General features: G+C 71.2%; 62 protein-coding genes (1 of these 62 only partly in view). 40 read left to right on the top strand and 22 right to left on the bottom strand.

Annotated elements, in window-relative coordinates; translation table 11 throughout:
- Positions 1-47: 47 nt before the first annotated feature.
- Positions 48-848: an ATP-binding cassette domain-containing protein gene (locus ABGA98_RS24975; protein ID WP_347620818.1), complete on the bottom strand. Its 801-nt coding sequence runs from the start codon at positions 846-848 to the stop codon at positions 48-50.
- A 104-nt stretch (positions 849-952) separates the two neighbouring features.
- Between ABGA98_RS24975 and ABGA98_RS24970 the strand changes: the two genes are divergently transcribed.
- Positions 953-1,708, top strand: coding sequence for an adenosylcobinamide-GDP ribazoletransferase (locus ABGA98_RS24970; RefSeq protein ID WP_347620817.1), 756 nt, complete (start codon positions 953-955; stop codon positions 1,706-1,708).
- Here the strand turns inward: ABGA98_RS24970 and ABGA98_RS24965 are convergent.
- Genes ABGA98_RS24965 through ABGA98_RS24955 form a run of 3 tightly spaced genes read right to left on the bottom strand, consistent with a single transcriptional unit; the run spans position 1,697 to position 3,953 of the window.
- Positions 1,697-2,647, bottom strand: a complete 951-nt coding sequence (locus ABGA98_RS24965) for a CPBP family intramembrane glutamic endopeptidase (RefSeq protein ID WP_347620816.1) — start codon at positions 2,645-2,647, stop codon at positions 1,697-1,699. The genes ABGA98_RS24970 and ABGA98_RS24965 overlap by 12 nt on opposite strands.
- Positions 2,644-3,609, bottom strand: coding sequence for a DUF1648 domain-containing protein (locus ABGA98_RS24960; protein WP_347620815.1), 966 nt, complete (start codon positions 3,607-3,609; stop codon positions 2,644-2,646). Before ABGA98_RS24960 ends, ABGA98_RS24965 begins: the two co-directional genes overlap by 4 nt.
- Positions 3,606-3,953 carry a GntR family transcriptional regulator gene (locus ABGA98_RS24955; protein ID WP_347620814.1) on the bottom strand — a complete coding sequence of 116 codons (348 nt, stop codon included), beginning with the start codon at positions 3,951-3,953 and terminating at the stop codon, positions 3,606-3,608. Before ABGA98_RS24955 ends, ABGA98_RS24960 begins: the two co-directional genes overlap by 4 nt.
- Before the next feature lie 105 nt (positions 3,954-4,058).
- On the opposite strand from ABGA98_RS24955, the gene ABGA98_RS24950 reads away from it, so the two are divergent.
- From ABGA98_RS24950 to ABGA98_RS24890, 13 genes are all read left to right on the top strand, one after another.
- Positions 4,059-5,528, top strand: coding sequence for a leucyl aminopeptidase (locus ABGA98_RS24950; RefSeq protein WP_347620813.1), 1,470 nt, complete (start codon positions 4,059-4,061; stop codon positions 5,526-5,528).
- Positions 5,529-5,578: 50 nt separating this feature from the next.
- A complete protein-coding gene (lpdA, locus tag ABGA98_RS24945; protein ID WP_347620812.1) occupies positions 5,579-6,943 on the top strand; it encodes a dihydrolipoyl dehydrogenase in 1,365 nt (454 codons plus the stop codon).
- Between the two features lie 38 nt (positions 6,944-6,981).
- Positions 6,982-8,445: a 2-oxoglutarate dehydrogenase, E2 component, dihydrolipoamide succinyltransferase gene (gene sucB, locus ABGA98_RS24940; RefSeq protein ID WP_347620811.1), complete on the top strand. Its 1,464-nt coding sequence runs from the start codon at positions 6,982-6,984 to the stop codon at positions 8,443-8,445.
- 267 nt (positions 8,446-8,712) lie between these two features.
- Positions 8,713-9,606 carry a TIGR01777 family oxidoreductase gene (locus ABGA98_RS24935; protein WP_347620810.1) on the top strand — a complete coding sequence of 298 codons (894 nt, stop codon included), beginning with the start codon at positions 8,713-8,715 and terminating at the stop codon, positions 9,604-9,606.
- A gap of 42 nt (positions 9,607-9,648) precedes the next feature.
- Positions 9,649-10,386 carry a peptidase E gene (locus ABGA98_RS24930; protein ID WP_347620809.1) on the top strand — a complete coding sequence of 246 codons (738 nt, stop codon included), beginning with the start codon at positions 9,649-9,651 and terminating at the stop codon, positions 10,384-10,386.
- A 37-nt stretch (positions 10,387-10,423) separates the two neighbouring features.
- Positions 10,424-11,113 carry a lipoyl(octanoyl) transferase LipB gene (gene lipB, locus ABGA98_RS24925; RefSeq protein WP_347620808.1) on the top strand — a complete coding sequence of 230 codons (690 nt, stop codon included), beginning with the start codon at positions 10,424-10,426 and terminating at the stop codon, positions 11,111-11,113.
- A 59-nt stretch (positions 11,114-11,172) separates the two neighbouring features.
- Positions 11,173-12,159: a hypothetical protein gene (locus tag ABGA98_RS24920; protein ID WP_347620807.1), complete on the top strand. Its 987-nt coding sequence runs from the start codon at positions 11,173-11,175 to the stop codon at positions 12,157-12,159.
- A gap of 52 nt (positions 12,160-12,211) precedes the next feature.
- A complete protein-coding gene (lipA, locus tag ABGA98_RS24915; RefSeq protein WP_347620806.1) occupies positions 12,212-13,141 on the top strand; it encodes a lipoyl synthase in 930 nt (309 codons plus the stop codon).
- Between the two features lie 150 nt (positions 13,142-13,291).
- Positions 13,292-14,251, top strand: coding sequence for a helix-turn-helix domain-containing protein (locus ABGA98_RS24910; protein WP_347620805.1), 960 nt, complete (start codon positions 13,292-13,294; stop codon positions 14,249-14,251).
- Positions 14,252-14,410: 159 nt separating this feature from the next.
- Complete coding sequence (locus ABGA98_RS24905) at positions 14,411-14,797, top strand: VOC family protein (protein WP_347620804.1); 387 nt, start codon at positions 14,411-14,413, stop codon at positions 14,795-14,797.
- A complete protein-coding gene (locus ABGA98_RS24900; RefSeq protein WP_347620803.1) occupies positions 14,773-15,585 on the top strand; it encodes an alpha/beta hydrolase in 813 nt (270 codons plus the stop codon). Before ABGA98_RS24905 ends, ABGA98_RS24900 begins: the two co-directional genes overlap by 25 nt.
- A 152-nt stretch (positions 15,586-15,737) precedes the next feature.
- Positions 15,738-16,418 carry a DUF4191 domain-containing protein gene (locus ABGA98_RS24895; RefSeq protein WP_347620802.1) on the top strand — a complete coding sequence of 227 codons (681 nt, stop codon included), beginning with the start codon at positions 15,738-15,740 and terminating at the stop codon, positions 16,416-16,418.
- Complete coding sequence (locus tag ABGA98_RS24890; protein WP_347620801.1) at positions 16,418-17,182, top strand: methyltransferase domain-containing protein; 765 nt, start codon at positions 16,418-16,420, stop codon at positions 17,180-17,182. Before ABGA98_RS24895 ends, ABGA98_RS24890 begins: the two co-directional genes overlap by 1 nt.
- Here the strand turns inward: ABGA98_RS24890 and ABGA98_RS24885 are convergent.
- The 3 genes from ABGA98_RS24885 to ABGA98_RS24875 are packed head-to-tail and all read right to left on the bottom strand — an operon-like array spanning position 17,163 to position 19,237.
- On the bottom strand, positions 17,163-18,101 hold the full coding sequence (locus ABGA98_RS24885; RefSeq protein WP_347620800.1) for a hypothetical protein: 939 nt from the start codon (positions 18,099-18,101) through the stop codon (positions 17,163-17,165). The two genes, ABGA98_RS24890 and ABGA98_RS24885, sit on opposite strands and share 20 nt — an antisense overlap.
- A complete protein-coding gene (locus ABGA98_RS24880) occupies positions 18,079-18,717 on the bottom strand; it encodes a helix-turn-helix domain-containing protein (protein ID WP_347620799.1) in 639 nt (212 codons plus the stop codon). Before ABGA98_RS24880 ends, ABGA98_RS24885 begins: the two co-directional genes overlap by 23 nt.
- Before the next feature lie 58 nt (positions 18,718-18,775).
- On the bottom strand, positions 18,776-19,237 hold the full coding sequence (locus ABGA98_RS24875; RefSeq protein WP_347620798.1) for an RDD family protein: 462 nt from the start codon (positions 19,235-19,237) through the stop codon (positions 18,776-18,778).
- Positions 19,238-19,305: 68 nt separating this feature from the next.
- Here ABGA98_RS24875 and ABGA98_RS24870 point away from each other — a divergent pair, with 68 nt between their 5' ends.
- The 10 genes from ABGA98_RS24870 (at position 19,306) to ABGA98_RS24825 (ending at position 26,023) form a co-directional block, all read left to right on the top strand.
- Positions 19,306-19,458 carry a hypothetical protein gene (locus ABGA98_RS24870; protein WP_347620797.1) on the top strand — a complete coding sequence of 51 codons (153 nt, stop codon included), beginning with the start codon at positions 19,306-19,308 and terminating at the stop codon, positions 19,456-19,458.
- Positions 19,459-19,552: 94 nt separating this feature from the next.
- The gene (gene glnA / locus ABGA98_RS24865; protein WP_347620887.1) at positions 19,553-20,977 is read left to right on the top strand and encodes a type I glutamate--ammonia ligase; all 1,425 of its coding nucleotides are present in this window, start codon (positions 19,553-19,555) and stop codon (positions 20,975-20,977) included.
- 455 nt (positions 20,978-21,432) lie between these two features.
- The gene (locus ABGA98_RS24860) at positions 21,433-21,633 is read left to right on the top strand and encodes a hypothetical protein (RefSeq protein WP_347620796.1); all 201 of its coding nucleotides are present in this window, start codon (positions 21,433-21,435) and stop codon (positions 21,631-21,633) included.
- Entirely contained in the window at positions 21,630-22,175 is a 546-nt protein-coding gene (locus ABGA98_RS24855; protein ID WP_347620795.1) for a DUF6879 family protein, read from the top strand. Before ABGA98_RS24860 ends, ABGA98_RS24855 begins: the two co-directional genes overlap by 4 nt.
- Complete coding sequence (locus tag ABGA98_RS24850; protein WP_347620794.1) at positions 22,150-22,989, top strand: DUF5753 domain-containing protein; 840 nt, start codon at positions 22,150-22,152, stop codon at positions 22,987-22,989. The genes ABGA98_RS24855 and ABGA98_RS24850 overlap by 26 nt, the downstream gene beginning before the upstream one ends.
- A 104-nt stretch (positions 22,990-23,093) precedes the next feature.
- The gene (locus ABGA98_RS24845) at positions 23,094-23,354 is read left to right on the top strand and encodes a hypothetical protein (RefSeq protein ID WP_347620793.1); all 261 of its coding nucleotides are present in this window, start codon (positions 23,094-23,096) and stop codon (positions 23,352-23,354) included.
- 216 nt (positions 23,355-23,570) lie between these two features.
- Positions 23,571-24,176, top strand: a complete 606-nt coding sequence (locus ABGA98_RS24840) for a hypothetical protein (protein ID WP_347620792.1) — start codon at positions 23,571-23,573, stop codon at positions 24,174-24,176.
- Positions 24,173-24,475 carry a hypothetical protein gene (locus tag ABGA98_RS24835; RefSeq protein ID WP_347620791.1) on the top strand — a complete coding sequence of 101 codons (303 nt, stop codon included), beginning with the start codon at positions 24,173-24,175 and terminating at the stop codon, positions 24,473-24,475. The genes ABGA98_RS24840 and ABGA98_RS24835 overlap by 4 nt, the downstream gene beginning before the upstream one ends.
- Before the next feature lie 4 nt (positions 24,476-24,479).
- Entirely contained in the window at positions 24,480-25,517 is a 1,038-nt protein-coding gene (gene hemC / locus ABGA98_RS24830) for a hydroxymethylbilane synthase (protein WP_347620790.1), read from the top strand.
- Entirely contained in the window at positions 25,514-26,023 is a 510-nt protein-coding gene (locus ABGA98_RS24825) for an NUDIX hydrolase (RefSeq protein WP_347620789.1), read from the top strand. Before hemC ends, ABGA98_RS24825 begins: the two co-directional genes overlap by 4 nt.
- 355 nt (positions 26,024-26,378) lie before the next feature.
- Here the strand turns inward: ABGA98_RS24825 and ABGA98_RS24820 are convergent, their stop codons facing one another.
- The 3 genes from ABGA98_RS24820 to ABGA98_RS24810 all read right to left on the bottom strand — a co-directional run bounded on the left by ABGA98_RS24820 (position 26,379) and on the right by ABGA98_RS24810 (position 28,592).
- The gene (locus ABGA98_RS24820) at positions 26,379-26,828 is read right to left on the bottom strand and encodes a hypothetical protein (RefSeq protein WP_347620788.1); all 450 of its coding nucleotides are present in this window, start codon (positions 26,826-26,828) and stop codon (positions 26,379-26,381) included.
- Positions 26,829-27,128: 300 nt separating this feature from the next.
- Positions 27,129-27,821, bottom strand: a complete 693-nt coding sequence (locus ABGA98_RS24815; protein WP_347620787.1) for a phenylalanine--tRNA ligase beta subunit-related protein — start codon at positions 27,819-27,821, stop codon at positions 27,129-27,131.
- 231 nt (positions 27,822-28,052) lie between these two features.
- Positions 28,053-28,592: a GNAT family N-acetyltransferase gene (locus ABGA98_RS24810; RefSeq protein WP_347620786.1), complete on the bottom strand. Its 540-nt coding sequence runs from the start codon at positions 28,590-28,592 to the stop codon at positions 28,053-28,055.
- Positions 28,593-28,664: 72 nt separating this feature from the next.
- Between ABGA98_RS24810 and ABGA98_RS24805 the strand changes: the two genes are divergently transcribed.
- Positions 28,665-28,811 (top strand): hypothetical protein, encoded by a 147-nt coding sequence (locus ABGA98_RS24805; RefSeq protein ID WP_347620785.1) that lies wholly within the window; start codon positions 28,665-28,667, stop codon positions 28,809-28,811.
- On the opposite strand, the gene ABGA98_RS24800 is transcribed toward ABGA98_RS24805, so the two are convergent.
- The 3 genes from ABGA98_RS24800 to ABGA98_RS24790 all read right to left on the bottom strand — a co-directional run bounded on the left by ABGA98_RS24800 (position 28,795) and on the right by ABGA98_RS24790 (position 33,562).
- Positions 28,795-29,829, bottom strand: a complete 1,035-nt coding sequence (locus tag ABGA98_RS24800) for a hypothetical protein (RefSeq protein ID WP_347620784.1) — start codon at positions 29,827-29,829, stop codon at positions 28,795-28,797. The two genes, ABGA98_RS24805 and ABGA98_RS24800, sit on opposite strands and share 17 nt — an antisense overlap.
- 50 nt (positions 29,830-29,879) lie before the next feature.
- Positions 29,880-32,807, bottom strand: a complete 2,928-nt coding sequence (locus tag ABGA98_RS24795; RefSeq protein ID WP_347620783.1) for a bifunctional [glutamine synthetase] adenylyltransferase/[glutamine synthetase]-adenylyl-L-tyrosine phosphorylase — start codon at positions 32,805-32,807, stop codon at positions 29,880-29,882.
- A 74-nt stretch (positions 32,808-32,881) separates the two neighbouring features.
- Complete coding sequence (locus tag ABGA98_RS24790; RefSeq protein WP_347620782.1) at positions 32,882-33,562, bottom strand: type 1 glutamine amidotransferase; 681 nt, start codon at positions 33,560-33,562, stop codon at positions 32,882-32,884.
- A 79-nt stretch (positions 33,563-33,641) separates the two neighbouring features.
- Between ABGA98_RS24790 and ABGA98_RS24785 the strand changes: the two genes are divergently transcribed.
- Positions 33,642-34,823, top strand: coding sequence for a mandelate racemase/muconate lactonizing enzyme family protein (locus ABGA98_RS24785; RefSeq protein ID WP_347620781.1), 1,182 nt, complete (start codon positions 33,642-33,644; stop codon positions 34,821-34,823).
- Between the two features lie 40 nt (positions 34,824-34,863).
- On the opposite strand, the gene ABGA98_RS24780 is transcribed toward ABGA98_RS24785, so the two are convergent.
- Positions 34,864-35,577: a hotdog fold domain-containing protein gene (locus ABGA98_RS24780; RefSeq protein WP_347620780.1), complete on the bottom strand. Its 714-nt coding sequence runs from the start codon at positions 35,575-35,577 to the stop codon at positions 34,864-34,866.
- Between the two features lie 514 nt (positions 35,578-36,091).
- Between ABGA98_RS24780 and ABGA98_RS24775 the strand changes: the two genes are divergently transcribed.
- The 3 genes from ABGA98_RS24775 to ABGA98_RS24765 all read left to right on the top strand — a co-directional run bounded on the left by ABGA98_RS24775 (position 36,092) and on the right by ABGA98_RS24765 (position 37,928).
- The gene (locus tag ABGA98_RS24775; protein ID WP_347620779.1) at positions 36,092-36,745 is read left to right on the top strand and encodes an ion channel; all 654 of its coding nucleotides are present in this window, start codon (positions 36,092-36,094) and stop codon (positions 36,743-36,745) included.
- A 124-nt stretch (positions 36,746-36,869) separates the two neighbouring features.
- On the top strand, positions 36,870-37,487 hold the full coding sequence (locus ABGA98_RS24770; RefSeq protein ID WP_347620778.1) for an AAA family ATPase: 618 nt from the start codon (positions 36,870-36,872) through the stop codon (positions 37,485-37,487).
- A 96-nt stretch (positions 37,488-37,583) separates the two neighbouring features.
- The gene (locus ABGA98_RS24765; protein WP_347620777.1) at positions 37,584-37,928 is read left to right on the top strand and encodes a YciI family protein; all 345 of its coding nucleotides are present in this window, start codon (positions 37,584-37,586) and stop codon (positions 37,926-37,928) included.
- Between the two features lie 27 nt (positions 37,929-37,955).
- Here the strand turns inward: ABGA98_RS24765 and ABGA98_RS24760 are convergent, their stop codons facing one another.
- A complete protein-coding gene (locus ABGA98_RS24760; protein ID WP_347620776.1) occupies positions 37,956-39,317 on the bottom strand; it encodes a glutamine synthetase family protein in 1,362 nt (453 codons plus the stop codon).
- Positions 39,318-39,504: 187 nt separating this feature from the next.
- On the opposite strand from ABGA98_RS24760, the gene ABGA98_RS24755 reads away from it, so the two are divergent.
- Together ABGA98_RS24755 and ABGA98_RS24750 are read left to right on the top strand one after the other, a co-directional pair.
- Positions 39,505-40,050, top strand: a complete 546-nt coding sequence (locus ABGA98_RS24755) for a hypothetical protein (RefSeq protein ID WP_347620775.1) — start codon at positions 39,505-39,507, stop codon at positions 40,048-40,050.
- An 8-nt stretch (positions 40,051-40,058) separates the two neighbouring features.
- Positions 40,059-41,069: a terpene synthase family protein gene (locus ABGA98_RS24750; RefSeq protein ID WP_347620774.1), complete on the top strand. Its 1,011-nt coding sequence runs from the start codon at positions 40,059-40,061 to the stop codon at positions 41,067-41,069.
- 53 nt (positions 41,070-41,122) lie between these two features.
- Here the strand turns inward: ABGA98_RS24750 and ABGA98_RS24745 are convergent, their stop codons facing one another.
- Positions 41,123-42,088 carry a DUF5937 family protein gene (locus tag ABGA98_RS24745; RefSeq protein ID WP_347620773.1) on the bottom strand — a complete coding sequence of 322 codons (966 nt, stop codon included), beginning with the start codon at positions 42,086-42,088 and terminating at the stop codon, positions 41,123-41,125.
- Positions 42,089-42,147: 59 nt separating this feature from the next.
- Here ABGA98_RS24745 and ABGA98_RS24740 point away from each other — a divergent pair, with 59 nt between their 5' ends.
- Complete coding sequence (locus ABGA98_RS24740; RefSeq protein ID WP_347620772.1) at positions 42,148-43,362, top strand: MFS transporter; 1,215 nt, start codon at positions 42,148-42,150, stop codon at positions 43,360-43,362.
- A 61-nt stretch (positions 43,363-43,423) separates the two neighbouring features.
- Positions 43,424-45,196, top strand: coding sequence for an NAD+ synthase (locus ABGA98_RS24735; RefSeq protein WP_347620771.1), 1,773 nt, complete (start codon positions 43,424-43,426; stop codon positions 45,194-45,196).
- Between the two features lie 14 nt (positions 45,197-45,210).
- Here ABGA98_RS24735 and ABGA98_RS24730 read toward each other — a convergent pair whose 3' ends face one another.
- Positions 45,211-45,561, bottom strand: coding sequence for a hypothetical protein (locus tag ABGA98_RS24730; RefSeq protein ID WP_347620770.1), 351 nt, complete (start codon positions 45,559-45,561; stop codon positions 45,211-45,213).
- A gap of 128 nt (positions 45,562-45,689) precedes the next feature.
- On the opposite strand from ABGA98_RS24730, the gene ABGA98_RS24725 reads away from it, so the two are divergent.
- The 4 genes from ABGA98_RS24725 to ABGA98_RS24710 all read left to right on the top strand — a co-directional run bounded on the left by ABGA98_RS24725 (position 45,690) and on the right by ABGA98_RS24710 (position 48,171).
- Positions 45,690-46,070, top strand: a complete 381-nt coding sequence (locus tag ABGA98_RS24725) for a metalloregulator ArsR/SmtB family transcription factor (RefSeq protein ID WP_347620769.1) — start codon at positions 45,690-45,692, stop codon at positions 46,068-46,070.
- Positions 46,067-46,579, top strand: coding sequence for an SRPBCC family protein (locus ABGA98_RS24720; protein ID WP_347620768.1), 513 nt, complete (start codon positions 46,067-46,069; stop codon positions 46,577-46,579). The genes ABGA98_RS24725 and ABGA98_RS24720 overlap by 4 nt, the downstream gene beginning before the upstream one ends.
- Before the next feature lie 173 nt (positions 46,580-46,752).
- On the top strand, positions 46,753-47,871 hold the full coding sequence (locus tag ABGA98_RS24715) for a hypothetical protein (protein ID WP_347620767.1): 1,119 nt from the start codon (positions 46,753-46,755) through the stop codon (positions 47,869-47,871).
- A 66-nt stretch (positions 47,872-47,937) separates the two neighbouring features.
- Positions 47,938-48,171, top strand: a complete 234-nt coding sequence (locus ABGA98_RS24710; protein ID WP_347620766.1) for a hypothetical protein — start codon at positions 47,938-47,940, stop codon at positions 48,169-48,171.
- 232 nt (positions 48,172-48,403) lie between these two features.
- On the opposite strand, the gene ABGA98_RS24705 is transcribed toward ABGA98_RS24710, so the two are convergent.
- The 3 genes from ABGA98_RS24705 to ABGA98_RS24695 are packed head-to-tail and all read right to left on the bottom strand — an operon-like array spanning position 48,404 to position 50,059.
- Positions 48,404-49,243 carry a DoxX family protein gene (locus tag ABGA98_RS24705; RefSeq protein ID WP_347620765.1) on the bottom strand — a complete coding sequence of 280 codons (840 nt, stop codon included), beginning with the start codon at positions 49,241-49,243 and terminating at the stop codon, positions 48,404-48,406.
- On the bottom strand, positions 49,236-49,667 hold the full coding sequence (locus tag ABGA98_RS24700; RefSeq protein WP_347620764.1) for a DoxX family protein: 432 nt from the start codon (positions 49,665-49,667) through the stop codon (positions 49,236-49,238). The genes ABGA98_RS24705 and ABGA98_RS24700 overlap by 8 nt, the downstream gene beginning before the upstream one ends.
- A 47-nt stretch (positions 49,668-49,714) precedes the next feature.
- On the bottom strand, positions 49,715-50,059 hold the full coding sequence (locus ABGA98_RS24695; RefSeq protein ID WP_347620763.1) for a VOC family protein: 345 nt from the start codon (positions 50,057-50,059) through the stop codon (positions 49,715-49,717).
- Between the two features lie 84 nt (positions 50,060-50,143).
- Here ABGA98_RS24695 and ABGA98_RS24690 point away from each other — a divergent pair, with 84 nt between their 5' ends.
- The gene (locus tag ABGA98_RS24690; protein WP_347620762.1) at positions 50,144-51,013 is read left to right on the top strand and encodes a sigma-70 family RNA polymerase sigma factor; all 870 of its coding nucleotides are present in this window, start codon (positions 50,144-50,146) and stop codon (positions 51,011-51,013) included.
- Positions 51,014-51,515: 502 nt separating this feature from the next.
- Here ABGA98_RS24690 and ABGA98_RS24685 read toward each other — a convergent pair.
- A complete protein-coding gene (locus ABGA98_RS24685) occupies positions 51,516-52,163 on the bottom strand; it encodes an SDR family NAD(P)-dependent oxidoreductase (RefSeq protein WP_347620761.1) in 648 nt (215 codons plus the stop codon).
- A 63-nt stretch (positions 52,164-52,226) separates the two neighbouring features.
- On the opposite strand from ABGA98_RS24685, the gene ABGA98_RS24680 reads away from it, so the two are divergent.
- Positions 52,227-52,589 carry a MerR family transcriptional regulator gene (locus ABGA98_RS24680; protein ID WP_347620760.1) on the top strand — a complete coding sequence of 121 codons (363 nt, stop codon included), beginning with the start codon at positions 52,227-52,229 and terminating at the stop codon, positions 52,587-52,589.
- Between the two features lie 197 nt (positions 52,590-52,786).
- On the opposite strand, the gene ABGA98_RS24675 is transcribed toward ABGA98_RS24680, so the two are convergent.
- Complete coding sequence (locus ABGA98_RS24675) at positions 52,787-53,458, bottom strand: TetR/AcrR family transcriptional regulator (protein WP_347620759.1); 672 nt, start codon at positions 53,456-53,458, stop codon at positions 52,787-52,789.
- Positions 53,459-53,536: 78 nt separating this feature from the next.
- Here ABGA98_RS24675 and ABGA98_RS24670 point away from each other — a divergent pair, with 78 nt between their 5' ends.
- Positions 53,537-54,575: the 5' portion of a hypothetical protein gene (locus ABGA98_RS24670; protein ID WP_347620758.1), read on the top strand. It continues 98 nt past the right edge of the window; 1,039 of the gene's 1,137 nt are visible here — the first part of the coding sequence; the start codon lies at positions 53,537-53,539; its stop codon lies beyond the right edge, outside the window.

The raw sequence follows: 54,575 nt of genomic DNA, 5'->3' as shown, positions 1-54,575 counted from the left end.
GGACGGGATGGGCCGTGTCAGAGCCGGTGCCAGGAGGGAAGGCGGTGTCAGGGGTGTGCGGCCCTGGCGTACCAGCGGCCGTCCACGCGGTCCACGTGCAGGGAGCGGCCGAAGCAGTCGGAGAGGTTGGCGGGGGTGAGCACGTCGTCCACCGGGCCGGCGGCGAGCACTCTGGCGTCGCGCATCAACATCGCGTGGGTGGTCGTCGCGGGCACCTCCTCCAGGTGGTGCGTCACCATCACGCTGGTGAGCACGGGCCTGGTCGTGGCGAGGTCCTCGACGGCGGCGATGAGGTCTTCCCTGGCGGGCAGGTCGAGCCCCGCGAACGGCTCGTCGAGCAGCAGCACCGCCGGGTCGGCCATGAGGGCCCTGGCCACCCGGATCCTCGCCCGTTCCCCCTGCGAGCACACGCGGAACGGCCGCTCCGCCAGCTCCTTGCAGCCCAGGTCCGCGAGCAGCCGGTGGGCCCGGTCACGCTCATTGTCGCCGTACTTGTCCCACAGCGGGACGCTCGTCCCCGTGTGACCGGTGAGCACCACGGTGTGCGCGGTCGCGCCCTCCTGCTCCATCAGCTCCTCGTCGATCAGCCGCTGGCTGGAGGCGACCAGGCCGATGTGACGGCGCAGCTCTCGCACGTCGACCCGGCCGAGCGGGTGGCCGAGCACCTTGACCGTCCCCTCGCTGGGATGACGTACGGCGCCGGCCAGCGAGAGGAGCGTCGTCTTGCCCGCGCCGTTGGGGCCGAGGACGGCCCAGTGGTCGCCGTAGCCGACCTGCCAGTCGATGCCGTCGAGCAGCGCCTTGCCGACAACGCGGACGCCTACGCCTTCGAGTTCGAGCACGTGCATCCCGACAGACTAGTGGGCACCGGGATCGTCCGTTACCGATGTGAAATACGAACGCGTACCGGCGCTACGGTCTCTCCCAGGCACGAGGAGAGGGCGGCGGTCCGGTGAGCGGGTTTGTCAGGGTTCGGCGGTTCGCGGACGGCTGGCGGTTCTCGACCGGCACGCTGACCGTCTTCCCCGTGCGCGTGGAGCGGGTGGACCAGGAGGTCGCGGGGCGGGCGATGGTGCTGGCGCCGGCCGTCGGGCTGGTGCTCGGGCTCGTCGCCGGGCTGCCGTTGCCGCTGGTCTCGCTGCTGCACGGGCCACCGCTGCTCGGCGCGGCGCTGTCGGCGGGGTCGCTCGCCGTACTGACCCGGGGGCTGCATCTGGACGGGCTCGCCGATCTCGCCGACGGGCTGGGCAGCGGCAGGCCGTCCGCTCAGGCGCTTGACATCATGAAAAAGTCGGACATCGGGCCGTTCGGGGTGATGGCGCTGGTGTTCACGCTGCTCATCCAGGTGGTCGCGGCGGCCGACGCCGGCTACGCCGCCTTCGTGACCGCCTGCGCGACGGGACGGCTGGCGCTGGTGTGGGCGTGCAGGGCGGGCGTGCCCGCCGCCCGGCCCGGCGGGCTCGGCGCGATGGTCGCGGGCACGGTGCGCCCGCTCGCGCCGTGGCTCGTCACCGTGGCCGCGCTGCTCGGCGCGGGCTGGGCGGGCGCGGGCGTACTGCCGGCCGGCCTGCTCGCCGGGCTCGGCGCCGCCCTGCTGCTGCTCCGGCACGCCGGACGGCGACTCGGCGGGATCACCGGCGACGTGCTCGGCGCGCTCGTGGAGACCGCCACGGCCACGACGCTGGTGGTGTGCGCGCTACTCGGCTGAGTCGTGGTGTGCCCTGCTCGCCGAGGTCCGCGGCTCGGCGGCGACGGGCGGTGTACGGCCCGCCGGCTCCTGGCGTACCGGAAAGAAGCGGAGCAGCGCCGCGCCGGCCAGTGCCAGCACGACCCAGCCGACCAGGCCGGTCAGCCCGACCAGGAGTTCGTTGGGGGGCGCGGCGGCGTCGCCGAGCAGCAGGATGGGCGGCATGACCGCGTTGAGCGAGCCGTGGGCCACGACCGCTGGCCACACGCTGCCCGTGCGCAGCCGCAGCCATCCGATCAGCACCCCGGCCAGCACGCAGAAGCCGATGAAGAACAGCGCCGCCCACGAGCTCAGGCTGGGGTAGTTGTAGCCGAGCAGGGTGAGCGGGGCGTGCCAGACGCCCCAGATCGCGCCGGAGAGCAGCAGTCCGGCGAGCATGCCGTTCGTGGAGGTGAGGCGGGGCAGCAGCCAGCCGCGCCAGCCCCACTCCTCCCCCAGGGCGGGGATCGCGTTGAGCAGGGGGCCGGCGACGATCGCCACCACGATCTGCAGCGCCGCGACCGTGCCGAGCTCTCCGGGGATCTCCATGCCGCGGGCCTGCAGGGCCGCCCTGAGCAGGCTGAGCCGGTCGAGGTCGAGCGCGACCAGGCCGACGGCGGCGCTGAGCCCCATCGCGAGGAGCGCCAGCAGGGGCACCCCGAGCCAGGCCGCCAGCACGAGCAGCCAGGTGCGCTTCCTGTGCTCGCCGAGCGTGAGCCCGGTCTGACGGGCCCACTCTCTGGCGGGCGTGCGCGTGACGGCCCACACGCCGAGCACCGCCGCGGTGGGCGTGAACATCATGGCCGAGGCCAGCAGGGGCAGCAGCGGCGAGCCGAGGCCGCCGCCGAGCCACAGGGGCAGCGCGACCGCCCAGGACAGCCCGAAGGCGAGGACGAGGAAGATGGGGAGAGGTCTGTTCATTGCTCCACTCGCTCCGCGATGAGGGCGTTGATGAGGGATGCGCCGCGTGAGGCGTCGTCGATGCTGATCGCGAGCCGACCGCCGGAACGGTACCTGATGATCAGGCACTCCCCGCCGCGCACCATGATGGTGGTGCTGCCGGGGAGCCCGCGGAAGCCCCAGCCGCCGACCTGGCCCGGATGGCGGGTCTCCGACAGCGCCACGTCGATCTCCCCCAGCCGGATCCTGCGTACCGGCCAGCCGAACGGCCCGAACCCGATCGCCACCCCGTCGCCGCCCACCCTGACGGCGACCGAAGCGGACAGCAGCCCCAGGACGAGCACGATGACGAGCGCGGGCAGCGTGACGCCCAGGACGGCGCCCGCCCCGGACCCGAGGAAACGCAGCACGACCAGCACGCCCACGCCTCCGCCCGCGGCCGCGGCGACCGCGGCCGGCCAGGGGTTGGTGACACGGCTGACCCAGACCGTGCGCTCGCCCTCCCTGAGCCGCAGCCGCGGCGGGCGCGCGCCGGCGGAGGACGCCTGGTCGGGCTCACCCCTGCCGAGGTAGCCGGCGGCGACGGCCACGGCGGCGGATCCCGCGAGGGTGGCGATGACGTGCCAGGCCGTCAGGTGCGCCGCCGTCCAGACGGGTACGTCGAGGTTCGCGACAAGAATGCTGAGGCTCGCACCGGGCGCGAACACGCTCACGAAGCCCAGCGTGCCCCACCAGAACATCCGGCCGTCCCTGCGCGCGTGCGCCCAACCGCTGCCGGCCAGCAGAGCCAGCCAGGGCACCCCCCAGAGCAGCAGCCCCACGGCGACGAACCCGGGGAACGACATCGAGCCGTCCACCCTGCCCCCGTTCCCCCAGTGCGTGGCCATCGGGTCGGGCAGCCGGTCGCGCACCGCCAGGGGGACCAGGACGAACGCGGCGGTGACCGGCAGGCCCCAGGCCGCGGCGATGACTCGGGGGTTCATGGCAGTTCCTCCAAGATGGCGATGAGGTCGTCACGGCCGTAGCCGTGCTTCCTGGCCTCCTCCAGCAGCTCACGTGCCCGCTGCACCAGCAGGGCGCGCCCGTCCGCGCGGCCCGCGACGCTGACCCCCCTGCCTCTCCTGAACTCCAGCAGGCCCTCGTCCCGCAGGTCGCGCAGCGCGCGCAGCACGGTGTTGGGGTTGATGCCGAGCGCCTGGGCCAGGTCGCGGGCCGGTGGCAGCCGGTCGCCCGGGCGATAGGAGCCCTCGCCGATGGCGCGCCGGATGGCGCCGGCCACCTGCTCATGCAGGGGCCTGGCGTCATTCAGATCGAGCGTCAGCAACATGATGCCAATGACGCTAGCACCATGTCACATGAAAGGGCGCAGCGTCATTGGTAGGATGAACCCCTGTTTGTGAGTACCGAGAAACCGTGGATAGCATCGGTTTACGTGACCACTGTGCGGCTGAACTCAGCAGATCCCGTCTCCTTCGACACCGACGCCCTGATCGTCGGCTTCAGGTCAGGCCACGACGGCCCCCGGCCCGTGACGGGCGACGAGTCCCTCGACACGGCCTTCGGCGGCAAGCTCGCCGCCTCCCTCGCAGCCGTCGCCTTCACCGGCAAGGCGGGCGAGCTGGCCAAGCTGCCGACGTTCGGCGCCACCGCCGCACCGCTGCTGGTCGCGGTCGGCCTGGGCGACTCCCCCGACGCCGACGGCCTGCGCCGGGCCGCTGGCGCCGCCGTGCGCTCGCTGGCCGGCACCGCGCGCGCCGCGCTCGTCCTGCCCGCGGACAGCCCCGACGAGGCCGAGGCCGTCGCGCTGGGCGCGCTGCTGGGGGCGTACACGTTCTCCCGCTACCGCACCGACGGCGAGCAGAAGCCGCCCGTCTCCGAGCTCACCGTGGTCTCCGGCCAGCCCGAGGGCGTGGCCGAGCGCGCGAGCGTGCTGGCCGAGTCCGTCGCGCTGGTGCGCGATCTGGTCAACACGCCGCCCTCCGACCTGTGGCCGGCCAAGTTCGCCGAGATCGCCGAGCAGTCGGGCGGCGAGGCGGGGCTGAGCGTCGAGATCCTCGACGAGAAGGCGCTCAAGGACGGCGGCTACGGCGGCCTCATCGGCGTCGGCCAGGGCTCGGCCAACCCGCCGCGCCTGGTCCGCCTCTCCTACACCCACCCCGAGGCGAGCAAGACGCTGGCGTTCGTGGGCAAGGGCATCACGTTCGACTCCGGCGGCCTGTCGCTCAAGCCGTCGGCCTCGATGGACTGGATGAAGTCCGACATGGGCGGCGCGGGCGCCGTGTTCGGCGCGCTGATCGGCATCGCCAGGCTCGGCCTGCCCGTCAACGCGATCGGCTACCTCTGCCTGGCGGAAAACCTGCCCAGCGGCACCGCGCAGCGCCCCTCCGACGTCATCCACAGCTACAGCGGCAAGACGGTCGAGGTGCTCGACACCGACGCCGAGGGCCGTCTGGTGCTCATGGACGGCATCGCCAGAGCCGCCGAGGACGACCCCGACGTGATCGTCGACGTCGCCACCCTCACCGGCGCGCAGATCGTGGCGCTGGGCTGGCGCACCGCCGGAGTCATGGCCAACGACGACGCCGTCAGGGAACTCGTCCTCGAGGCCGCCAGGGCCGCGGGCGAGGGCGCGTGGGGCATGCCGCTGCCCGAGGAGCTGCGCAAGGGTCTCGACTCCCCGATCGCCGACCTCGCCAACCTGCAGCCGGAGCGGTGGGGCAGCATGCTGACGGCGGGCATCTTCCTGAAGGAGTTCGTGCCCGAAGGAGTGCGCTGGGCCCACATCGACATGGCGGGGCCCGCGTTCAACAAGGGCGAGCCGTACGGTTACATCCCGAAGGGCGGCACCGGTGCGATCACCCGCACGCTCATCGGACTGGCAGAGCGGCACGCGAGCATCTGAAACAAATGAAAAGATGAGGGCATCACAACACCCCGACAAGGAGCCTTCCTGTGGCCTATGACATCGTCGTCCTAGGTGGCGGCAGCGGCGGTTACGCCTGCGCGCTCCGGGCGGCCGAGCTGGGCAAGTCGGTCGTCCTGATCGAAAAGGACAAGATCGGCGGCACCTGCCTCCACAGGGGATGCATCCCCACGAAGGCCCTGCTGCACTCCGCCGAGGTCGCCGACGAGACCCGCGAGAGCAAGTCCTTCGGCGTCAAGGCGCGCTTCGACGGCATCGACGTCCAGGGCGTCCACGCGTTCAAGGACAAGATTGTCACGCGGGCGTGGAAGGGCGTGCAGGGCCTGCTGAAGGGGGCCGGCGTGACGATCGTCGAGGGCGAGGGCCGCCTCGCCGGCCCCGGCCGGGTCCAGGTGGGCTCCGAGGTCTACGAAGGCCGCAACGTCGTCCTGGCCACCGGCTCCGCCCCCAAGACGCTGCCCGGCCTGGAGATCGACGGCGAGCGCGTCATCACCAGCGAGCACACGCTCACGATGGACCACGTGCCCAGCTCGGTGATCGTGCTGGGCGGTGGCGTGATCGGCGTCGAGCTGGCCAGCGTCTACCGCTCGTTCGGAGCCGAGGTCACGATCGTCGAGGCGCTGCCGCACCTGCTCCCCACGGAGGAGGAGTCCAGCTCCAAGCTGCTGGAGCGGGCCTTCCGCCGCCGCGGCATCAAATACGAGCTGGGCGTCTTCTTCGACGGCGCCAAGACCACCGAAACCGGTGTGGTCGTCACGCTCGCCAACGGCAAGACCCTCGACGCCGAGCTCCTGCTCGTCGCCGTCGGCCGCGGCGCCGTCTCCTCGGGCATGGGCTTCGAGGAGCAGGGCATCGCCATCGAGCGCGGCGCCGTCGTGGTCGACGAGCACTGCCAGACGTCCGTGCCGGGCGTCTACGCCATCGGCGACCTCATCCCGACGCTGCAGCTCGCCCACGCCGGCTTCGCGGAGGGGATCATGGTGGCCGAGCACATCGCCGGCCTCAACCCGCCGCCCATCGACTACGCGGGCGTGCCGCGCATCACCTACTCCGACCCGGAGGTGGCCTCCGTCGGGATTACCTCGGCGCAGGCGGCCGAGCGCGGCATCGAGATCGTCGAGCAGGTCTACGACCTGGCGGGCAACCCCAAGAGCCAGATCCTCGGCACCTCGGGCGCCGTGAAGGTCATCGCCCAGAAGGACGGCCCCGTCGTCGGTGTCCACATGGTGGGCAGGCGCATCGGCGAGCTCGTCACGGAGGGCCAGCTGATCTACAACTGGGAGGCGCTGCCCGCAGAGGTCGCCCAGCTCGTCCACGCACATCCGACGCAGTCCGAGGCAGTCGGTGAGGCGATGCTGGCCCTGGCCGGCAAGCCGTTGCACGTACACAACTAGTCCAGCCCTCGAGATCAGAACGCGAGAGAAGAATAACGATGCCGGTCTCCGTACAGATGCCCCAGCTCGGCGAGAGCGTGACCGAGGGCACCGTAACCCGTTGGCTGAAGAAGGAGGGCGAGCGCGTCGAGGCCGACGAGCCGCTCCTCGAAGTGTCGACCGACAAGGTCGACACCGAGATCCCGTCGCCGTCCGCGGGCGTCCTCACCAAGATCGTGGTGGCCGAGGACGAGACGGTCGAGGTCGGGGCCGAGCTCGCCGTCATCGACGAGAACGGCCAGGCGGGCGCCGCCGCGTCGGCTCCCGAGGCGGCCCCGGCCGCCGAGCCGGCCCCGCAGCCGGCCGCGCAGCCCGAGCCTGAGCCCGAGCCCGCGCCGGCTCCTCCCGCCTCCTCGATCCCGCAGCCGGCTCCGGCCCAGCCCGCCCCGGCTCCCGCGCCCGCCCCGGCCCCGCAGCCCGCCCCGCAGGCGCCGGCCCCGGCGCAGCAGGCTCCGGCCGCCGAGCCCACCCCGATCCCGTCGGGCGACAGCCCTTACGTGACGCCGCTGGTGCGCAAGCTCGCCAACGAGCACGGGGTCGACCTCGACTCGATCACCGGCACCGGCGTGGGCGGCCGCATCCGCAAGCAGGACGTGCTCGAAGCGGCCAAGACGCAGCGCGAGCAGGCCGCCCAGGCCGCGCCGGCGCCCGCCGCCGCCCAGCCCACCGCCGCTCCCGCCCCCGCGGCCCAGGCTCCGGCCGCCGCCGCGGCGCCCGAGCCGGTGGAGGTCGACACGACGCTGCGCGGCCGCACCGAGAAGATGTCGCGCCTGCGCCAGACGATGTCCAAGCGGCTGGTCGAGTCGCTGCAGACGGCGGCGCAGCTCACCACCGTGGTCGAGGTCGACGTCACCAGGATCGCGCGGCTGCGCGAGCGGGCGAAGGCCGACTTCTTCCGCCGCGAGGGCGTCAAGCTGTCGTTCATGCCGTTCTTCGAGATGGCCGCCATCGAGGCGCTCAAGCAGCACCCGAAGCTCAACGCGACGATCAACAACGAGACCATGGAGGTCACCTACTTCGACGTCGAGCACCTGGGCATCGCGGTCGACACCGAGCGCGGCCTGATCGCGGCGGTCATCAAGAACGCCGGCGACCTCAACCTCGCCGGGCTCGCCCGCAAGACGGCCGACCTGGCCGAGCGCACGCGTGCCAACAAGGTGACCCCTGACGAGATCACCGGCGGCACGTTCACGCTGACCAACACCGGCAGCCGGGGCGCCCTGTTCGACACGCCGATCCTCAACCAGCCGCAGGTGGGCATGCTCGGCACCGGCGCCGTCGTGAAGCGGCCCGTGGTGATCGACACGCCTGAGGGCGAGGCCATCTCCGTGCGGTCGATGGTCTACCTCGCGCTGACCTACGACCACCGGCTGGTGGACGGCGCCGACGCGGCGCGCTTCCTGACGACGGTCAAGCGCCGTCTCGAGGAGGGCCGCTTCGAGGCCCAGCTCGGGCTCGCGTAGCCACAGGATGTCGTGACGCCGGGCGGTCCGCACGGGCCGCCCGGCGTCCGCATGTAACCCTGCCTCCGAGCGGACGCCCAGGCACAGGGGTTCGAACGACTCCCCGGCCTCGGACGCGAAGGGCCACGACGGCAACACGCACGGCTTCCTGGCGGGGCGCGACGTCGCGAACGGAGCGGCCCCGCGACAGCGCGCCGCCTCCCGCGCCGGGGCGACACGTGTGAGTGACGACACGCCGCCGGAAGGGCGGCGGCGTACATTGGGATGATGGCGATCATCGTGACGGGGGCGTCGGGGCTGCTCGGCTCGGCGCTGGTCGAGGGGCTGCGGGCCGAGGGCCGTGAGGTCGTCAGGCTGGTACGCCGGGAGCCCCGCGGAGCCGGCGAGGCCTTCTGGCAACCGCGGGAGCAGGTGATCGACCTGGCCGCGCTCGAGGGCGCCGACGGCGTGGTCCATCTCGCCGGGGCGTCGATCGGCGACCGGCGGTGGAGCGAGGCGTACAAACGCGAACTGGTCGCCAGCCGGGTGGAGGGCACCCGGGTGCTCGTCGACGCCCTGCGGGAGCTGGAGGCGCCGCCCAGGGTGCTCCTGTCGGCGTCCGGTGTCGATTTCTACGGCGACACAGGGGATCGGGTGATCGACGAGAGCCAGGGCCGGGGCGAGGGTTTCCTGGCGGACATGTGCGCGGTGTGGGAGGGCGAGGCGGAGCGGGCCGGGGAGGCGGGGATCAGGACCGCGTTCGCGCGTACGGGGCTCGTGCTGAGCCGCCGGGGCGGGGCGCTGGCCCGGATGTTGCCGATCTTCAGGATGGGGCTGGGGGCGCCGCTCGGGTCGGGCAAGCAGTACTGGTCGTGGATCAGCGTGGACGACTGGGTGGGGGCCGCACTCCATGTCCTGAAAAATCAGGACGTAGACGGGCCGGTGAATTTCACCTCGCCCTCCCCCGTCACCAACGCCGAGTTCACAAGAACGCTCGGCAAAGCCCTGCACAGAAGCACGATGCCGCTCCCCGTGCCGGCGTTCGCGCTGTCCGCGGGGCTCGGCGAGTTCGCCCGCGAGGCGCTGCTCCCCGGCCACCGGATCCTGCCGGCGAAGTTGTCCGCCTCTGACTACCGCTTCGCGCATACCAGTCTCGACGAGGCACTCAGCGCCGTACTCTAGGATGCCGTTCCACTACTTTCAGCACGTCGGGAGATTCTTGACATGATCCGGTCAGGACAGTCGCACATCCTCGCCATCGGCGGTGGATCGTTCCGCCCGAGCAACCGCTACAGCTTCATCGAGGCGAGCCCGCTGCTGCGCTACGGCCTCGACCTGACCGGACAGGACCGCCCGAAGCTCGGCCTGGTCGCCACGGCGCTCGGCGACTCGAGCGACTGGCTGCTGAAGATGTACGGCGCCTTCGCCGGGTGGGACGTCGAGCTGAGCCATCTGACGGTGTTCCCGATGCCCAACGTGCCCGATCCCCGGGCCTGGATGCTCGAACAGGACATGATCTACGTCAGCGGCGGCAGCGTCGCCAACCTGATGGCGTTGTGGCGGCTGCACGGCCTGGACGAGGCGTTCGACGAGGCGTGGCGGGCGGGCGTGGTGCTGTCCGGGCAGAGCGCGGGCGCGTTGTGCTGGCACGTCGGGGGCAACACCGACTCCTTCGGCCCGGAGCTGCAGGTTTGGGCCGAGGGCATGGCCCTGCTCCCCTACTCGTGCGGCGTCCACTACGACTCCGACCCCCAGCGCCGCGAGCTGTTGCAGAGGTCGGTGGCCGACGGCGAGCTGCCCGGCGGATACGCCGCCGACGAGGGCGTCGGGCTGCACTACGTGGGCACCGAGTTCATCCAGGCCGTGACCGTCGAGCCGGGCGGCTACGCCTACAAGATCGAGCACGACGGCGCCGGCGGGGTCAAGGAGCACAGGATCGAGCCACGGTTGCTGACCCCCTGATTACCCTTCGAAGGTAAGGGAACGGCACAATAGGCTCATGCGCCCCATCCGCGGGGACGATCCCCAACTCGCCATCGTCCGCCTAGGTGTCGACGTCCCCTACGAGCAGGCCTGGTCGCTGCAGCGCTGGGTGCACGACAAGCGGGTCGCCGGCGAGCTGACCGACACCGTCCTGTTCCTGGAGCACGCGCCGGTCTACACCGCGGGCAAGCGCACCGCCCCGCATGAGCGACCCGCCGACGGCACCCCGGTCATCGACGTCGACCGGGGCGGCCGGCTCACCTGGCACGGCCCCGGGCAGCTCGTCGCCTACCCCATCGTCGCGATCAACGACGTGGTCGCCTACGCCTGCCGCCTCGAAGACGTGATGATCCAGATCTGCGCCGACTTCGGCGTCACGGCCAGGCGCGTACGCGGACGCGGCGGCGTCTGGGCCGCCGGCGAGCCCAGCCTCGGCCTGCCCGACCGCCAGCTCGGCGCGGTCGGGTTGCGCGTCACGCGCGGCGTCACCATGCACGGCTTCGCCCTCAACTGCGCCAACGACCCGCGCTGGTTCAACCGCATCACGCCGTGCGGCATCCCCGGCGTGGGCGTCTCCTCGCTGTCGGCGGAGACGGGCCGCCGCATCGTGGTCGAGGAGGTCATGCCGATCGCGGAGAAGCGGCTGGCCGAAGCGCTCGGCAAGGAGCCGTACGACCTGCACGAGGAGGATCTCCTCCGCCGGTAACCGTACCGACACCTGACCGTGCCGGAAATAGGGGCGTATTCCGGCTTAGGCTCGCGCGTGTGACGTCCATCCTGGCTTTTCTCCTCGCGCTCGTGGTGCATCTGCTGACGCTGGCGTTCGTCGCCTTGGGCGGATGGATCATCATCAGCCACCCGGGCTCCCTGATCGCGTGGTTGTTCGGCGGCGCGAGCGTGGCCATCGGGTGGGCACTGCGGCCACGCCTGGGCGGCGGCCTGCCCGCCGACGCCGAGGTGCTCGACCGCGCCAAGGCTCCCCAGCTGTACGCCGCCGCGGAGCGGGTGGCCGACCGGGTGGGCGTCAAGCGCCCCGCGAAGGTGGCGGTCCTGGACCTGACCACGGACACCCGGTACGTCCGCGCCGGCCTCCTGCGCACCCCCGTCCTGCTGGTCGGCCTGCCGCTGTGGCTGGCGCTGCCGCCGAGGCAGCGGACCGCCCTGCTGGCCTCGGCGTACGCGCAGACCCCGACCGGCGGTGAGCTGGTGGTGAACGGCGCCCTGGACACCCTGGCGGCGTGGCATGACGCGCTGCTGGGCGCCAAGCCGCTCCAGGTCAGGGAGGAGGCGCAAACGACGATCGCCGCCTCCTCCCTGGGCGCGCTGGACCATCCGGGGACCACGTACGAGGTGGCGGGCTTCTTCGGCCGCCTGCTCGGCCGGGTGCTGGGCGTGCCGCTGCTGCTGCTGGAGTACACGCTGACCAGGCTGGCGCGCGCCGGCGAACACCGGGTCCTGGCCCGGCGTCGGGCGCTGACGCTGCGGGCCGCCTCCGCCGGGGAGATCGCGGCACTGGAGGAACTGGCGGCCAGGGGCGGCTACCTGGCGCCGATGCAGGCGGCGGCGCTGCGCGGCGAGAGCGTCACGTCGATCAGGCAGAACGCGCTGGCCAGGTTCCGGCTCACCGACGACGGCGTGCTCACCTCCGTCCCGCACTCCGAACTGCTGGGCGCCCACGAGTCCGAGCGGATCGACGAGGAACTGCTCCTCCACTACACCCGGGCGATCGGCGGGTTCGGCCTGGTCACGTGAGCGCGTACGCCCCCTCGGACAGCGCGGTTCGCGGGAGACGTAAGCTGAGAACGTGACCGTTGCTCCTGAAGGCCGAAAGCTCCTCCGCCTGGAGGTGCGCAACGCCGAAACCCCTATCGAGCGCAAGCCCCCGTGGATCAAGACCAAGCTGAAGACGGGCCCCGAATACACCGAGCTCAAGTCGCTGGTGCGCCGGGAGGGCCTGCACACGGTCTGTGAAGAGGCGGGCTGTCCCAATATCTACGAGTGCTGGGAAGACCGCGAGGCCACCTTCCTCATCGGCGGCGACCAGTGCACGCGCCGCTGCGACTTCTGCCAGATCGACACGGGCAAACCCAAGGAATACGACCGCGACGAGCCCCGCAGGGTGGCCGAGTCCGTCCAGCAGATGGGCCTGCGCTACGCCACCGTCACCGGGGTGGCCCGCGACGACCTGCCCGACGGCGGCGCCTGGCTCTACGCCGAGACCGCGCGCCAGATCCACGCGCTGCTGCCCGGCTGCGGCGTCGAGTTGCTGGTGCCCGACTTCAACGGCGACCGCGACCAGCTGGAGGAGGTCTTCTCCAGCCGGCCCGAGGTGTTCGCGCACAACGTCGAGACGGTGCCGCGGATCTTCAAGCGCATCCGCCCGGCCTTCCGCTACGACCGTTCGCTCCAGGTGATCACGACGGCTCGCGAGGCCGGGCTGGTCACCAAGTCCAACCTGATCCTGGGCATGGGTGAGACGCGCGAGGAGATCACCGAGGCCATGCGCGACCTCCACGCCGCCGGCACCGACCTGCTGACGATCACCCAATACCTCCGGCCGACGCCGCGCCACCACCCGGTGGAGCGGTGGGTCAAGCCGGAGGAGTTCGTCGAGCTGCAGGCGGAGGCCGAGGCCATCGGGTTCGCCGGCGTGCTGTCCGGGCCGCTGGTCCGCTCGTCCTACCGGGCGGGCAGGCTCTACAAGCAGGCCATCGAGGCACGCCAGACCGCTTGAGCGGCCGGCCGGGCCCCGGGCGCGCACCGCCCGGGGCCCTGCCGTACCAGCGCTGCCGTACCAGCGCTGCCCTGTCCGCCCTGCCCTGTCCGCCCCGCCCTGTCCGCCGCCATTAGCATGGCCAGGGTCGCCGACGGGAGGATGACGGACATGGCCGTGCTGATCCGGACCAGCGACTTACCCGCCAAGAGCCGCCACGACGCCTGGCGGGCTCTCGTGTGTGACACGCTCGGCCCGCTTGACCTGCGCATCGACCCCGACGCTCCGCTGCGGGGCGAGATGGAGCTCGGCCAGCTCGGCTCCGTGGGAGTCGGCAGGGTCCGCACCTCCACCCCGCACAGCGTTCACCGCACCCCCGGCCTGATCCGGCGCGACAACCCCGACGTCTACCGGGTCGTGCTGGCCGTGTCGGGCAGCCCGCGGATCTCCCAGGACGGCCGGGCCACCCAGCTCCGCCGCGACGAGTTCGCCATCTACGACTTCACCCGCCCGTACGAGCTGGCCTACGACGGGGCGGTGCAGCTCGCGGTGTTCAGCCTGCCGCACGACCAGCTCGCCCTGCCTCCGGGCGCCATGTCCGAGCTGACGGCGCTGCCCATCACGGCGGAGACCGGCGCCGCCGCGCTCGCCGCCCCGCTGCTGCGCAGGGTGGCGTTCGACCTCGAGAGTTACCAGCCGGCCAGTGCCGCCAGGCTGGCGACCGTGGTGCTCGACCTGATCGGCACCGCCGTCGCCGAGCGCATGGAGCAGGCCCAGGCCCTGGTGCCCGACACGCGCAGGCGCACGCTGCTGCTGCGCGTCCGCGCCTTCATCGAGGAACGCCTCGGCCAGGTCGACCTCGACCCCGCCGCCGTCGCCGCCGCCCACCACATCTCCGTGCGCTATCTGCACCGGTTGTTCGAGCAGGAGCACACAACCGTGGCGGCCTACATCCGCCAGCGCCGTCTGGAGCGCTGCCGCGCCGACCTGGCCGACGCCGCGATGCGCGACCTGTCCGTGAGCAGCGTCGGAGCCAGGTGGGGGTTGCCCGACTCGGCGCACTTCAGCAGGTTGTTCCGGCGCGCGTACGGGGTGCCGCCCGCGGAGTACCGCCGCTCCGGCATGCTCTGAGCAGCATGCGGACCGGCGCGCTTTGAGCAGCATGTGTGCCGGCCCGATCTGAGCACAGTGCGCTGAACGTCAAGTCGCCTGGCATGCAGATCCAAGACCCGGGAGCCACCGGTCGGCAGACTCAAGGGTGTTCCTCCCCAACGATGAAAGGTCTCGGACATGCAGCTTTTCGTGAACCTCCCGGTCAAGGACCTGGAGCGGTCGAAGGAGTTCTTCACCGGCCTCGGCTTCCAGCTGTTCGGCGCGTCCCCTGACATGGCGTCGGTGATCATCAGTGAGGAGACGCAGGTCATGCTGCTCACGGAGCCGGTGTTCGCCCAGTACATCACCAAGGACGTCGGCGACGCCGCAAAGGCCACCGAGTCGATCCTGGTGCTCGGCGTGGAGAGCCCGGCGCGGGTGGACGAGCTGGTGGACAAGGCGCTGGCGCTCGGCGCCACGCCCGCGGGCGTGCAGCCGAACGACGGTTTCCGCTACCAGCGCGGCTTCGCCGACCTCGACGGCCACCACTGGGAGGCGTTGTGCCTGATCCAGCCCGCCGGCTGAGCGGCAAGGCGACCTCGGCGGACGGCACCGCCATCGCCTTCGACCGGTACGGCTCGGGACCCGTCCTCGTCCTGGTCAACGGAGCCTTCACCGACAGGGGGCACGCCACGCTGGCGAGCGTGGCGTCCGCCCTGGCCCCGTGGTTCACGGTCGTCAACTACGACCGCAGGGGCCGCGGCGACAGCGGCGACACCGGGCCGTACGCCGTCGAGCGGGAGGTCGAGGATCTGGCCGCCGTCATCGGCACGGCGGGAGGCACGGCCATGGTATTCGGCGGCTCGTCGGGGGCCGCGCTGGCGATCGAGGCGGCGGCCGTGCACCCGGAGATCTCCAAGGTGGCCCTGTGGGAGCCGCCGTACCACGTGGACGACAGCGCGCCCCCGCTGCCGGACGACTTCGCGGCGCAGCTCGACGCCCTGGTGCGGGCGGGCAGGCGGGGCGAGGCGGTGGAGCGGTTCATGGTGGAGGCCGCCGAGGCGCCGCCCGAGGCCGTCGCCGCGATGCGCGCGTCGCCGTCCTGGGCGCCGATGGAGGCGGTCGCGCACACCCTCGCCTACGAGGCGGCCGTGATGGGGCCGGGCAACCGGTTGCCCGCCGGCCTGGCGGCACTCACCCAGCCGACGCTCGTGCTCAACGGCGAGGCCAGTCCCGCGTGGATGGCTCGGGCGGGGCAGGCGGTGGCGGCGGCGGTGCCGGTGGCGGTGCACCGCGTGTTGGACGGGCAGGCGCACAACGTGGCGCCGGAGGCCCTGGTGCCCGAGCTGCTGGAGTTCTTCGTCGCCGCGTGAGGACGAGCGCCCGGCGTGCGGTCGGCGAAGGCCCGGCGTAGGGTCGGCGGGCGCCCGGCGTGCGGTCGGCGTAGGTCACGATCCAGCTTGGAAGGGACAACGGCCGGGCCGCGTTTTCCATCCGGCACCAGTTGGTTTGTATCCTTCTGAGCATGGCGAAGTCCGAGGACCCAGAGAAGCCGGGGCGCATCAAGCAGCTCCGCATGATCGCGAAGATCATCAAGCAGGCCAATCCCAAGGGGATGCCGATCGTCTTCCTCTCGGCGGTGGGCACGCTGGCCGTGGTCGTCGTGATCGGTCTGGTCACGGACTACTTGTGGTATTCGGTGTTCATCGGCGTGCTGGCCGCGTTCACCGTCGGCCTGGTGGTGTTCGGGCAGCTGGCGCAGAAGGCCCAATACTCCATCCTGCACGGCCAGACGGGCGCCGCGGCGGCGGTGCTCCAGGGCATGCGGGGCAACTGGCAGGTCACCCCGGCCATCGCGGTCAACCGCGACCAGGACCTGATCCATCTCGTGGTCGGCTATCCGGGCGTCGTGCTGGTGTCCGAGGGGCCGGGCAACCGGGTGGCGAAGATGCTGGCGTCCGAGAAGAAGCGGGTCGCGCGGGTGGTGCTGGGCGTCGAGATCTACGACATCCAGTGCGGTGACGGCGAAGGGCAGGTGCCGATCAGCAAGCTGCAGCGCCACATCATGAAGCTGCCGCGCAACCTGAAGAAGCCCTCGGTCAACGAGGTCAAGGACCGCCTGCGGTCGTTGCCGAAGAACATGCCGATGCCCAAGGGGCCGATGCCCAAGGGCGCCCGCATGCCGCGCGGCCCCAAGATGCGCTAGTGCCGTCGGTCTCGTCGCGGGCCAATCGCGGCTGGTGGGACGGCAACGCCGACGATTACCAGGTCGAGCACGGCGGCTTCCTGCGTGACAGCGGGTTCGTGTGGTGCCCGGAAGGCGTGGACGAGGCCGCCGCGCATCTCCTCGGGGAGGTGCGCGGCCGGCGCGTGCTCGAGATCGGCTGCGGGGCGGCGCAGTGCGCCAGGTGGCTGGCGTCTCAGGGGGCCGAGGTCGCCGCGTTCGACATCTCCCACCGCCAGCTGCTCCACGCAAGGCGCATCGACCTCGACACCGGCCTGCGCGTTCCCGTGCTGCAGGCCGACGCCGAGTCGCTGCCCTTCGCCGGGGCGTCCTTCGACCTGGCCTGCTCAGCGTACGGAGCGCTGCCGTTCGTGGCCGATCCCCTCGCCGTGTTCCGCGAGGTGCGCAGGGTGCTCAGGCCAGGTGGCCGGTTCGTGTTCTCGGTGAGCCATCCCATCAGGTGGGCGTTCCCCGACGATCCGGGGCCGCGCGGCCTGACGTCCGACCGGCCCTATTTCGACCGGTCTCCCTACATGGAGCACGACGAGCACGGCGCCGTGACGTACGTCGAGCACCACCGCACGATGGGCGACTGGGTGAATCTGCTGGTGACGTCGGGGTTGACCGTCACCGGCCTGCTGGAGCCCGAATGGCCCGAGGGGCACGAGCGGGTGTGGGGTGGCTGGAGCCCGCTGCGCGGCCGTCACCTCCCGGGCACGGCCATCTTCAGCTGCTCGCGTTCCTAGCGGCCATGGCGTGGAAGACCTCCTTGGGCTCCCACCTCTTCTCGTCCAGCATCCTGACCACGCCGTACGAGCCGAGGTCGGCCTCGCCGGTCCTGTTGTAGGCGGCGAAGGTGAACCACAGGGCGGTGTCGACGCCCTCCTGCTCGAAGATGTCCATCAGTTCGGTGTAATAGCGGACCTGCTCCCCCTCGTCGCGCACCGCGCCTTCCGGCACCACCCACGCCGAGCCGCCGCGCTCGCCCGCCCCCTGGTAGGGGCAGGTGCCGAACTCGGTGACGGCGACCGGCTTGCCCGGCTCGAAGTGCGCGCGCAGCTCGTCGGTGAAGTCGTGCGCGTTGTACGCGGCGCGGTAGGCGTCCACGCCCGCCACGTCGAACGGCGCCCAGTCGACCGGCTCCCACGGCCCGGCGGCGTAGCTCAGCCGGCCTCCGAACAGCGGTCGCACGGTCTCGGCCACCTTCGCCAGGTAGGTGTTGAAGCGCGGCATGACCTGCATGAGCGTCGTCCACCACGTCACGTCGCCGGTCATCATCGTGTTGAGCCGGTCGCGGTAGGCCGCTCCCTCCATGAAGCCGTGGCCGAAGGCGGTGATCTCGCAGCCAGTGACCAGCACTATGTCGCCGCCGGCGCGGCGCAGTGCCTCGGCTCGCCCGGCTGACTCGGCGAAGAGCGCCAGCATCTCGTCCTCCGTCAGGTCCACGGGGAAGGGGGCGAACCAGACCTCCAGGCCGGCCGCCACCGCGTGTTCGGCGGCGGCGGCGATGCGCCCGGGGTCGCGGCCGGAGATGCGGACCGAGTCGCAGCGCAGGTCGCGGGCGATGGTGCGCATGTCGCGCTCGACGTCGTCGAGGTCGAACGACCTGCGGCTCAGGTCGTCACCTGGGAGGAACCCGGTGTCATAGTTGATGCCCTTCTTCATGCTTCTCCTCGTGCGTATGTGTCAGCCCGTGCTCCAGGAGGTCGAAGGCCACCTCGATGTCTGCGGCCAGCCGCCTGGCCGTCTCCTCCAGCGGCGCGCCCGCGGCGAGCCGGTGGAAGAAGGCCTCCTGGAGGGTGGTGATGGCGGCGGTGATCTGCGCGGCCATCAGGTGCGCCGTCAAATCCGGCTCCCTGCCCCCGGAGAGGGCCGCGGCCAGCTCGTGGCGCTGGCCCATCTGGACTCCGTGCACCGCGGCCAGCAGGGCGGGGCTGGACGAGATCACGCGGATCCTGGTGATCAGCGTCTCGACGTCCAGGTCCTTCGCGACCGGCACGGCCGTCGCCCGGTAGTGCGCGCGCAGGGCCCCGATCGGCGAGCATCCCTCAGGGCGGCCGGTCACGATGGCGGCCATGTCGTCGTGCACCCCGTCGGTGACCAGGCACTCCTTGGCGGGGAAATAGCTGAACAGCGTCACCTTGGCGACCCCGGCCGCCTCGGCGATCTCGTTGACGGTTACCTGGTCGTAACCGCGCTCGTCGAACAGCCGCAGCGCCACCTGGGAGATGCGCCGGCGCGTCTGCTCCTTCTTCCGCTCCCTGAGCCCCGCCATCATCATGCGAGACAGCATAAACCATACCAGGTTCATTTTTGAACCCGGTATGGTTTTTCTTGGCTCACATGCGGACGACCATTGTGTTGGACACGCGGTCGTGCACCCCGCGGTGGTCGCGGTCCCAGATCAGGGCCGGCAGGGCCAGGGCGAGCAGCACGGTGCGGACCACCACGGGCAGCAGCCGCGGATTCCCGCCGTCCATCGCGGCGACCCTGATGCCCGCCAGGCGGTGCCCGAACGTCTGCCCCATGAGCCCGACCAGGATCAGATACTGCACGGCGAAGGCGAGCACCGGCGCCCACGGCGAGTCCGCCGGGTTCATCTGGAACAACAGCTGCACGACGACCCACGTGCAGATCATCCAGTCGATGACGAGCGCGGCGATCCTGCGGCCCCAGCCGGCGATCGACCCGCTGCCCTCCTCGGGCAGCCCGAGGCGCTCCCCCGGATATCCGAGATCGACCCCGGCGGAGCGGAGCCCGCCCAGCCACGTCTGCGTCCACCGAGGTTCCTTGCCGCTCATGGAGTCAACGGTAGCCGCCCGATGAGGCGGTCCGCTTCGTGACCCGGCCGCGTCGCGGAGCCGCCATCATGGACGCCACGCCCGCCCGTTGCGACGTGGACGGCGGCTGCATCCACTCGCCCGCCGGCAGCGTGCCGCCCACCGGCGTGCCCACGGGCCCGTACGCGCTGGAGGACATCCCGTCCGGCGACGGGGGATGTGAGCCGTCGCCGCCCGCGTGACCCCGCGTAACACGTGCGAAACAATCGAGACACCGGACGGAAACGGCCAAGCTCTAGCGTCGGCATGATGGCCAGTCCCCAGGGAGGTTCGAGAGTGTTCAACTCCGCCGACGACGTCCTGAAGTTCATCAGTGACGAAGGGGTGCAGTTCGTCGATGTCAGGTTCACCGACCTGCCGGGGACGACGCACCACTTCACCTTCCCGGTAGAGAACTTCAGCGCGAGCGTCTTCACCGACGGGCTCATGTTCGACGGATCGTCGATCCGTGGATTCCAGGCGATCCACGAGTCCGACATGCTGCTGCTGCCCGACCCGGCCAGCTCCGTGGTCGACCCGTTCCGCCAGCACAAGACGCTCAATATCAACTTCTTCGTGCACGACCCGCTGACCGGCGAGGCCTACAGCCGCGACCCGCGCAACGTCGCGCGCAAGGCAGAGGAATATCTCAAGGGCACCGGAATCGCCGACACGGTCTACTTCGGCCCCGAGGCCGAGTTCTACATCTTCGACGACGTACGCTTCGAGACGCGGCAGAACGCCGGCTACTACTACATCGACTCCATCGAGGGCGCCTGGAACACCGGCAAGGCGACCGAGGGCGGCAACCTCGGTTACAAGCCGCGTTACAAGGGCGGCTATTTCCCGGTGCCGCCGATGGACCACTTCACCGACCTGCGCTCCGAGATGGTGCGCAACCTCATCGAGTGCGGCATCGACGTCGAGATGCAGCACCACGAGGTCGGCACGGCCGGGCAGGCGGAGATCGACTTCAAGTTCGGGACGCTGCTCAAGACCGCCGACAACCTGATGCTGTACAAGTACATCATCAAGAGCACGGCGCTCGAATACGGCCACACGGTCACGTTCATGCCCAAGCCGATCTTCGGTGACAACGGCTCCGGCATGCACTGCCACCAGTCGCTGTGGAAGGACGGCTCGCCGCTGTTCTACGACGAGGTCGGCTACGCGGGCCTGTCCGACACCGCCCGCTACTACATCGGCGGCCTGCTCAAGCACGCGCCGTCGCTGCTCGCCTTCACCAACCCGACGGTCAACTCCTACCACCGTCTGGTGCCCGGCTACGAGGCCCCGGTCAACCTGGTCTACTCCCAGCGCAACCGTTCGGCCTGCGTCCGGATCCCGATCACGGGCTCCAACCCGAAGGCGAAGCGCATCGAGTTCCGGGTGCCCGACCCGTCGTGCAACCCCTACTTCGCGTTCTCGGCGATGCTGATGGCCGGCGTCGACGGCATCCGCAACAAGATCGAGCCGCCGGAGCCGGTCGACAAGGACCTCTACGAGCTGCCGCCGGAGGAGGCCCGCCAGGTGCCGCAGGTGCCGGGCTCGCTCACCGACGTGCTCAACGCGCTGGAGGACGACCACGACTACCTTCTCGAGGGCGGCGTGTTCACGCCCGACCTGATCGAGACGTGGGTGGCGTACAAGCGCGAGAACGAGGTCGACCCGATCCGGCTGCGCCCGCACCCGCACGAGTTCGAGCTCTACTATGACGTGTGACGGTGGGGTTTTCCGGCCTCGGCGATCGTCCCGGAAACGGGCGCTGAGCTGGGAAAACCTTGTCGTTAGTTGTCGTTGTTTGTAGTTGCTGAGCAACGTCATCCGGAACAGAACCGGAACAGTTCGGCCCGGCACCGATTTCGGTGCCGGGCCGATCTGCGCTGGTCGGGCGACGATAAGGATGCCATGACCGACCAGCTCACCGCAGCCGCACGGACCGCAGGCTCGCCGTACGGCATGACGGCCGGCGACGCGCTGGCCTACCTCGCCCTCGGCGAGCGCCGACACGGCGATGCCCGGCCCGGCGAGTGCGGGCACCGTCGACCCGCCATCTCCTTCTGGAGGTGGAGGGGCCCTTTTCGCATGCTCGCCAACAGGTCAGCATCTGCACCTTGACGCACGCCTTCGCACGGTTGAGCATCAAGAGGTCCACACGAGTCAGGAAGGGCACCATCATGAGACTGACCCTGCTCGGCACTTCCAGCGGCGCCGACGGCTGCCCCGCCCTCTACGCCACAGATCGCGGCACGTACGTCGTGCAAGGCAAGCTCGTGCACGACCAGGAGGCCATCGCTGGCCTCGTCGGCCTCCGCGATGACGAGTACTACGTGGAGATCCCCGCGAACCTCCTCGACTTCGCCAGGAAGCCGGAGTGACCCGCTTCGTCGTCCGGCCGGAGTTTACCGAGCTCATCTTGTCGTTCCGGCATACGGCGTTCCGGCTGGAGCTTCGGGACCGCTATAACGAGCCGTCCGAGGCGGACACGGTACGTCGCTTCGCGGAGACTGGATCGGTGGACGCGTCGTTCCTGGAGACGTGGACCGACACCATCCGCGAACGCACCGACCAGGGGCAGCGCATGCAGCGCCTTCGCGTCGTGTCGGAGCCACATAGCACCTACACCCGGTTCGGCCTGGTCCTCGCCGCCCACAACGTGCAAGCCGGCGAGGACATCCTTTACCTGCCGCGCCACAAGGCGGCCGGCCTCGACCTACCCGGCCATGACTTCTGGCTGATCGACTCGACTACGCTGCTCATTCTGAGGTTCGGGGACGACGACGTGCTCCTCGGCGCCGACCATGTCACCGATCCCGCCGTGGTCGTGAAGCACTGCTACTACCGGGATGTGGCCCAGCACTACGCCGTCCCGTGGCAGGAGTACACCGAGCAGGATGTCCACCTACCAGAAGGCCCGTGAAGCGCTCGGGCTTCGCCTGCGTGAGCTTCGGCGTGATGCTCGGCTGACCGGCCAGCAGCTCGCCGAGGCTCACGGCTGGCACCGCACGAAGATTCCGAAGATCGAGGGCGGCAAGCAGACTCCCTCCGACGCCGACATCGAGGCGTGGGCCACCACCTGCGGAGTGCCCGAGCAGGTGCCCGAGCTGATCGCGTCGCTGCGCGCCCTTGAGAGCCACTACATCGAGTACCGGCGCATGTTCCGCGCCGGGATGGCGCCGCGTCAGGCGACGTTCGGAGAGTACGAGGCCGCGGCCGCGGTCATCCGCAACTTTGAGACGTGCTTCGTTCCCGGCCTGCTGCAGACGATGGAGTACGCCCGTCATCGGCTCACCGAGGGCCGGGCCGCGCATGCTGCGCCGGACGACCTGGACCAGGCCGTGGCCGCCAGGATGGCCCGCCAGCAGATTCTCTACAGCAGCGGCAGGCGGTTCCACTTCGTCGTCACGGAGGCCGTCTTGACCTTGCGACTGTGCCCCGTCGACGCGCTCGTCGGCCAGTTGGAGAAGCTTGCCGTTGCCTCGACGATGCGCACGATCCGGTTCGGCGTCATCCCGGCCGACGCGGTCTATCCGGTCGCGCCGATCCACGGGTTCCACATCTTCGACGATCAGCGCGTGATCACTGAGACCATCGCCGCAGCCCTGACCATCACGCAGCCGAGCGAGGTAGGGGCCTATCTCTCGGCATTCGACAAGCTTGCCAGCACGGCCGTGTACGGCCGTGATGCTCGTGCCCTGATCGAGCAAGTAGTGGACGAGTTGACGTCCGGCTAACGGGATGTGCGCCAGTGTGCGCGCTTCCCCCTGGCACGTGACTCCCTGAGCATCTTCGAGCACGTTGCTTTCGAGTGCGCGAGGGATCGGCTTACCGTCACGGCATGAACAGTCACGGGTCCGCGCCCCCCGCATCGCCCGCGCTGGGCGCAACGAGCAGGCCGGTCGGCCCCGACACCGTGACCGGGTGTCGGCCGGCCGTCGAGATCCCCGAGTTCCGCGACGTCGAACAGATGCCTGACGGGTCCTGGCGAGCCGTGCACAAGCCCAGCGGCGAGGTCATCGCGGCGCCCGGCTTCGAGCACCTGGAGCGCGTCGACGCCCCGATGGTGCGCCTCGCCTACGGCTGGCGGTGCGGCCGATGAGGATGCTGGCCGGCGACTCATGAACACCCCAGACCGGCGCGGCCGCGACGACCGTTCCCAGGCGTCCTCCGTCGCGTCGCCGCGTGAAGGGACAGGGCGGCAGCGGCGGCACGATCCCGGCCTGACAGCACCGGGACGTGCCGCCGCCGCACTCAAGCGCCTGAGGTGGACGTGGGCCTACTCCGCCAAGTCCTCGTTCCGGACTGGGGTCCTGGCGTGACGACTACCGTGCGCCTGCGGGTGCCGTACATCACGGCCTACGCCGAGGAGTTGGTGCCGTACAGGCTGACCTTCACGGCGGATCAATCGGCGACGGATGGCCTGCGGCTGTCCTACACCGATCCCGTGCCGCAGGACTGGATGATGGGTGTGCTGTGGGCGCGCGTCGGCCTGCATCGGCATGGCCGGCCTGAATGGAAGCTGATCAACACGATCCGGCAGCGACGCTGCATGCTGCGCCTGCTGTGCCAGGTGTGCGGCCGATCCGCCATGGATGACGACGGCCGGATCTCGTGGGTGCTGGCCGACGCCCCTGGCGACGCATCGGACGGCGCTGGCTACACCAACGCCCCGCCGACGTGTGCCGCCTGCGTGCCCGAGGCGCTCACCTCCTGCCCGCGTCTACGGCACGGCGCCGCCGTGTGCACGGTCGGGGGCGCGGAGCCGTACGGCGTGATCGCGGCGATGATGCGCCGGACCCGCGGCGGTCCAATCGAGGTCGCGCCCAACACCGTGATTCCGCTCGACGCCTTCCACCGCCTGGAGTATGCGCTCGCCAGGCAGCTGCTCGTGATGCTCGACGATGTGCGGCCCGCGGCATGACGCTCGCCAAGGTGGTCCGTGTCTGGGAGTTCGGCGGGACCGTCATCGAGGTGTTCATCGGCCACGCGCCGCCGGCCGCCCCGCTCGTGCGCTTGATCCGCCTCGACGGCGGCCAGCGCGTGCACGTGCGGGACATGGACCTCGAGTTCGCCGCCGAACTGGCGACCATCCTCGACCTCCTCGACGGCCACGCCGGCGAGTTCGCCGCGGCGCTCGGGGCCGCCGTCGAGGTGTTCGCCCCTCAAGCCCAGTGCGGCGGCCCGGCTCCTGCCGCCGCGCCATCGCAGCACCCTGAGTAGTCGTATGCTCAGCCACCTGTCCACGACCGACCGGAAGATCACCATGACCGATGCCCTGATCAACGCGCTGATCGACAGTTTCCCCGACCGGCCGCTGCGGATCGGCACCCGCAGCTCGCCCATGGCCACCCACCAGGCCGGCGACGTACGCGACCGCATACAGAAGCGGATCCCCGGCCTCGACGTCGAGCTCGTGCCGATGACCACCACGGCGGACCTGTGGCCGGGCGACCTGTCCGAGCTGGGCGGCAAAGGCCTGTACACGAAGGAAATCGACCGCGCCCTGCTCGGCGGCCGGGTCGACGTCGCCGTGCACTGCATGAAGGACGTCCCCGGCGACGTGCCGCTCCCGGCCGGGCTGGCGTTCGGCGCCTACCTGGAGCGCGACGACGTGCACGACGTGCTCGTCACCCGCGACGGCACCCCGCTGTCGGACATCCCAGCCGGCTCGGTCATCGGCACCAGCTCGGTACGGCGGCGCGCCCAACTCCACATGTACCGGCCCGACCTGCGGTCGGAGCGCATCCGCGGCAACGTCAACAGCCGCCTGGACAAGCTGGACAAGGACCACGCGTACGCCGGGCTGATCCTGGCCCGCGCCGGCCTCGGCCGGATCGGCGCCCTCGACCGTCACATCGAGACGCTGCCGGTGGAGTTCCACCCGGCCGACGAGGGCGTCGTGTCCATGGTCCCGGCCGTCGGCGCGGGCGTGATCGGCATCCAGGCCCGGCAGGCCGACGCGCCCATCATGCAGCTGCTCGACGAGCTCAACCACCCGGCGACGGCCGCGCACGTGCTCGCCGAGCGCACCATGCTGCACATGCTGCGCGGCCACTGCAACAGCCCGATCGCCGGGTACGCCAACACCACCGCGGACGGCGTCATGAGCCTGTACGGGATGGTGTTCAACCGCGACGGCAGCAAGTTCGTCCGCTGCCACCTGTGGGGCGACCCCGCCGACCCGGCCACGCTCGGCTCCCGGGTCGCGTCCGACCTGCTGCACCAGGGCGCCCGCTACCTCATCACCGCGACAAGGAAGTGAGTCAGCCGTACGGGTGCGCCATCACCGCGCACCTGCTCGCCGCCGACAAGGCCGGCCGGTTGCTGATCCTGCGCACCGCCACCAACCACGGCCGGTGGCAACTGCCCGGCGGCCGGGCCCACGCAGGCGAGAGCCCACGCACGGCCGCGGCCCGGGAGGCACGCGAGGAGATCGGCCTCGATCTGCCCGCCGGCGAGCTGCTGGTGTCGGCGTGGACGCCTGGTAGCCAGGGACGGCGTGACCGGTTCGCTCTGCTGTTCTCCACGCGCCAGCTGACGTCAGCCGATCTGGGCGCCATCACGCTGCAGGCGAACGAGGTGGATGCCTGGTCCATGGTCGAGTCCGCGGAGGTGAGGAACCTCGTGCACCCGCTGATGGCCGAGCGGCTGGCCGCGCTGCCGGCGTTCGGCCGAGGGCGATACATCGAGCACGGGCCCGCCGAAGGCACCCGCCGCAGCCTGTTGGTCGCAGAACACGACGACGCCCCGCCACCCGGAGATGGGTAACGGGCGTCGAACTGTCCGGTGCCGGACAGTTGATCAGCGCCTGCGGCGGCGGAGCCGCGCCTGCCGCCGCGCGCCACCTCGAACACATCACCGGCCGGATCTCTCCGGGCTGGGCTCCGTCACGACCAGCGGCGTCTACTCCAGTCCGCTCCAGAACCGCGCCGTCACCACGACCGCCACCACCTAGCGCGCCGCGGGTTTTCCGCCGTCTGCGGTGACCGGCCGCCGCAGATGAGACGGCACGTGAAAGGCCATCGGCTGCTTCGACCGATGGCCTTTCACGTGCGCCCTCGATGCGGGCCTCAGCTCCTGGAACCGGGCGCCGGCCCGGCCGTGGTGTCAGCCGCCCTCGCGGTCACCACCCGGCCAGATCGCCATCCGTCGGCCACCACTCGTCGTGGTCGTTGTTGGCGCCGTCCTGCTCGGGGCCGCGCTGGTCGACGTCGTGGTTCTCGAAGTCGTGGTTCTCGAAGTCGTGGTCCTTGAAGTTGTGGTCCTTGAAGTCGTGGTCCTTGAAGTCGTGGTCCTTGAAGTCGTGGTCCTTGACGTCCTTCTTCTTGACGACCTTGACCTTGACGTCGTCCTGGTGGTGACGGCGGTGCCTGTTCTTGTTGCGGTTGAGGTTGTGGACGATGATGTCGATCTTGGGCGGGCGCCAGCGCGGGCTGCGCAGGATCGGCTTCTCCCTCACGACGCGCCTCGGCTTCGAGACGTGCCGGACCGGCGCGGACGGCGGGCCACCGGCCTCGACGGCGACGTAGCCCGCGCTCGCGCTGGCCACCCCCTGGCCCAGTGGAAGGAACATGCCACCGGCGACGGCGCCGGCCAGAGCTAGTACCGCGAACCGCCCATGGCGCGGCGTCCGCGATTGCCGACTTCTAGTATTCACGAGCTCGTTTCCATTCATGGATAGATCAGCCGAAACCAGGCACCCACCTCGGATGCTCAGACGGAAGCAGACGTACCCATGCACATATTCTCAGCTACCTCTATAAACCCAAACGTCCCGTCAAAACCCAAACGTCCAATAATGATCTGGACAGCATTTACTGGTTTCGGGGCATATTCCTAGGGTCTTCGCGTCGGAGGTGCTCCGTGCGAAATCTCAGAACGTGAAGCGCGGCGCCGAGGCGGTCAGGAGGACGGGTTCCGGAGCCGCCCGCCAGAGGGCGCGCACCTCCCCTGCCAGTCCGGCGGTGAGCGCCTCGATGTCCGCGCGGGCCGTGCCGTGCAGGGCCTCCGCGACGATCAGGACGTCGGTCGTGGTGTCGCGCACGGCCGACCGGCCGCTCTGGCGGTTGGTCCAGCGGCGGGCGTGCGCCATGGCGTCGGCGTCGGCGAAGACGACCTCGCCGGCCGGCGGGCGCTCCGTCTCGCCGGAGAAGGTCACGTACGTCTCATCACCCGCCGCGTACCGGACCTCGACGTAGGACGAGATCCGGGAGACGTCGAAGACGGCCACCGGGACCGCGTACGCGAGGGACACCGCGTTGCACAGGTCGATCAGCGGGTGCAACCGCGGCAGCGCCCCCTCCTTCCTGAAGCGGCGCAGCAGCGACTCCGAGGCGCAGCGGTACTGCGTCGGCTTCAGACCCATCGCCGAGAACGCCCGGCGCCACGCCCTGATCTCCGGCAACTCGCCCTCGGAGGCAGTGGCCAGGCGCTTGGCGGCGATCTCGCCGTAGTGCGCGAGCCGGTCGTCCACGCGGACGTCCTTGGTGACGCCGGTCACGGACATCACCCCCGGAACGAGCTCGGGGAAGTCGCGCCAGATGTCGGTCGAATGCTGGAAGTGCACGTTCACCTCGTCGTCTCGGTCAGGGAGGACGGGCCGATCACGATACCCGCACCCCGGCGCGGGAACGCGGAAGGCGCGGCACGGACGCGCCGGACGCACGCAGCGGCCGAGGCCGTCCCGCCGGCCAGCGCCACGCGCGAGGACCGCTCTTCAGCCACTCTCCAGGACCGATCGTCAAGGCCGCCCTGCCGGCCGGCTGCACCCCCGGCATGCGGGACCACACGCTGGAGATCATCTTTGCCGGGTATCGCGCCTGAGCCGGTAGAGGACGTGGCGGCGCAGCGGGTTGTCTCCGGGGACCCTCGGGTGGTCGAAGTCCTCGGCCGGGTCGCGGGTCATGCCCAGGCGCTCCATCACCGCACGCGAGCGCGCGTTGCGCGCGGCTGTCATGGAGATGATGGCGTCGAGCCCCGCCTCGGCGAACGCGTACGCGGCGGCCCGCCTGGCCGCCTCGGTGGCGTAGCCGTGCCCCCACGCCGGGCGGGCCAGCCGCCAGCCGATCTCCACGGCGGGCAGGAAGGGAGCGTCGAACGTCTGCAGGACCAGCCCGGCGAAGCCGATGAAGAGCCCGCTCTCGCGCACCTCCAGCGCCCACAGCCCGTAGCCGTGCCGGTCGAAGCCCTGCTCGATCCGGTCGATCATGGTGTCGCTCTGCTCCCGGGTGAGGGTCGCGGGGAAGTGCTCCATCACCTCGGGGTCGGCGTTCATGGCCGCGAAGGGCGCCCGGTCCGTGTCGCGCCACCTGCGCATGATCAGCCGCTCGGTCTCCACCCGGGTCACAGTACTCCGGCTCAGGAACGCCTTCGTCCGCGGGCTGGCCGGGCGGTCGAGCACGTCCCGGGGGTGCCCGGCTCGACCACGACGCTCGGCGACGCCGCGGCACGGGCCGGCGTCGAACGCGCCCGTGACACCTACGCGGCCGGCGCGCGGCCGGCCGCCGACGTGATAGCGCGGGCCGCGACAGGCTCGCTGCTCAGCGCCTCGACCTGATCCCCGTCAGCCGGCGCAGGACGTCCCACCAGAACGGCGCACCGAACAACAACGCCACGTACGTCAGCAGGAACCCCGGCCAGTGGCTCGGCGTGGTCAGCCGGTCCCACCACACGCCGCCGTTCCAGGCGAACACCGGCTCGCCCCGCTCCGGGATCGACACGCTGAGCGGCGCCTGGCCGAGCATCCTGGCCAGCGCCGGCCGGCTGAGCGTCTCCGTGACGCACGACACCGGGTCGCCGCCCGCGCACCGCGCCTTGAGCTCGTCGTACGCGGCGGGCCCCGCCTCGGCGACGGCCGTCACCGAGGCGCGGAAGGCGTTGTCCCGCAGCAGCGTCTTGGCGTGCTCCAGCCCGTCCACGGTGAACAGCAGCGTCACCGCGACGCACAACACGGTGACGACCCATCGGACATAACGCCGGTAGAGCATGGTGAGCCGCTGCATCTCGCCGTCGAACCAGGTCTCCACGCCCTGCCTGAACCGGTCGAGGTCGCGCTGCGCCGTCTCCCACACGCCGTTGAGCGGGCCGTGCAGCGGGCTGCCGATCTCCTTCAGTTTGGCCAGGAACCCCTCGACGCCGCCGGGCGCGCCCGCGGCCAGCTCCATCACGGCGACCGCGAACCGCTCAGGCGGAAGGTCGGCGATGCTGGTGCGGCCCCTCTTGGGGTGGTCGATCTCGCGCACCCGCTGGTAGAGCAGGGTGACCAGGGCGTCGCCGGACTCGCCCGCGCGGGCCGGCAGCTCTCCCGCCTCCGCGGGGGCGGGTCGGCCACTGTGCCGTGGACGCGGGTCTCGCTGGAACGGCAGCGTCGCGAACACGTCGCGCACGCCGGCCGGTAACCAGGACCGGCCCTGGGCGTCCGAACCGTCCAGGGTGTCCCTGAGGTAGGCCCACAGGAACTTGCTGCGGATGGACAGCAGCCGCACCACGGCCTCGTTCACGCCGCTCACGAGCAGCGACAGCAGCAGGAACGACACGACGAGGCCGAGTGCCAGATCCACGTAAACGGAGAACATCGCGCTTTGATACACCCCGCCGGATCGAGCGATCAAGCCCCGGCGGGCCGTCAGGCGTAGAAGACGCGCTCCACCACCTGGCGGGCGCGGCGCGTCACGCGGCGGTAGTCGTCGAGGAAGTCCTCAGAGCCGTCCGGCGGGTAGCCGAGCGCCTGCGCGATCAGCCCGCGCTCCCGCGAGTCGCGCGGCACGCTGTCGCCCGGCCTGCCCTTGACCAGCATGATCGCGTCTCGGATGCGGGAGGCGAAGCGCCACGCCTCGGCGAGCACCTCCTCGTCCGCCTGGTCGAGCAGCCCCTCCGATACGGCCGCGCGCAACGCCTGCAGCGTACGGGTGGTGCGCAGGGACGGCAGCGCGCCCGCGTGGCGCAGCTGCAGGAGCTGGGCCACCCACTCCACGTCGGACAGGCCGCCGGGGCCGAGCTTCGTGTGCAGGGCGGGGTCGGCGCCGCGTGGCAGACGCTCGGCCTCCATGCGGGCCTTGAGCCGCCTGATCTCCCTGACGGCGTCGTCGGGCAGGCCGTGCTGCGGGTAGCGCAGCTCGTCGATCATGGCGACGAACGCGGCGCCCAGCCCGGGGTCGCCGGCCGAGAACCTGGCCCGCAGCAGCGCCTGCGCCTCCCACGGCGACGACCAGCGCGCGTAGTAGGCGCGGTAGGAGGCCAGCGTGCGCACCAGCGGGCCCTGCCGCCCCTCCGGCCTCAGGTCGGGGTCGATGGCCAGCGGCGGGTCGGGGGCGGGCAACGACAGCAGCCTGCGCAGCTCGTTGGCCACGGCGTGGGCGGCGTCGGTGGCCTCGCGCTCGTCCACCCCCGGCAGCGGCGAGTGCACGAACATGACGTCGGCGTCGCTGGCGTAGGAGCACTCCATGCCGCCGAGCCGGCCCATCGCGACGATCGCGAACGAGGTGACCTGCGCGGCCCTGTCAGAAGCGGCGCCGAGCGCGGCGTCGAGCGCGGCCTGGAGGGTCACGTCGGTCAGCCGCGACAGCGCCGTGCCGACCGTCTCGATGTCGATGAGCCCGGCGATGTCGGCGACGGCCGTACGGAACAGCTCCTTGCGCCGCAGCGCCCGCACGGCCGCGACGGCGTTCTCCGGGCCGCCCGCGTGCCGCGACACCGCGGCGGACGCCTCGCCCAGCAGCGACTCCCGCGAGCGCACGGCCAGTTCCTCGTCCGAGCCCAGCATCGCCACCGCGTCGGGTGCGTGCATGAGCAGGCCGGTCGCGTAGCGGCTGGTGCCGAGCACGCGCGCCATCCTGGCCGCGACCGCCGTCTCGTCGCGCAGCAGCCGCAGATACCACGGCGTGCTGCCCAGCTTGTCGCTGACCTGCCGGAATCCGAGCAGCGCCGCGTCCGGGTCGGGCGTGTCGGCGAACCAGCCGAGCATGACGGGCAGCAGCGTGCGCTGGATCGCGGCCCGCCTGGACACCCCCGTGGTCAGTGCGGCGAGGTGGCGCAGCGCGCCGGTGGGGTCGTCGTAGCCGAGCGCCTCCAGCCTGGCCGCGGCGGCCGACGTCGACAGGCGCGCCTCCGACTCCGGCAGCCGGGCCACGGCCTGCAGCAGCGGGCGGTAGAACAGCTTCTCGTGCAGCCGCCGCGCCTCCATCGCGTGCCGCCGCCACCTGGCGGTGAACTCCCCCACCGGGTCGGCCTGCATGCCCAGCGCCCGGCCCAGCCTGCGCAGATCGGCCTCGTCCTCCGGCACGATGTGCGTGCGCCGCAGCCGGTGCAGCTGCAGCAGGTGTTCGACCCGGCGCAGGAACGCGTACGCCTCCGCGAGGCCGCGGGAGTCGTCACGCCCGACGTAGCCGCCGCGGGAGAGCGCGGCCAGGGCGGGCAGCGTGCCCCGGCGGCGCAGCAGCGGGTCGAGCCTGCCGTGCACGAGCTGCAGCAGCTGCACCGCGAACTCGATGTCGCGCAACCCGCCAGGGCCCAGCTTGAGCTGGCGCTCGCCCTCGGCGCGCACATGCGCCTCCACCCGGCGGCGCATCGCCTGCACGTCCTCGACGAAGTGCTCGCGGGTGGCCGCCGACCAGACCAGCTCGTTGACCGCCTCGACGTAGGCCGCGCCCAGCTCCAGGTCGCCGGCCACCGGCCGGGCTTTCAGCAGCGCCTGGAACTCCCACGTCTTCGCCCAACGCCGGTAGTAGGCCAGGTGGCTGGCCAGCGTGCGCACCAGCGGCCCTGACCGGCCCTCCGGCCGCAACCCGGCGTCCACCTCCCACAGCGAGCCCTCGGGGGTGGTCGCTGTGCAGGCTCGCATCATGGCCTGGGCCAGCCGGGTCGCCGAGCGCAGCGCCTTCGCCTCGTCGGCGCCCTCCCGTGGCTCGGCCACGAAGATCACGTCGACGTCGCTGATGTAGTTGAGCTCGCGGGCGCCGCACTTGCCCATGCCGATCACGGCCAGGCGCACGTCGGCGGCGTCGACCTCGGCCCGCGCGATGGCCAGCGCGGCCTCCAGCGCCGCGCCCGCCAGGTCGGACAGCTCCGCCATGACCTCCGCCGGCGTGGCCTGGCCGGTGAGGTCGCGCGCGGCCAGATGCATCACCCTGCCCCGGTAGGCCACCCGCAGCGCCGTCAGCGCCTCGGCCCCGTCCCGCTGCCGCGCATCCGGCCCGTCGGCGCCGACCGCCCGGAGGAGTTCCTCACGCGGGTCGCCCAGGCGGGGTTCGGCGAGCAGCGCCACCTGCTCCGGGTGGCGTACCAGGTGCTCGCCGAGCGCCTCGCTGACCCCGAGCACGGCGACGAGCCTGGCCCTCAGCTCGCCGTCGGCGCGTAGCTTTCCCGGCACGGACGGGTCGCGCTCGGCCAGGCGGGCCAGCGAGGCCAGTGCCTGGTCGGGGTCGGCCACGTCGACCAGCGACTCCAGCAGGTCGTCCAGCTCGCCTCCGGCCTGGCCGACGAGCCTGGCCGCCCTGGCGCCGTCGGCGAAACCGAGCTTGGCGAGCCTGGCGGCGGTGGATTCGATCCTGGGCACCCCTCCATAGTGGCAGTTCCGCCGCCGCGGGCCGTAGCAGGCCGACCTCCGTTTCGGCCCGTGGCCGCACCAGGTCAGCGGGCGGGATCCCGGATCATGTCCGCGAACGCCCTCGCCACCGGGCGCCAGGTCGCGATGAGGTCGCCCTCGGCCGTCTTGACCTCGGCGTCGAGCTCCTCGGCCCCTTCCAGGGCCGTCTCGCCGGTCCAGGACGCGAAGATCTCGGGGGTGGCCTCCGGATGGAACTGCACCGCCCAGGCGGCATTCCCGAGCCGGTAGGCCTGGTGAGGGTACGGAGAGCCGGTCATCAGCGGCACCGCGCCGCCGGGCGGCCGCGTGATGACGTCCTGGTGGTACTGCACGGCCACGGCCGTGCCGATTCCGGAGAAGAGCCGGTCGGAGGCGGCATCGGGCAGGGCGGCCACCTCGCGGGCGCCCACCTCGAACCCGTACGCGCCGCGCTCGACGGCGCCGCCGCAGGCCATGGTCAGCAGTTGCGCCCCCAGGCAGATCGCCAGCGTCGGCGTGCTGTCCTCGACGGCCCGCAGCAGCAGGTCGCGGGTGGCGGGCTGCCAGGGGCTGCGCTCGTCCTCCCAGGCGGCCGCCGCGCCGCCGAGCACGATCAGCCCGTCGCCCGCGCGTACGGGAATCTCGTCGCCCAGGTACGGCCGTACGACGTCGAAGTCCAGCTCCAGCCATTCGCCCAGGTATCCGAGCCCGGCCTCGGCCTCGTGCTGGATCACGGTAACGCTCATATCGGCCCATTATCCGGAAATTTCGTTTGGTGGCCATGTCACCTGCGTATATCCGGTCTTAGCGCTGAAAGGGGAACTCGTGAAGATCGTCGCTCTCGAGACCGTCCGGCCCGCCGTACAACCCAACCTGCTGTTCGTCCTCCTGCACACCGACACCGGGCTGACCGGGCTCGGCGAGGCGTTCTTCGGCGCGCTGACGGTGGAGGCGTACCTGCACGAGAGCGTCGCCCCCGTCCTGCTCGGCCTGGCCGGTCCCACGCCGGAGCGGGTCGCCCGCCTGCTCACCCCGTACACCGGCTACCAGGGCTCCGGCGCCGAGACGCGCGGCAACGGCGCCATCGACCTCGCCCTCTGGGACCTGCTCGGACAGGCCTCCGGGCTGCCGCTCGTCGACCTGCTCGGCGGCGCCGTCCACGACGGCATGCCCATCTACAACACGTGCGCGGGCCCCGGGTACATCGCCACCTCGGCCCGGCAGGAGAGCGGCAACTGGGGCCTGGCCACCGGCCGCTACGAGGACCTGAACGCCTTCCTCACCGACCCGGCCCGGCTCGCCCGCGACCTGCGCGAGCAGGGGATCGGCGGCATGAAGGTATGGCCGTTCGACGCCGCGGCCGAGCGTACGGGCGGCGCCATGATCTCCCGGGCCGACCTGGACCAGGGGCTCGAGGTGATCGCCGCGATCCGGGACGAGGCCGGCCCGGACATGAAGCTGATGGTCGAGCTGCACGGCCTGTGGAGCCGGCCCGCCGCCGAGACGATCCTGGCCGCGCTGGAGCCGTACCGGCCGTTCTGGGTGGAGGACCCGCTGCGCTCGGACGCCGCCGACGCCTACGCCCGCCTCGACTCCCCCGTGCCGGTCGCGGCCGGGGAGACGTGCGTCGGGCGGCGCGGCTTCAAGCCGCTGCTGGACTCGGGCGCCGTCGACGTCCTCACCCTCGACGTCCAGTGGACGGGCGGCCTGACCGAGGCCCGCAAGGTCGCCTCCCTCGCCGACGCCTACGGCGTTCCGGTGGCGCCGCACGACTGCACCGGGCCCGCCACGCTGGCGGGCTGCGTGCATTTCGTGTGCGGCCAGCCCAACGGGCTCATCCAGGAGACGGTCAGGGCCTTCCTGCACACCTGGTACGGCGAGCTCGTCACCGGGCTGCCCGTCATCGAGAACGGCGTCGTCACCCCGGGCCGCGAGCCCGGTCACGGTGTACGGCTGCACGAGGGCGACCTGGCCGCCCAGCGGCGCGTCTCCCGCCTGTCGCCTTGAGGGCCGACGTCCGCGAGGGAGCGGCGGTGACGGTGCGGGGTCAGAGTGGGGCGATCCAGGTGGCGCGGGCCGCGGCCACCAGGGTGCCGTCGTCCTCGTAGATGGCGCTCTGCCCGAACATCTTGCGCCCGTCGCGGCCGGTCGGACGGGCCACCACGGAGTAGCGTGCGCCGGGGTGCACCGGCCGGTGGATCTGCACGGCGAGCCGCCCGAGCAGCGCGGTCTCGCCCGGGCCGAAGTGGGCCCAGCTGGTGATGCAGTCGAGCACCGCCCCGACGATCGAGGCGGGAACGCCGGCCTCGTCCGTCACGTTGAACGGCACCCGCCATCCGGCCGCCACCAGGTCGGAGCCCTCCACGGGCCCGGGGAAGATGCGCAGGCCGTCGCCGGGCTCGCGCATGCCGCAGGCGAAGCACTCGGCGAACGGGTGCGCCCGCAGGCCGACGAATCCCGCCTCGGCGCGGGCGGCGTCGGTGAACGGCACGAAGCCGGGGCCCTCCAGGTCTTCGGCCACGGGGATCGCCTCGACCAGGAGCCGGTCGCCGTGGGAGAGGGAGACGGAGTTGGCCACGTGTTCGAGGCGCAACTCGGTCTCCAGCGGGGTGGGAGCGTGGAGCGTGACTTCGACGGCTGATCGGCCACCGTTCAGAGCCTCCGCCATGGTGCCCGCTATCCAGCCGCCGTTGGCGACCCCCACCGGGCCACGGAAGCGCTCGGGAACGGTCAGCACGGTCTGCAAGGCAGCCGTCGTCATGCCACACCCTCCTATATCGCCGCCAAAGGCGAAAAGTCCGCAAATGTCAATAGAAGCAGGCCGATTTTACCCAGACTCCCGATTCCCGCAGATGCCGGGGGTCTCGCGGCTGATCGACATGACCTACAACGCCTCGATGAGGTCCGTTGCTTCCCGCCCGTCGCGCGGCCATGCCTGCCATCACGCCTACCAGGGGACGGTAGGCGCCTCACATCGCGCGGACGTGAGCCGGGGGTGAGAAGCAACGAAAATCGGCCTCACTCCGAACCGCTGCCGGGAGTGAGGCCGATCAAGGCGTCGGGCAGCACCCTATCCCGGCTCTTCGCCTCCCGCGACCAATCTGCCGATACCCGCCTAGAGCGACCGGCGGTCATGCCGTCAGACTGTCGGGATGGATCGGCTGACCTCATGGGAGCGCCGCACGAGTACGGCACTTCTCGCCATTGGCACCGCGTTTCTCCTCAGCTGGGCGATCCCCATCGTCTTGCCCGGCCTTCCGCCCTTCGTAGACCAGATGTTCTGGTACCTCCAGGTCTGCACCTATCTCCTGTTCACCACGGACTACCTGATCCGCGTCTACCTGGCTCCCCGCCGCCTACGCTTCGTCCTCAGGAACATCCCCTCGCTCCTGGTTGTGGTGCTCCCCCTCCTGCGCCCGCTCTGGCTGCTGCGCGCGCTGCTTCTCCTGCAGGTGGTCGCCGAACGCATCCAGCTCCCGCTGCGGCTACGCGCGGTCGTGTACGTGAGCGGCACCGCCGTCTTCCTGGCCCTGGTCGGCAGCATCGCCGTGCTGGACGCGGAGCGGGGCAACCCCGCCGGCAACATCCAGACGATCGGCGACGCCCTGTGGTGGTCGCTCACCACGATGACCACCGTCGGGTACGGCGACCGTTTCCCCGTCACCTCCGAGGGCAGGCTGGTGGCGTCAGGGCTGATGCTGGCGGGGATCGCCCTGCTCGGTGTGGTCACCGCGGCCATCGCGTCCTGGTTCGTCGAGCGGTTCGAGCACAACGCCGCCAGGGAGCGGCGTACCGAGGCCGACGTGGCGCAGATTCTCTCCGAAATGAACGAGCTGCGCAGGGCGGTGGACGAGCTGGCAGGCCTCCGCGACGACCAGGCCCGGCTGCACGATCGGCTGGACTCCCTGACCACACGCCTGGCCCGCTGATGCCGGCCCGGCCGCGCGCCACGGCCCGGCTTCGACGAGTCTCTAAGGCACGCGGTCCCCTCGCCGGAACGGCACGGGACCTGTACGTTGATCATTCGGGGGTGGGCCTGTGCAAGGGTCGAGATTGCGGTACCCGCCCGGATCCCTGGTCATCCTGACCGGGCTCCCTGGCGCGGGCAAGACCACCCTGCTCCGCCGCCTGTACAACCTGGGCGAGGCCGAGAGCCTGCCCGTCACCGCGGGCGCGGTCGTGGTGATCGACTCGGCGCAGGCCAAGCGGCACTGGCACGGCAGGCTCGGCTGGATCCCCGGCTCGGTGCGCCGCGCCCTGGTGTTCGCCACCCATGTGGGCCGCATCCGGCGGGCGCTCGCCGGCGGCCGTTCGGTCATCGCCCACAACCGGGGCTGCGCCCCGTACGTGCTGAGAGGCTTCGCGTGGCTGGCGCGGCGGCACCACGCCCGCCTGCACCTGCTCCTGCTGGACGCGTCGCCGGAGGCCGCGCTGGCCGGGCAGCGGGCCAGGGGCCGGGTGGTGGCGCCGCGCACGTTCGCCCGCCATCAGCGGCGGTGGGCCGGCCTGGTCGCGCGGGTGAAGGGCGGCGACCCCACGCCCGCGGCGGGCGGGCTGATCGTCGACAGGGCGGAGGCGGCCCTGCTGGAGGCGATCACCTTCGACGGCGGGGACGACGACCTCCTGCGGGAGATCCGGATCACCGGATCGTTCCCCGACCACGACGGATGACGGCGGACCGGGACACGGCCGGATTTTTCCGCGCGCGTGTCGATCCGGGCGCGGGCCGTTCGTGTGAAGGGTGAACTCCGAGGAAAGGACACCCCGATGAGGCATTACGTGCTCACCATGTACCAGCCCGACGGCGAACCGCCCGGGCCCGAGATCCTCGACCCGGTCATGCGGGACCTGGGCGCGCTGGAGCAGGAGATGAAGGACGCCGGCGTGTGGGTCTTCTCCGGCGGCTTGCGACCGCCGGACCAGGCAGCCGTGGCGCGGCTGAGGGAGGGCGAGGTGCTCATCACCGACGGCCCGTACACCGAGGGCAAGGAGCACATCGGCGGGTTCACCATCATCCGGGCGGCCGACATGGAGGCCGCGCTCGGGTGGGGCCGCAAGATGGCGAGGGCCGTGGCGCTGCTCCCCGTCGAGGTGCGCGAGTTCCAGGGCTGAGCAGGCTCCGCCCCCGAACGGGCCTCCTCACAACACGGGCAGGTAGCGGCCGAGCTCGAACTCGGTGACGGTGCGGCGGTAGTCGCGCCACTCGGCCCGCTTGTTGCGCAGGAAGAAGTCGAAGACGTGCTCGCCCAGCGTCTCGGCCACCAGCTCGCTGCGCTCCATGACGGCGATCGCCTCGTCGAGCGACCCGGGCAGCGGCTGGATGCCGAGGGCCCGTCGCTCGGCGCTGGTGAGCGTCCACACGTTGTCCTCGGCCGCGGGCGGGAGCTCGTAGCTCTCCTCGATGCCTTTCAGCCCGGCCGCCAGGATCAGCGCGAACGCCAGGTAGGGGTTGCACGCCGAGTCGAGCGAGCGGAACTCGATGCGCGTCGAGCCGCCCTTGTGCGGTTTGTACATCGGCACCCGGACCAGCGCGGACCGGTTGTTGTGGCCCCAGCACACGTAGGAGGGCGCCTCGCCGCCCTGACCGGCGATGAACTCGGCGCCGCCCCAGAGCCGCTTGTAGGAGTTGACCCACTGGTTGGTGATGGCGGTGATCTCCGCGGCGTGCCTGAGCAGCCCGGCGATGAACGAGCGGCCGATCTTGGACAGGCGGTAGTCGGTGCCGGCTTCGTAGAAGGCGTTGCGGTCGCCCTCGAACAGCGACATGTGGGTGTGCATGCCGGAGCCCGGGTGCTCGGTGAACGGCTTGGGCATGAACGAGGCCCAGATGCCCTGCTCCAGCGCGACCTCCTTCATGACCAGGCGGAAGGTCATGATGTTGTCGGCCGTGGTCAGCGCGTCGGCGTAGCGCAGGTCGATCTCCTGCTGGCCGGGCGCGCCCTCGTGGTGGCTGAACTCCACCGAGATGCCCATCGACTCCAGCATCATGATCGCCTGGCGCCGGAAGTCGTGGCCGGCGCTGTGGGGGGTGTGGTCGAAGTAGCCGCCCGAGTCGATCGGCTCGGGCCGCCCGCCCGGCTCGGGCCGGTTCTTCAGCAGGAAGAACTCGATCTCGGGGTGGGTGTAGAAGGTGAAGCCCATGTCGGCGCACTTGGCGAGCGTGCGCTTGAGCACCCAGCGGGGGTCGGCGTGCGACGGCGAGCCGTCGGGCATGAGGATGTCGCAGAAGATGCGCGCCGCGCCGGGCGTCTCGCTGCGCCAGGGCAGGATCTGGAACGTGGCCGGATCGGGCTTGGCGAGCATGTCGGACTCGTAGACCCGGGCGAAGCCCTCGATGGCCGAGCCGTCGAAGCCGATGCCCTCGGCGAAGGCGCCCTCCAGCTCCGCGGGGGCGATCGCGACGGACTTGAGGAAGCCGAGCACGTCGGTGAACCACAGCCGGATGAACCGGATGTCGCGTTCCTCGAGCGTGCGGAGCACGAACTCCTGCTGGCGGTCCACGGCATCCCCTCAAGACGACAGTACGGGTCTCCTACCAGCATGCCGTGTCCGTGTTTCGCGCACGTTACGGGGGGCGCCGGGGAGGGCGCCCGCGGAGGAGCCCGTGAACAAGCCGGTGCGAGCCTCGCTGACAAAGGGCCCGCCCCGACTTACTGTGATCACGCAGTCAGTCTCGGGGGAGGCATTGGTGGCCATCGACCTGCTCAATCACAAGCTCGATCGAGCGTTCGACCACATCGACGCGAACGGCAACGGCGTCGTCGAGCGCGAGGACCTGCTGGGTCTGGGCGCCCGCATTCTGGTGGGCTTCGGGGAGTCCCCCACCTCGGTCACCGGGGCGAGCCTTGTCGGCGGCTTCGACGGCATCTGGTCCACCTTGTCGCTGGCGCTCGAGCGCGACGGTGACTCCGGCATCGCGCGGGAGGATTTCCGCAAGGGGATGACGGCGGCGTTCGTCACCGGCGACCGCTACGACCCGGTGTTCAGGCCGGCGACGGTGGCGGTGGCGGAGTTGTGCGACGCCGACGGCGACGGAGAGGTCGGCCCCGCCGAGTTCCGTACGCTGCTGTGCGCGTTCGGCGTCGCCTACGACGACGTGGACGCGGCGTTCGACCGGCTCGACAGGGAGGGCAGGGGCACGCTCACCGTGGACGGGCTGGTCCAGGCCGCTTCCGACTACTACAGGAGCGGCGACCCCAACGCCGCGGGCAACTGGCTCTTCGGACCGCTGTGAAGACCCCGGTGAAGACGACCGTGAAGACGACCGTGAACACCACCGCGAGCACCACCGTGTTCGCCACGGTGCGCACCGCGCTGCGTTCCGCGCTGACGTCCATGCTGCCCCTGCCGCGCAGGGGCCACTCGGCCGCCGTGGCGCTGCTGCCGCTCACCGAGCGGGTGCCCGCGATGGCGGCGCCGTGCCGGATGCACCCGGCCGTGTACGCGATCGAGGCCGCGGTCATCGACTGGGCCAGGCGCACCGGCCTGCGCGCCGACCCCGGCGTCGGTTTCCACCGGATGGCGGGCCGGGCCTTCGCCGAGTTCGACGCGGCCGCGGCGGCGTTGTTCGCGCAATGGCTGACGTGGCTGTTCCACCTGGACGACGAGCTGGACGAGGGGTCGTGCCGGCTGGACATCTTCGACGGCATGCTCAGGGGCGCGGCCCGCCATCCGCTGGAGGCGGCCTTCGCCGATCTGTGGCGGGTGACGAGCGCGCGGATGAGCGACCGGTGGCGGTCGAGGTTCGCGGTGGGGCTGCAGCGCCAGCACGACGCGTGCCGCACGGAGGCCGACAACAGGGCGGCCGGCCGGATGCCGACGCTGGAGGAATATCCCGAGCTCCGCAGGGGCACGGTGGGGCCCTACCTGTACGACCTGGTGGAGCCGTGCCTGCGGGTGGAGGTGCCGGGCTGGGTCCACGACGGCGAGCCCTGGCGCCGGCTGGTGGACGCCTGCAGCGACGTCACCGCGTGGTGCAACGACGTCGCCTCCCGGCCGAAGGAGCGCGGCGACGTGCACAACTTCGTCGTGCTCGCGATGCGCCAGCTCGGGCTGGGCGAGCGGGAGGCGACCGCGTGGGTGCTGGACCGGATCGCCGATCGATGTCAGGACATGCAGGAGGCGGCCAGGCGGCTGCCGCTGGCGGACCTCGCGCCGAAGGCGGCCAGGGACGTCAGCAAGGTCGCCTGCGCCTACCTGGCGGCGCCGCGCGCCCACCTCGACTGGCTCCTGGAGTCCCAGCGTTACGCCTGACCGCACGTGCACGCGCGTCCGTGCTGCAGGGCGCGCGGGAACGTGCCTGGGCGCTAGGCGGCGCCGCACGCGAGCATGTCGCCCGCGGGGGTGCGGCGGTAGACGACCTGCTTGCCGACCCGCATCCCCACCGCGAGCCCGCCGCCGCTGAGCACGCCGAGGTGCTGGCTGACGGCGCCCGGGGTGAGCGACATGCGGGCGGCCAGGGCCGAGGTGGTGGCGGGCTCGGCGAGCGCGAGGAGGATCTGCGCCCTGCTCCTGCCGATCAGCGCGGCCAGCGCGCCCGGCGCGGGCGGCGGCCCCTGTTCCCACAGCGTGCCCACGCCGCGCACGGGGTAGACGAGCATCGGCTGGTACGGCGGCGCGATCACCCCCACCGACGGCCACCAGAACGCGCTGGGCACCAGCACCAGGCCGGCACCGCGCACCGCTTCGTCCGCGCACCACGGCCGGTCGATGAGCAGCTTCTCCCCCGTCCAGGTGACGGCGGGGTCGAGCGTGGCGAACAACTGGTGCGCGCCGCCCTCGGCCAGCAGGCGGGAGCGGCGCAGCACGTCGCGCTCCAGCAGCCCGTACACGCGCGGCCAGAACTCCGCGAAGCACGTCTCCCAGTACGCCTCCAGCGCCCGCGCGACCCGGGCCACGCCCGCCTCGGGGTCGGCCGTGAACCGCTCGATCACCGCCCGGTCGGTCCCCTCGACCCGCAGGGCCTCCCGCCGGGCCGTCTCGGGCGGCGTACGCCTGACCCGGTCGAGCTCGGCGGCGAAGTCGGGCATCGGCGTGTCGGGCGGCGGGGTGATGAAGTCGGCCAGGTAGCCGGTCGGCGGGACGAGCGCGAACAGCTCGCTCAGGTCGAGCCCCGCGAGCCGGGGCCGGACGGCCTTGATCCACGGCAGGTGGAGTGACTGCCGGGCGGGCCCCTGGAGGGTGCGCAGGCTCGCGACGAGCTCCCACATGGGCGAGAACGCGAACCGGATGCGGGCGACGTCCTCCGAGGTGAGCACCCAGGTAACCGACATGCTTTTAGTTTCCCCTAAATCGTTCGCACCCCAAAGACTGAAATATCACGATTCCTTGCGTGTCACACATCGCCACCGAGAAGCCGTCAGACCCGCAGGGGAAGCCGTCCTTCCTCCAGTCCATGGTGGGCGGGCTGCCCCGCCCGTTCTGGGCCCTGTGGGGCGGCACCCTGGTGAACCGCCTGGGCACCATGGTCGTCCCCTTCACCGGCGTCTACCTGACGCAGAGCCGCGGCCTGTCGCTGGCCGCGGCGGGCCTCGTGATGGGCGTCTACGGCGCGGGCTCGCTGCTGTCGCAACTGCTCGCCGGGGTCCTCACGGACCGGATCGGGCGCCGGGCCACGCTGTCGGGCGGCATGGTGGCCACCGCCGTGAGCATGCTGGCGCTCGGCTACAGCTCCACGCTGCCGGCGATCCTCGTCTCCATGTTCGCGCTCGGCCTGGTGATCGACGTCTACAGGCCCGCCTCGACCGCCCTGGTCGCCGACCTGGTCTCCCCCGCGGAACGGCCCCGGGCGTACGGGCTGCTGTTCTGGGGGATCAACCTCGGCTACGCGATCGGCATGACGAGCGGCGGCCGGCTGGCGGAGCTCGGGTTCGTCTGGCTGTTCTGGATCGACGCTGTCTCCTGCGTGGTCTTCGCCGCGCTGGTGTGGCGGGCGGTCCCGGAGACCAGGCCGGAGGCGAGGGAGTCGGCCGGCGGCTTCGGCGTGGTGCTGCGCGACCGGGTGATGGTGGGGTTCACGCTGGTCGTGCTGGGCAACGCGCTGGTCTACGGGCAGACGATGACCATGCTGCCGGTGGCGATGACGGAGGTCGTGAAGCTGTCGCCGGGCCAGTTCGGGCTGGCCATGGCGCTCAACGGGGTGCTCATCGTCCTCGTGCAGCCGCTCGTGTCGGGCTGGCTCGGGCGCAGGGACGCCTCCCGCACGCTCGCTACGGGGCTGGCCGTGATGGGGCTGGGGTTCGCGATGACGGCGTTCGTCACCAGCACGCTCGGGCTGGCCGTGACCATCGTGGTGTGGACGGTGGGAGAGATCATCACGGCCGGCGTCCCCGGCGCCGTCGTGGCCGCGCTCGCACCCGCGCACCTGCGCGGGCGGTACGCGGGGTTGTTCGGCTTCGCGTGGTCGATGGCCGCGGTGCTGGCGCCGCTGATCGGCGGCCCGCTGCTGGAACTGGGCTCGAAGGCGTTGTGGTTCACGGTCGGCGGGGTCGGCGCGGTGTCGGCGCTCGGCATGCTGGCGCTCGGACCCGCGATCCGGCGCCGCTGAGCGACATATGTCACTTTTCGTCGCTTGGACGATAAAAAGCGGGACGTATTAGGCTGAGCGCGTGGCTCAACTGCGGATTGCCCTGGCACAGACCAACCCGACCGTCGGCGATCTGGCGGCCAACGCGGACCGGCTGATCGTGTGGACCCGCGACGCCGCCGAACGCGGTGCCCACCTGGTCGTCTTCACCGAAATGTTCCTCACCGGCTATCCCGTCGAGGACCTCGTTCTGCGTACGTCGTTCGTGGACGCCAGCATCAGGGCCCTGGAAGAGGTGGCGCGCAGGCTGGACCGGGAAGGCCTCGGCGAGCTGCCCGTGGTGGTCGGCTACGTCGACCGCGCCGCCCGGGCGCCCAGGACCGGCCAGCCGAAGGGCGCGCCGCTCGACGCCGCCGCGCTGCTGTTCAAGGGCGAGGTGGTCACCCGTACGGCCAAGCACCACCTGCCCAACTACGGGGTGTTCGACGAATACCGCTACTTCGTGCGCGGCGACCGCCTGCCCGTCTTCCGCCTGCACGGGGTCGACGTGGCCATCGCGGTGTGCGAGGACCTCTGGCAGGACGGCGGTCCTGTGTCCGTCGTCGGGCAGGCGGGAGCCGGGCTGCTCGTCGTCCCGAACGCCTCGCCGTACGAGAAGGAGAAGGACGACGTCCGCCTGGAGCTGTGCGCGCGCAGGGCGCGCGAGGCGGGGTGCGCGCTCGTCTACGTCAACCAGGTCGGCGGGCAGGACGAGCTGGTCTTCGACGGCGACTCGATCGTGGTGGACGGCTCGGGCGAGCTCCTGGCGCGGGCCGGGCAGTTCAAGGAGGAGCTGCTGGTCGTGGATCTCGACTTGCCGCCCTCGCAGGCGCAGACGGGGACGTTCCCGTACGACGCGGGCGACGGCACCACGATCACGGTCGAGCGCCTGGCGTTGTCCGCCGACCCGGTCGCCCCCTATCCCCCGGTGCCCGCCCCCATCGCCGAGCGGCTGGACCCGCACGCCGAGGTCTACTCCGCGCTGGTGCTGGCCGTCCGCGACTACGTGGCCAAGAACGGCTTCGAGTCGGTCATCCTGGGCCTGTCGGGGGGCATCGACTCGGCGCTGACGGCCACGATCGCCGCGGACGCCATCGGGCCCTCGCGGGTCCACGTGGTGCTCATGCCGTCCCGCTACTCCTCCGACCACTCGCTGGGCGACGCGGAGGAGCTGGTGCGCAGGCAGGGGGTGACGTCGCGGGTCGCGCCGATCGCCCAGATCGTCGACGCGTACGAGAAGGAGATCGACCTGTCCGGCCTGGCCGCCGAGAACCTCCAGGCCAGGGTGCGCGGCATGATCCTCATGGGCCTGTCCAACGAGCACGGCCACCTGGTGCTGACGACGGGCAACAAGAGCGAGCTCGCGACCGGCTACTCCACGCTCTACGGCGACTCCGCGGGCGGCTTCGCGCCGATCAAGGACGTGCCGAAGACGATGGTCTGGGAGTTGTCGAAGTGGCGCAACACCCACTCCGACCCCTCCTTCCTGCTGGAGGCCGAGCGGCCGATCCCGGAGAATTCGATCACCAAGGAGCCGAGCGCCGAACTGCGGCCCGGGCAGCGCGACACCGACTCGCTGCCGCCGTACGAGGTGCTGGACCGGCTGCTGGACGACTACGTGGAGAAGGACATGGGCTCGCAGGAGCTCATCGCGGCCGGCCACGATCCCGAGCTGGTGACGCGGGTGATCAGGCTGGTGGACGTGGCCGAGTACAAGCGCAGGCAGTATCCGCCGGGCCCCAAGATCACTCCCAAGAACTTCGGCCGGGACCGCCGCCTGCCGATCACCAACAGGTGGCGCGAGACCGCCGGCTGAACCTCCACCCCGGCTCATGACTCCCGGGCCCGGGAGTTGTGCACCAGCGACGCCTGGTGGGCCAGCGCGGACGCGAGCTCAAGCGCTCCACCGCGCTGGATCCGCTCGGCCACCCCGGCACTGCGCATGCCCGCGCTGACCCGCCGCCGCGACTCCGCGTGCCACAACACGGCCGTGGAGGTGCGCTCGCGCCAGATCCGCCACCCCGGGTAGGTGTCGCGCAGCACCTGGAGCTGGCGGACGGCCGGCTGGACGGACGGCTGGGAGCGGAAGGCCCGATCCGGCGCCTCGGCGGCACCGGGAGAGCCTGCGCCGCCGCGGGCGATCGACGAGGAGAGATCTACGGCGCCTTCCGGCTTGCTCATGCTGCGAACCTCCGCCATCCGTGGCCGCTGCGAGGAAAGGTCTAGATGTATCTGGGCCCATGAGAGGTTGCCCGGACGTGGCACCCCAACTCTGGCCAAACGCGTAACCAATAGGTTACGCTTTTCGGGTGGACGAAGTGGCGGGAGCGATCGCCGACCCCGTGCGGCGGCGGATCCTGGTGATGCTGCGCGACGGGCGACTGTCCGCCGGGCAGATCGCCGAGCAGTTCGCGATCAGCAGGCCGGCCGTGAGCCGTCACCTGCGCGTGCTCAGGGAGAGCGGCCTGGTGCACGACGAGCTGGTCGGGAGGCAGCGCCTCTACGCACTCGACCCTGGCGGGCTCGGCGAACTGCTCGCCTGGCTCTCCCAGTTCGCCCGGCCCTCCGGGTGGGAGCACCGCTTCGACGCACTGGAGACAGAGGTGTACCGAACGCGCCGCGAGCGCCGCCCCAGCACCAGCACCAGCACCAGCACCAGCACCAGCACCAGCGAGGAGAACATCGCATGAGCCCGATCCCCACCGGCCGGCTGTTCGGCACGGCCTCAGGAAACGATCTCGTTCTCACCCGCACGTTCCGCGCGCCCGCCGAGGACGTGTGGGCGAGCATCACCGAGTCCGAGCGCACGGCCCGCTGGTTCGGCCCCTGGGAGGGCGAGGCCGCGCCCGGCCGCACGATCAAGGTGCGGATGGTGCACGAGGAGCAGGAGCCCTTGTACGACCTGCGCATCGAGGCCTGCGAGCCGCCGCACCGGCTGACCGTGTCGGCGCTCGACGCGTTCGGGGCCTGGCGGGTCGACCTGCTGCTGTCGGAGTCCGCCGGCATGACGGAGTTGCGCTTCGTCCAGCACCTGGAGGGCACGGACCTGGCCGGCGACGTCGGGCCCGGCTGGGAGTACTATCTCGACATGCTGGTGGCCTCCCGCGACGGCTCCCCCGCACCTGATTTCCACGACTACCATCCCGCCATGCAGGCGTACTACCGCGACCTGTCGCCGGAGACGCCGAACGGCGCATGACCCCCGGCGGACGGCGCATCGGTTGCCGACGCGGCGCTGCCCACGGTTTCTCCATGACCCGGTGGCGCCCGGGGCATGCTCGCGGCCAGGGAGACGGCGAGCTTCCCCGCGTTCACCCAGGGCCGGGGGCGTGCAGGGTGAGAACTGTCGGGGGCGGCTGGCACAGTATCGCCGTGGCTCAACCGCTGAAAGAAATGATCAATTCCGCCTCCGTGCAGGTTCTGGCCGACGGGCTGACCGCGGCCTGGGCGCCGTTCCCCCGCGCCCGCTTCACCGAGCGCGCCCTGGCCGGGCTCGGCGGGCTGGAGCTCAAAGACCGCGTCAGGCATGTCTCGGCGGCGCTGCACGACGCGCTGCCGCTGCCCTATCCCCAGGCCGCCGAGATCGTGCGCGAGTGCGCGTCGCGGGTGCGGCTCGACATGTGGAGCGGCTGGCCGGCCACCGACCACACGGCCGCCGCGGGGCTCGAGCATCTGGAGCCCGCGATGGCCACGCTGGCCGCGCTCACGCCGTACGCGACGGGCGAGTTCGCCGTACGCCCTTTTCTGGAGCGTTACCGCGACGACGCTCTCAAGATCATGCATGCCTGGGCCGAGTCTCCCGACGAGCACCTGCGCCGCCTGGCCTCCGAGGGCTCCCGGCCCCGGCTGCCGTGGGCCGGGCGGGTGGCCTGGCTGATGGCGCCCGGGCCGACGTTGCCCCTGCTCGACCGCCTGCGCGACGACCCGAGCGAATACGTGCGCCGCTCGGTCGCCAACCACGTCAACGACCTGGCCAAAGACCATCCCCAGGTGGCTCTGGAGTTGCTCGCCCGCTGGCGTTCGGACGGCGGCTCCCACGTGGAGAAGGTGCTGCGCCACGCGGCGCGCGGGCTGCTGCGCACCGGCCACCCCGAAGCGCTCGCGCTCATGGGCGTCACCCCGGGCAGCGGCGCGGTCGACGCGCTGGCCCTGGAGGCCGACACCGTGCCCATCGGCGGGAAGCTGTCCTTCACCGTCACGGTCACGGCCGGCGCGCCGGGGCCGATGCTGCTGAAATACGCGATCCGGCGGCCTGGCTCGCGCCGCGTGTTCCACCTGGGCCAGCGGGCGGCCGACGGGTCCGGCGCGGTGTTCACCCTACGCAAGAGCCATTCTTTCCGCCCGGTCACCACCCGTGACGAGCCGCCGGGCGGGAGGGAGCTCGACGTGATCGTCAACGGCAGGGTGGCCGCGACGACCGTGTTCACCCTTGTCGATCCCGCACCCGGGCCGGCCCCTGCCACCGGCCCGTCCCCCGAAGCTCTCAGGTAGATTGCCCCGGTCACTACGGCCCGCGCAGCCGTCCGCGCACCGCACCGACCTGGAGGCGGACCCACCGTGACCCCCGACGTCGACCTGCTGGCCATCGAGATCGGTGTCATCTGGCGCCTCGACGACCGCGGCCGCCTGCCCGGGCCGGGCCTCGCCGCGGCGACCACCGCCGCCTGGGCCGGTCTCCTGCCGGGCACCCGCCTGTTCTACAGCACGAGCGCGGACGACCACTCCTCGCGGCGGGTGGCGGCGCGGCTCGGGCTCCGTTCCATCGGCTGGTTGTGGAAGCTCACCCGCTGACACGTGCAACCTCAGCCAGGCAGGCGGCAGCGAACCCTGGCCAGTGATCCGCGGTCAGGGTTCGGCCGGGGACGGCGATGACCGTCTTGGTCAAGCGACCTGTTCAAGGGAATCCAGGTCCGTGACCAGGCCTTTCGCGCCGGTGTACTGACCAGCCCAGAGGACTTCGAGACTCTTCTGCCGAGGTGACCGAGCACTTTCCCGGGATGCTGGAAGCGGGCGAGGAGTTCTGTCAGTTCGGCGTTCGTACGGTTGCGTCCTGCGGGATCGCCGGCTTCATGACGCCGTGTTCGCGGCGCCGAAGCGCCCAGGATGTGAGAGTGCACAAGGTGAAAAGCGAGGTGTAGGCCACGTGGTACCACTCGGAGCCGGACACCAGGTGTGAGACGACCGCGCCCGAGAAGTTGAAGAAGGCGCCCGCATAGGCCCATTCCTTGAGCCGGGTGAATCGCGGCAGGAGAATTGCCGCAGGGGCCAGCACCTTCCAGAATCCGATGATGTACAGGAAATAGCCTGGATAGCCGAGCGCGGCCATTCCGGCGACGGTCTCCGGCCGGTGTATCAGGTCCGCCACGCCGCCGCTCAGCAACGCTCCCGTGAAGCCCAGCGTGGCCGCCCAGTAGATGATCGTCGTACCCCTGCCGCGCCGCGAAGCGAACGGTGGCAGGCGGGGGAACGGCGTGGGGTGCGGCGCGAAGTCACGGCGGACCGCCGGCCGCAGCGCCCAGGAGATCATCGTGACGGTGGCGAAGCCGAGCGGACCGATGCCCGCGCCGACGTTCCCGACGAAGAAATGGGAGGCGGCGGCCGCCGTGTAGACGAATATCGCGCCGGCGTAGACCCATTCCTTGAGCCGGGGAAAGCGCGGGATCACCAGCACCACCGCACCGGGTATCTTCCACACGCCCAGGATGACGGCGACGTACCACGGATAGGCCAGTTGTTGTTCCAGGACGTCGCGGACGTAGTCGGTCCGCAGAAGGTCCCATACGCCGCCGACCGCGGACTCCACGGCGATGATCGAGGTGGCGGTCCAGTAGCTGACGACACGGATGCGGGTCGTTTCACGCACGCTGGTACACCCTGGGCAGTCGTTCCCGGCGCAGCAGGTCCCGCCAATCAGCCGGCCAGTTGATCAGGGCGAAGACGATCATGATCACCAGGTTGGTGGGGGCGGCGACGCGTTCGTAGAGTTCGCTGCCGGCGATGATGTGCGTCGTGGTCGCGGCGGTGAGGACCAGGATCAGGGCCGTCGCGCCGATGAACTTGAATCGCCGGCGGGGAAGGACCAGCAACACGGCGCACACTCCCTCGATGGTCCCGACCACGAACCTGAACCAGGACGGGTAGCCCCACTCGACGAACTTCACCGAGTACGCCGGCCCGAAGAACGTGGGGCCGGGCCAGTATTTCGTGACGAAGCCCATGAAGAACGTGAATGCCACGAACCAGTAGAAGGCCGTGAGCAGTCGTCGTGGCCACACGCGGGTGGACATGATTGTTTCCTCCGAAGTAACTCGTCCGGAAAATGGATGCCGCCGGTTCAGGCCGGCTGGATGAGGCCGATGACGTTGCCGTCCGCGTCGGTCACCGAAGCGATCAGCTTGCCCCCGCCGACGTCCTTGACCTCCTGCGACGTCTGCGCCCCGGCGTCGAGGAGCGCCCGCAGGCTCGCCTCGATGTCGTCGACGTGCCAGTAGGAGACGGGCCCGGACATCCCCTTCTGAAAGCCCTGCGGGTCCAGGCCGATGTTCTGGCCGTTGGCGGAGAAACCGACGTAATAGGGCTCGTCCATGTACGGCTCGACGCCCAGCAGTACGCTGAAAACGGCCTTGGCGGCGGCGAGATCCTTGACCGGGTGAATGACGGTCTTGATGCCATGGTTCATGACGTACTCCCCTGGTGTGTCGGTCACATCGGCGAAGGGCGATGGGTCATAGATATGACACGACCCGATCAAGGAATGTGACCGATGGATGACCACGCGTTTCTGGCCGACCGATTCGAGGAGCATCGCCGTCACCTGCGAGCGGTGGCCTACCAACTGCTTGGGTCACAGAGCGAGGCCGATGACGCCGTTCAGGAGGCGTGGCTGCGGGTCAGCCGCTCCGACACCAGCGCGGTCGAGAACCTGGGGGGATGGCTGACCACGGTCGTCGCCCGCGTGTCGCTGAACATGCTGCGCTCGCGCACCACTCTGCGCGAGGACCCGTTGGAGGCGGTGGCTCCGGACTCGGCCGGCGACGGCGGGAGCGATCCGGAGCAGGCCGCGCTGGTGTCCGACTCGGTCGGCCTGGCGATGCTGGTGGTGCTGGACATGCTCGCTCCCGCCGAGCGGCTGGCCTTCGTCCTGCATGACGTCTTCGCCGTGCCGTTCGAGGAGATCGCACCGATCGTGGATCGCAGCCCGGCTGCGGCCAGGAAGCTCGCCAGCAGGGCCCGGCGGCGGGTCCAGGGGGTGGACCCGCCGTCCGGTGCCGACCTGCTGCGGCAGAGGGAGATCGTCAGCGCCTTCCTCGCGGCCTCGCGGGCCGGAGACTTCGACGCTTTGCTCGCTCTGCTCGACCCGGACGTGGTGCTGCATGCCGATCGTGCGGCCGTGCTGACGGGCGCCTCCGGGCAGCTCCGCGGCGCTTCGGCGGTGGCCGAGACTTTCCGCGGCCGTGCCCGAGGCGCGCGACTGGCGCTGCTCGACGGGGCCGCCGGAGCCCTTTGGTCAGCGGGCGGGCAGCCGCGCATGGCGTTCGATTTCACGATCGCGGCGGGGCGGATCGCCGAGATCAACCTGATCGCCGACCTCGACCACCTTCGCGAACTCCACCTGGAGGTCATCGAGAGCTGACGAGGGCGCCGTGCCGGACTACGGGTTCGGCTCGTTGTCCGTACCACTCGACCGGCATTCGGCGCCAAGAAGGACCTGCCGTCTGAGCATCACCGCGTTCGCGGTGGGCCGTTCTTGAAACGGCTGCATTGACGTTGACGGGATCCCTTCTGATCACCGGCTGTGAGGAGCCTGCCGTACTCCTGACAGATCCTGGACCAGCGCCGCGCGCCGGACGGCGGCGTCGAGCCACGGGTTGTGACCGCCGGGGTCGTCGCCCGCGCCCATCAGACGCTGGTCTGGGAACGCACCCGCCACATGCTCCGGCTACGTTCGGCGCTGCGGGACTACTTCCCGGCCGCCCTGGCCGCCTACCAGCCGCTGGCCCTGGCCTCCAACGCGGTGCTCGCCCTGCTGGCCAAGGCCCCACCCCGGTCACCGCCGCGAAGCGGACCATCGGCCAGATCATCCGGGCCATCACCGGCATCAGCTCCACGCACCCCGCCATCGGCGCGTTCCCGGCTCACCCGCCGGCGCCGCCGTGCAGGACCTCCCGGTCCCAGCGGGACCTCGGCTGGGTGTGCAGGCGCCAGTAGTGCTCGGCGATGTCGTCGGGGTCGAAGTCCGTGCCGGGCGCGACGGGCCCGGCCACGGTGACGCCGGCCACGTGCACGCCCGACGGTCCCCACTGCTGGTCGAGGAGGTGCACCAGGGTCCGCACGCCGGCCTTGCCGAGCGAGAGGCTGGTGTAAGCCGCCTTGGGCTCGGGCATCCCGCCGGTGATGAGGAACGAGCCGCCGCCGCTCCTGGCCATGGCCGGGACGACGTGCGCGGCCGCGATCAGCGCACCCACCACGTTGACCGCCCAGGCGTCGAGGTGCGAGCGCATGCTCGCCTCGGCGGGCGTGTCGGGCCGGATGACGGCCGCGTTGTAGACCACGACGTCCGGCGTGCCCAGCTCGGCGGCGGCCGCGTCGAGCGCGGCGCGCAGCTCGTCCTCGTCGGCGCTGTCGGCCCGGTAGCCGCGCGCCCCGTCCACATCCAGCGTCGTCCCTGACCGTGACACGAGGGCGACCTCCATGCCCTCTTTCGCGAACCGGCGGGCGACGGACCGCCCGATCCCCGGTCCTGCCCCGACCACCACCACACCCGGCATCATCGGCTCCTTCATGTTGTTGCCCTAAGAACAATGGGACGGTAAGGCGTCACATCGATGTGAAGGTCAAGGGAACACATGCGGATCGGTGACCTGGCCCGGGAGACCGGGGTGAGCAGGCGGCTACTGCGTTACTACGAGGAGCAGGGCCTGCTGCGGCCCGTGCGGCTGCCCAACGGCTACCGCGACTACGGCGACGCGGACGTCGCCGCCGTCCGCCACATCCGGGTGATGCTCGCCGCGGGGCTGCCGACGTCGGTGATCGCGCAGTTGCTCGACTGCGTGCATGACGACGGCGGGCGGATGGTGCCGTCCGGCTGCCAGGGCATGGCCGGCAGCCTGCGGAGGGAACGCCGGCGCATCGCCGAGACCATCGAACGGCTCCAGACGTCCCAGCGGGCGCTCGACTCCCTGCTGGCCGCCGTCGCGGAACAGCGGTGACCGCGTGAACAGGTCCGGCCCCGCCCCGTCCGCCGTCCCTGGATGATCGCGGATCAGAGCCCCTTGCCACGCCGGGCGTCCCCGGGTGATCGCGGGTCTGGGTCACGAGCCGCGCGTGCGGTTCCTGGCGATCGCCTCGAGGGCCGGGAACGATCGCGTTCGGCGAGCCACCACTCGCGTTCAGAGAACCGGCAACCTCAACCGGGTGGCAGGCGGGTCGCGATGCCGTCGAGGACGAGGTCGAGCCCGAGCAGGAACTGGGCCTCGAAGTCGCCGTTGTCCACCTGGGCGTGCCGGGCGAGCTCGCCGACGTGGTCGTCGAGGTGCCGGGTGACCTTGCCGCGGATCTCGGCGTCGGCTTCGGGCGTGCGTACGGTGTCCCACCAGGTGTTCTCCGACGCGACGAAGCCGTTGACGTACGAGCTGAGCGTGCCGACGGCGGCGACGAGCGTGGCGCCGCTCAGCCCGGCGTCGGCCAGCGCGGAGTAGAACACGCGGGAGCGGGCCAGCGCGTTCGGTCCGAGCAAAGGGCGCGTGGCGGTGAGCGCGGGCACCCAGGGGTGGCGGCGCATCACCTGCCTGCTCTGGGTGAGCTGGCGCACCAGCAGCTCTCGCCACGGGCCGGCCTCCGCGGGCTCGATCTCGCCGATCACTTCGTCGAGGGCCAGGTCGAGGACGTCCTCCTTGCTCCTGACGTACTCGTAGAGCGACATCGTCCCCGCCCGCAGGCGCGCGGCCAGCGCCCGCATCGAGAACCCGGCCACGCCCTCGGCGTCGAGCAGCGCGACGGCGGCCGTGACGATGCGCTCGCGCGTCAGGCGTGGCCGGCGCGGCCGGTCGTCGGCGCGGAACCAGATGGACTCCGGCACGCTCCCGCTTCCTTTCCGTGCACTGTACGGAAAACCGTACGGCTAGCTTAAGGCGCCCAGAGCAGAGGAGGAGATTCCATGGCAGAGCAGCGGTGGCGGCACGACTACGCGATGCTGGCGTTGCGGGTCGACCAGGTGCTGGGCGGCGGCATGCTCATCTACTCGGGTCCGGCGGAGTGGAGGGCGACGGTGGAGTCGGAGCCGCCCGCAGCCCCGGGCGGGCTGGCCGGGGAGGCGGATCGGCTGCTGGAGTCCGCCCCGTCGGCCTATCTGGCCGCTCAGGTGCGCGCGCTGCGGGCCGTCGCCCGCCGGCTGGACGGGGAGCGGCTGCCCCTGGCCGAGTACGCGCGCGAGTGCCTGGGCCTGGAGCCGCGGCGGCTGCCCGAGGAGGTGTTCGAGCAGGCGCACGCGGAGCTGGACGCGGCGCTCCCGAGGACCGGCGGCTCGCTGGCCGACCGGATGCGGGCGTGGCAGGCGGCCCACACGCTGGAGCCGATCGAGCGGCTGCCGGAGCTGGCGGCCGGCGCGGTGGCCGAGACGCGGGCGCGGACGAGCGCGATCATCCCGCTGCCGGAGGAGAGGGTGGAGGTCCGGCTCGTGGAGGGGGTGGCGTTCCACGCGGCCGGCGCGTACGAGGGCGGCCTGAAGTCCACGATCCACGTCAACAAGGCGATCCCGTTCAACCTGGCCGATCTGCTGTACGTCATCGCGCACGAGGGCCATCCCGGGCACATCGCCGAGTCGCTGCTCAAGGAGCGCCAGGACGACCAGGACGTACGGTTCATGTTGTCGCCGTCGTTCGTGCTCAGCGAGGGCCTCGGCCTGCTCGCCGAGGAGCTGGTCTTCCCCGGCGGCGAGGCGCGGGCCTGGCTGGACGAGCACGTCTTTCCCGAGGCCGGCATCCGGCCCGACGGGAGCGACCTGGCCGCGATCCACCACGCGAAGAACGTGTTGTGGGGCGTCTGGGGCAACGCCGTGTTCATGGCGGAGGAGGGGCGGAGCGAGGCGGAGCTGGCCGCGTACCTGGGCCGGTGGGCGTTGTACAGCGAGAGCGAGGTGGCGCTGGCCATGGGGTTGATCAAGCCGACGCCGACAAGCCCGTACCTGTTGGGATATT

The sequence above is a fragment of the Nonomuraea sp. B1E8 genome (assembly GCF_039871515.1).
Lineage (GTDB): Bacteria > Actinomycetota > Actinomycetes > Streptosporangiales > Streptosporangiaceae > Nonomuraea.
Note: the sequence above shows the minus strand (reverse complement) of the source record. Positions and strands in the feature narration are given on the sequence as shown.

What these genes read in the sequence shown, in the direction of transcription:
- ABGA98_RS24975 (WP_347620818.1), bottom strand. Translation starts at nt 848, where the DNA reads ATGCACGTGCTCGAACTCGAAGGCGTAGGCGTCCGCGTTGTCGGCAAG.
- ABGA98_RS24965 (WP_347620816.1), bottom strand. Translation starts at nt 2,647, where the DNA reads ATGAACAGACCTCTCCCCATCTTCCTCGTCCTCGCCTTCGGGCTGTCC.
- ABGA98_RS24960 (WP_347620815.1), bottom strand. Translation starts at nt 3,609, where the DNA reads ATGAACCCCCGAGTCATCGCCGCGGCCTGGGGCCTGCCGGTCACCGCC.
- ABGA98_RS24955 (WP_347620814.1), bottom strand. Translation starts at nt 3,953, where the DNA reads ATGTTGCTGACGCTCGATCTGAATGACGCCAGGCCCCTGCATGAGCAG.
- sucB (WP_347620811.1), top strand. Translation starts at nt 6,982, where the DNA reads ATGCCGGTCTCCGTACAGATGCCCCAGCTCGGCGAGAGCGTGACCGAG.
- ABGA98_RS24935 (WP_347620810.1), top strand. Translation starts at nt 8,713, where the DNA reads ATGGCGATCATCGTGACGGGGGCGTCGGGGCTGCTCGGCTCGGCGCTG.
- ABGA98_RS24930 (WP_347620809.1), top strand. Translation starts at nt 9,649, where the DNA reads ATGATCCGGTCAGGACAGTCGCACATCCTCGCCATCGGCGGTGGATCG.
- lipB (WP_347620808.1), top strand. Translation starts at nt 10,424, where the DNA reads ATGCGCCCCATCCGCGGGGACGATCCCCAACTCGCCATCGTCCGCCTA.
- ABGA98_RS24910 (WP_347620805.1), top strand. Translation starts at nt 13,292, where the DNA reads ATGGCCGTGCTGATCCGGACCAGCGACTTACCCGCCAAGAGCCGCCAC.
- ABGA98_RS24905 (WP_347620804.1), top strand. Translation starts at nt 14,411, where the DNA reads ATGCAGCTTTTCGTGAACCTCCCGGTCAAGGACCTGGAGCGGTCGAAG.
- ABGA98_RS24895 (WP_347620802.1), top strand. Translation starts at nt 15,738, where the DNA reads ATGGCGAAGTCCGAGGACCCAGAGAAGCCGGGGCGCATCAAGCAGCTC.
- ABGA98_RS24885 (WP_347620800.1), bottom strand. Translation starts at nt 18,101, where the DNA reads ATGAAGAAGGGCATCAACTATGACACCGGGTTCCTCCCAGGTGACGAC.
- ABGA98_RS24880 (WP_347620799.1), bottom strand. Translation starts at nt 18,717, where the DNA reads ATGATGATGGCGGGGCTCAGGGAGCGGAAGAAGGAGCAGACGCGCCGG.
- ABGA98_RS24875 (WP_347620798.1), bottom strand. Translation starts at nt 19,237, where the DNA reads ATGAGCGGCAAGGAACCTCGGTGGACGCAGACGTGGCTGGGCGGGCTC.
- ABGA98_RS24870 (WP_347620797.1), top strand. Translation starts at nt 19,306, where the DNA reads ATGGACGCCACGCCCGCCCGTTGCGACGTGGACGGCGGCTGCATCCAC.
- ABGA98_RS24860 (WP_347620796.1), top strand. Translation starts at nt 21,433, where the DNA reads ATGAGACTGACCCTGCTCGGCACTTCCAGCGGCGCCGACGGCTGCCCC.
- ABGA98_RS24850 (WP_347620794.1), top strand. Translation starts at nt 22,150, where the DNA reads ATGTCCACCTACCAGAAGGCCCGTGAAGCGCTCGGGCTTCGCCTGCGT.
- ABGA98_RS24845 (WP_347620793.1), top strand. Translation starts at nt 23,094, where the DNA reads ATGAACAGTCACGGGTCCGCGCCCCCCGCATCGCCCGCGCTGGGCGCA.
- ABGA98_RS24835 (WP_347620791.1), top strand. Translation starts at nt 24,173, where the DNA reads ATGACGCTCGCCAAGGTGGTCCGTGTCTGGGAGTTCGGCGGGACCGTC.
- hemC (WP_347620790.1), top strand. Translation starts at nt 24,480, where the DNA reads ATGCTCAGCCACCTGTCCACGACCGACCGGAAGATCACCATGACCGAT.
- ABGA98_RS24820 (WP_347620788.1), bottom strand. Translation starts at nt 26,828, where the DNA reads ATGTTCCTTCCACTGGGCCAGGGGGTGGCCAGCGCGAGCGCGGGCTAC.
- ABGA98_RS24800 (WP_347620784.1), bottom strand. Translation starts at nt 29,829, where the DNA reads ATGTTCTCCGTTTACGTGGATCTGGCACTCGGCCTCGTCGTGTCGTTC.
- ABGA98_RS24790 (WP_347620782.1), bottom strand. Translation starts at nt 33,562, where the DNA reads ATGAGCGTTACCGTGATCCAGCACGAGGCCGAGGCCGGGCTCGGATAC.
- ABGA98_RS24780 (WP_347620780.1), bottom strand. Translation starts at nt 35,577, where the DNA reads ATGACGACGGCTGCCTTGCAGACCGTGCTGACCGTTCCCGAGCGCTTC.
- ABGA98_RS24775 (WP_347620779.1), top strand. Translation starts at nt 36,092, where the DNA reads ATGTTCTGGTACCTCCAGGTCTGCACCTATCTCCTGTTCACCACGGAC.
- ABGA98_RS24765 (WP_347620777.1), top strand. Translation starts at nt 37,584, where the DNA reads ATGAGGCATTACGTGCTCACCATGTACCAGCCCGACGGCGAACCGCCC.
- ABGA98_RS24745 (WP_347620773.1), bottom strand. Translation starts at nt 42,088, where the DNA reads ATGTCGGTTACCTGGGTGCTCACCTCGGAGGACGTCGCCCGCATCCGG.
- ABGA98_RS24730 (WP_347620770.1), bottom strand. Translation starts at nt 45,561, where the DNA reads ATGAGCAAGCCGGAAGGCGCCGTAGATCTCTCCTCGTCGATCGCCCGC.
- ABGA98_RS24720 (WP_347620768.1), top strand. Translation starts at nt 46,067, where the DNA reads ATGAGCCCGATCCCCACCGGCCGGCTGTTCGGCACGGCCTCAGGAAAC.
- ABGA98_RS24700 (WP_347620764.1), bottom strand. Translation starts at nt 49,667, where the DNA reads ATGTCCACCCGCGTGTGGCCACGACGACTGCTCACGGCCTTCTACTGG.
- ABGA98_RS24695 (WP_347620763.1), bottom strand. Translation starts at nt 50,059, where the DNA reads ATGAACCATGGCATCAAGACCGTCATTCACCCGGTCAAGGATCTCGCC.
- ABGA98_RS24690 (WP_347620762.1), top strand. Translation starts at nt 50,144, where the DNA reads ATGGATGACCACGCGTTTCTGGCCGACCGATTCGAGGAGCATCGCCGT.
- ABGA98_RS24685 (WP_347620761.1), bottom strand. Translation starts at nt 52,163, where the DNA reads ATGAAGGAGCCGATGATGCCGGGTGTGGTGGTGGTCGGGGCAGGACCG.
- ABGA98_RS24680 (WP_347620760.1), top strand. Translation starts at nt 52,227, where the DNA reads ATGCGGATCGGTGACCTGGCCCGGGAGACCGGGGTGAGCAGGCGGCTA.